General features: G+C 61.0%; 54 protein-coding genes (1 of these 54 cut by a window edge). 42 read left to right on the top strand and 12 right to left on the bottom strand.

The annotated features are described in order from the left end of the window. Positions 1-407, top strand: partial view of a hypothetical protein gene (locus tag BMZ43_RS22240; RefSeq protein ID WP_093256658.1) — the 3' portion only. The gene continues 34 nt to the left of window position 1, outside the view; the window shows 407 of its 441 coding nt (coding positions 35-441); the start codon falls outside the window, past its left edge; its stop codon occupies positions 405-407. Positions 408-475: 68 nt separating this feature from the next. On the opposite strand, the gene BMZ43_RS22235 is transcribed toward BMZ43_RS22240, so the two are convergent. Then, positions 476-1,267 (bottom strand): hypothetical protein, encoded by a 792-nt coding sequence (locus BMZ43_RS22235; protein ID WP_093256653.1) that lies wholly within the window; start codon positions 1,265-1,267, stop codon positions 476-478. Between the two features lie 167 nt (positions 1,268-1,434). Here BMZ43_RS22235 and BMZ43_RS22230 point away from each other — a divergent pair, with 167 nt between their 5' ends. The 5 genes from BMZ43_RS22230 to BMZ43_RS22210 all read left to right on the top strand — a co-directional run bounded on the left by BMZ43_RS22230 (position 1,435) and on the right by BMZ43_RS22210 (position 5,674). Next, on the top strand, positions 1,435-2,520 hold the full coding sequence (locus BMZ43_RS22230) for a helix-turn-helix domain-containing protein (RefSeq protein ID WP_093256648.1): 1,086 nt from the start codon (positions 1,435-1,437) through the stop codon (positions 2,518-2,520). A gap of 82 nt (positions 2,521-2,602) precedes the next feature. Next, entirely contained in the window at positions 2,603-3,382 is a 780-nt protein-coding gene (locus BMZ43_RS22225) for a hypothetical protein (RefSeq protein WP_093256644.1), read from the top strand. Continuing rightward, positions 3,382-4,866: an ATP-binding protein gene (locus BMZ43_RS22220; protein WP_093256640.1), complete on the top strand. Its 1,485-nt coding sequence runs from the start codon at positions 3,382-3,384 to the stop codon at positions 4,864-4,866. The genes BMZ43_RS22225 and BMZ43_RS22220 overlap by 1 nt, the downstream gene beginning before the upstream one ends. Further along, positions 4,838-5,164, top strand: a complete 327-nt coding sequence (locus BMZ43_RS22215) for a hypothetical protein (RefSeq protein ID WP_143075312.1) — start codon at positions 4,838-4,840, stop codon at positions 5,162-5,164. The genes BMZ43_RS22220 and BMZ43_RS22215 overlap by 29 nt, the downstream gene beginning before the upstream one ends. A gap of 87 nt (positions 5,165-5,251) precedes the next feature. Beyond that, complete coding sequence (locus BMZ43_RS22210) at positions 5,252-5,674, top strand: response regulator (protein ID WP_093256633.1); 423 nt, start codon at positions 5,252-5,254, stop codon at positions 5,672-5,674. Here BMZ43_RS22210 and BMZ43_RS22205 read toward each other — a convergent pair. Further along, positions 5,671-5,961 carry a hypothetical protein gene (locus BMZ43_RS22205; RefSeq protein WP_077172016.1) on the bottom strand — a complete coding sequence of 97 codons (291 nt, stop codon included), beginning with the start codon at positions 5,959-5,961 and terminating at the stop codon, positions 5,671-5,673. The two genes, BMZ43_RS22210 and BMZ43_RS22205, sit on opposite strands and share 4 nt — an antisense overlap. Before the next feature lie 98 nt (positions 5,962-6,059). On the opposite strand from BMZ43_RS22205, the gene BMZ43_RS22200 reads away from it, so the two are divergent. Continuing rightward, entirely contained in the window at positions 6,060-6,368 is a 309-nt protein-coding gene (locus BMZ43_RS22200; RefSeq protein ID WP_093256629.1) for a hypothetical protein, read from the top strand. 6 nt (positions 6,369-6,374) lie between these two features. On the opposite strand, the gene BMZ43_RS22195 is transcribed toward BMZ43_RS22200, so the two are convergent. The 3 genes from BMZ43_RS22195 to BMZ43_RS22185 all read right to left on the bottom strand — a co-directional run bounded on the left by BMZ43_RS22195 (position 6,375) and on the right by BMZ43_RS22185 (position 8,584). Further along, positions 6,375-6,662 carry a hypothetical protein gene (locus tag BMZ43_RS22195; RefSeq protein WP_093256625.1) on the bottom strand — a complete coding sequence of 96 codons (288 nt, stop codon included), beginning with the start codon at positions 6,660-6,662 and terminating at the stop codon, positions 6,375-6,377. An 85-nt stretch (positions 6,663-6,747) separates the two neighbouring features. Next, positions 6,748-7,995 carry a site-specific DNA-methyltransferase gene (locus BMZ43_RS22190; RefSeq protein ID WP_093256622.1) on the bottom strand — a complete coding sequence of 416 codons (1,248 nt, stop codon included), beginning with the start codon at positions 7,993-7,995 and terminating at the stop codon, positions 6,748-6,750. Positions 7,996-8,065: 70 nt separating this feature from the next. Further along, positions 8,066-8,584: a hypothetical protein gene (locus BMZ43_RS22185; RefSeq protein ID WP_093256619.1), complete on the bottom strand. Its 519-nt coding sequence runs from the start codon at positions 8,582-8,584 to the stop codon at positions 8,066-8,068. 274 nt (positions 8,585-8,858) lie between these two features. On the opposite strand from BMZ43_RS22185, the gene BMZ43_RS22180 reads away from it, so the two are divergent. Next, positions 8,859-9,686: a hypothetical protein gene (locus BMZ43_RS22180; RefSeq protein ID WP_143075311.1), complete on the top strand. Its 828-nt coding sequence runs from the start codon at positions 8,859-8,861 to the stop codon at positions 9,684-9,686. 577 nt (positions 9,687-10,263) lie between these two features. Here the strand turns inward: BMZ43_RS22180 and BMZ43_RS22175 are convergent. After that, positions 10,264-10,647 carry a histone-like nucleoid-structuring protein, MvaT/MvaU family gene (locus BMZ43_RS22175; protein WP_093256612.1) on the bottom strand — a complete coding sequence of 128 codons (384 nt, stop codon included), beginning with the start codon at positions 10,645-10,647 and terminating at the stop codon, positions 10,264-10,266. Positions 10,648-10,836: 189 nt separating this feature from the next. Between BMZ43_RS22175 and BMZ43_RS22170 the strand changes: the two genes are divergently transcribed. The 3 genes from BMZ43_RS22170 (at position 10,837) to BMZ43_RS22155 (ending at position 14,252) form a co-directional block, all read left to right on the top strand. Next, positions 10,837-11,718 carry a hypothetical protein gene (locus BMZ43_RS22170; protein ID WP_093256608.1) on the top strand — a complete coding sequence of 294 codons (882 nt, stop codon included), beginning with the start codon at positions 10,837-10,839 and terminating at the stop codon, positions 11,716-11,718. A 19-nt stretch (positions 11,719-11,737) separates the two neighbouring features. Continuing rightward, entirely contained in the window at positions 11,738-12,625 is an 888-nt protein-coding gene (locus BMZ43_RS22165) for a hypothetical protein (RefSeq protein ID WP_093256604.1), read from the top strand. 757 nt (positions 12,626-13,382) lie between these two features. Then, on the top strand, positions 13,383-14,252 hold the full coding sequence (locus tag BMZ43_RS22155; RefSeq protein ID WP_093256597.1) for a DsbA family protein: 870 nt from the start codon (positions 13,383-13,385) through the stop codon (positions 14,250-14,252). A gap of 246 nt (positions 14,253-14,498) precedes the next feature. Here BMZ43_RS22155 and BMZ43_RS22150 read toward each other — a convergent pair whose 3' ends face one another. Further along, a complete protein-coding gene (locus tag BMZ43_RS22150; RefSeq protein WP_093256594.1) occupies positions 14,499-15,974 on the bottom strand; it encodes a UvrD-helicase domain-containing protein in 1,476 nt (491 codons plus the stop codon). A gap of 107 nt (positions 15,975-16,081) precedes the next feature. Here BMZ43_RS22150 and BMZ43_RS26240 point away from each other — a divergent pair, with 107 nt between their 5' ends. Further along, a complete protein-coding gene (locus BMZ43_RS26240; protein WP_143075310.1) occupies positions 16,082-16,687 on the top strand; it encodes a hypothetical protein in 606 nt (201 codons plus the stop codon). A gap of 704 nt (positions 16,688-17,391) precedes the next feature. On the opposite strand, the gene BMZ43_RS26235 is transcribed toward BMZ43_RS26240, so the two are convergent. Then, positions 17,392-17,625, bottom strand: coding sequence for a hypothetical protein (locus tag BMZ43_RS26235; protein WP_143075309.1), 234 nt, complete (start codon positions 17,623-17,625; stop codon positions 17,392-17,394). A 139-nt stretch (positions 17,626-17,764) separates the two neighbouring features. Here BMZ43_RS26235 and BMZ43_RS22145 point away from each other — a divergent pair, with 139 nt between their 5' ends. After that, positions 17,765-18,241 carry a PD-(D/E)XK nuclease family protein gene (locus tag BMZ43_RS22145; RefSeq protein ID WP_093256591.1) on the top strand — a complete coding sequence of 159 codons (477 nt, stop codon included), beginning with the start codon at positions 17,765-17,767 and terminating at the stop codon, positions 18,239-18,241. Between the two features lie 40 nt (positions 18,242-18,281). On the opposite strand, the gene BMZ43_RS22140 is transcribed toward BMZ43_RS22145, so the two are convergent. Continuing rightward, positions 18,282-19,328 (bottom strand): ParB/RepB/Spo0J family partition protein, encoded by a 1,047-nt coding sequence (locus BMZ43_RS22140; protein ID WP_093256588.1) that lies wholly within the window; start codon positions 19,326-19,328, stop codon positions 18,282-18,284. 17 nt (positions 19,329-19,345) lie between these two features. Then, entirely contained in the window at positions 19,346-19,546 is a 201-nt protein-coding gene (locus BMZ43_RS22135) for a hypothetical protein (protein ID WP_093256585.1), read from the bottom strand. A 140-nt stretch (positions 19,547-19,686) separates the two neighbouring features. Here BMZ43_RS22135 and BMZ43_RS22130 point away from each other — a divergent pair, with 140 nt between their 5' ends. Continuing rightward, positions 19,687-20,217 (top strand): hypothetical protein, encoded by a 531-nt coding sequence (locus tag BMZ43_RS22130; RefSeq protein ID WP_093256582.1) that lies wholly within the window; start codon positions 19,687-19,689, stop codon positions 20,215-20,217. A 43-nt stretch (positions 20,218-20,260) separates the two neighbouring features. Here BMZ43_RS22130 and BMZ43_RS22125 read toward each other — a convergent pair whose 3' ends face one another. Further along, complete coding sequence (locus BMZ43_RS22125; RefSeq protein ID WP_093256579.1) at positions 20,261-20,611, bottom strand: hypothetical protein; 351 nt, start codon at positions 20,609-20,611, stop codon at positions 20,261-20,263. A 117-nt stretch (positions 20,612-20,728) separates the two neighbouring features. On the opposite strand from BMZ43_RS22125, the gene mobH reads away from it, so the two are divergent. The 20 genes from mobH to traN all read left to right on the top strand — a co-directional run bounded on the left by mobH (position 20,729) and on the right by traN (position 49,678). Next, the gene (mobH, locus tag BMZ43_RS22120; RefSeq protein ID WP_093256576.1) at positions 20,729-24,163 is read left to right on the top strand and encodes a MobH family relaxase; all 3,435 of its coding nucleotides are present in this window, start codon (positions 20,729-20,731) and stop codon (positions 24,161-24,163) included. Next, complete coding sequence (gene traD, locus BMZ43_RS22115) at positions 24,160-26,025, top strand: conjugative transfer system coupling protein TraD (protein ID WP_093256573.1); 1,866 nt, start codon at positions 24,160-24,162, stop codon at positions 26,023-26,025. Before mobH ends, traD begins: the two co-directional genes overlap by 4 nt. A gap of 3 nt (positions 26,026-26,028) precedes the next feature. Continuing rightward, on the top strand, positions 26,029-26,472 hold the full coding sequence (locus BMZ43_RS26230; RefSeq protein WP_074585277.1) for a hypothetical protein: 444 nt from the start codon (positions 26,029-26,031) through the stop codon (positions 26,470-26,472). After that, positions 26,465-27,106 carry an IncC plasmid conjugative DNA transfer DtrJ family protein gene (locus BMZ43_RS22105; RefSeq protein ID WP_093256567.1) on the top strand — a complete coding sequence of 214 codons (642 nt, stop codon included), beginning with the start codon at positions 26,465-26,467 and terminating at the stop codon, positions 27,104-27,106. The genes BMZ43_RS26230 and BMZ43_RS22105 overlap by 8 nt, the downstream gene beginning before the upstream one ends. Before the next feature lie 138 nt (positions 27,107-27,244). Continuing rightward, positions 27,245-28,048 carry a DsbA family protein gene (locus BMZ43_RS22100; protein WP_093256564.1) on the top strand — a complete coding sequence of 268 codons (804 nt, stop codon included), beginning with the start codon at positions 27,245-27,247 and terminating at the stop codon, positions 28,046-28,048. Continuing rightward, complete coding sequence (gene traL / locus BMZ43_RS22095; RefSeq protein WP_074585280.1) at positions 28,048-28,329, top strand: type IV conjugative transfer system protein TraL; 282 nt, start codon at positions 28,048-28,050, stop codon at positions 28,327-28,329. The genes BMZ43_RS22100 and traL overlap by 1 nt, the downstream gene beginning before the upstream one ends. 7 nt (positions 28,330-28,336) lie before the next feature. Beyond that, on the top strand, positions 28,337-28,975 hold the full coding sequence (locus BMZ43_RS22090) for a TraE/TraK family type IV conjugative transfer system protein (protein WP_074585281.1): 639 nt from the start codon (positions 28,337-28,339) through the stop codon (positions 28,973-28,975). Then, positions 28,965-30,161 carry a TraK domain-containing protein gene (locus tag BMZ43_RS22085; protein ID WP_093256561.1) on the top strand — a complete coding sequence of 399 codons (1,197 nt, stop codon included), beginning with the start codon at positions 28,965-28,967 and terminating at the stop codon, positions 30,159-30,161. Before BMZ43_RS22090 ends, BMZ43_RS22085 begins: the two co-directional genes overlap by 11 nt. Before the next feature lie 10 nt (positions 30,162-30,171). Further along, the gene (locus BMZ43_RS22080; RefSeq protein ID WP_093256558.1) at positions 30,172-31,533 is read left to right on the top strand and encodes a TraB/VirB10 family protein; all 1,362 of its coding nucleotides are present in this window, start codon (positions 30,172-30,174) and stop codon (positions 31,531-31,533) included. Positions 31,534-31,627: 94 nt separating this feature from the next. Beyond that, positions 31,628-32,140, top strand: coding sequence for a type IV conjugative transfer system lipoprotein TraV (gene traV / locus BMZ43_RS22075; protein ID WP_093256555.1), 513 nt, complete (start codon positions 31,628-31,630; stop codon positions 32,138-32,140). Between the two features lie 29 nt (positions 32,141-32,169). After that, the gene (gene traA, locus BMZ43_RS22070) at positions 32,170-32,562 is read left to right on the top strand and encodes a TraA family conjugative transfer protein (protein WP_064306971.1); all 393 of its coding nucleotides are present in this window, start codon (positions 32,170-32,172) and stop codon (positions 32,560-32,562) included. 80 nt (positions 32,563-32,642) lie between these two features. Beyond that, positions 32,643-39,428, top strand: a complete 6,786-nt coding sequence (locus BMZ43_RS22065) for an Ig-like domain-containing protein (protein ID WP_093256552.1) — start codon at positions 32,643-32,645, stop codon at positions 39,426-39,428. A gap of 116 nt (positions 39,429-39,544) precedes the next feature. Further along, positions 39,545-40,234, top strand: coding sequence for a DsbC family protein (locus BMZ43_RS22060; protein ID WP_093256548.1), 690 nt, complete (start codon positions 39,545-39,547; stop codon positions 40,232-40,234). Continuing rightward, positions 40,231-42,633, top strand: coding sequence for a type IV secretion system protein TraC (gene traC, locus BMZ43_RS22055; RefSeq protein WP_093256545.1), 2,403 nt, complete (start codon positions 40,231-40,233; stop codon positions 42,631-42,633). Before BMZ43_RS22060 ends, traC begins: the two co-directional genes overlap by 4 nt. Beyond that, positions 42,630-42,950: a hypothetical protein gene (locus BMZ43_RS22050; protein WP_074585408.1), complete on the top strand. Its 321-nt coding sequence runs from the start codon at positions 42,630-42,632 to the stop codon at positions 42,948-42,950. The genes traC and BMZ43_RS22050 overlap by 4 nt, the downstream gene beginning before the upstream one ends. Continuing rightward, positions 42,947-43,438: a signal peptidase I gene (gene lepB, locus BMZ43_RS22045; RefSeq protein ID WP_093256542.1), complete on the top strand. Its 492-nt coding sequence runs from the start codon at positions 42,947-42,949 to the stop codon at positions 43,436-43,438. Before BMZ43_RS22050 ends, lepB begins: the two co-directional genes overlap by 4 nt. Beyond that, a complete protein-coding gene (locus tag BMZ43_RS22040) occupies positions 43,432-44,568 on the top strand; it encodes a TrbC family F-type conjugative pilus assembly protein (RefSeq protein ID WP_093256540.1) in 1,137 nt (378 codons plus the stop codon). The genes lepB and BMZ43_RS22040 overlap by 7 nt, the downstream gene beginning before the upstream one ends. Further along, positions 44,565-45,236 carry an EAL domain-containing protein gene (locus tag BMZ43_RS22035; protein WP_093256538.1) on the top strand — a complete coding sequence of 224 codons (672 nt, stop codon included), beginning with the start codon at positions 44,565-44,567 and terminating at the stop codon, positions 45,234-45,236. The genes BMZ43_RS22040 and BMZ43_RS22035 overlap by 4 nt, the downstream gene beginning before the upstream one ends. 18 nt (positions 45,237-45,254) lie before the next feature. Then, positions 45,255-46,301 (top strand): TraU family protein, encoded by a 1,047-nt coding sequence (locus tag BMZ43_RS22030; protein WP_093256535.1) that lies wholly within the window; start codon positions 45,255-45,257, stop codon positions 46,299-46,301. Positions 46,302-46,309: 8 nt separating this feature from the next. Beyond that, entirely contained in the window at positions 46,310-49,678 is a 3,369-nt protein-coding gene (gene traN / locus BMZ43_RS22025) for a conjugal transfer protein TraN (protein WP_093256533.1), read from the top strand. 44 nt (positions 49,679-49,722) lie between these two features. Here the strand turns inward: traN and BMZ43_RS22020 are convergent, their stop codons facing one another. Then, on the bottom strand, positions 49,723-50,376 hold the full coding sequence (locus BMZ43_RS22020) for an AcaB family transcriptional regulator (protein ID WP_093256530.1): 654 nt from the start codon (positions 50,374-50,376) through the stop codon (positions 49,723-49,725). 437 nt (positions 50,377-50,813) lie between these two features. On the opposite strand from BMZ43_RS22020, the gene BMZ43_RS26225 reads away from it, so the two are divergent. From BMZ43_RS26225 to BMZ43_RS21990, 8 genes are all read left to right on the top strand, one after another. Next, the gene (locus BMZ43_RS26225; protein WP_108576343.1) at positions 50,814-51,125 is read left to right on the top strand and encodes a hypothetical protein; all 312 of its coding nucleotides are present in this window, start codon (positions 50,814-50,816) and stop codon (positions 51,123-51,125) included. A gap of 114 nt (positions 51,126-51,239) precedes the next feature. Continuing rightward, the gene (locus BMZ43_RS22015; protein ID WP_169887004.1) at positions 51,240-51,431 is read left to right on the top strand and encodes a hypothetical protein; all 192 of its coding nucleotides are present in this window, start codon (positions 51,240-51,242) and stop codon (positions 51,429-51,431) included. 224 nt (positions 51,432-51,655) lie between these two features. After that, entirely contained in the window at positions 51,656-52,237 is a 582-nt protein-coding gene (gene ssb, locus BMZ43_RS22010; RefSeq protein WP_093256528.1) for a single-stranded DNA-binding protein, read from the top strand. Between the two features lie 70 nt (positions 52,238-52,307). After that, complete coding sequence (locus tag BMZ43_RS26610) at positions 52,308-52,445, top strand: hypothetical protein (RefSeq protein ID WP_177344846.1); 138 nt, start codon at positions 52,308-52,310, stop codon at positions 52,443-52,445. 24 nt (positions 52,446-52,469) lie between these two features. Continuing rightward, a complete protein-coding gene (locus tag BMZ43_RS22005) occupies positions 52,470-53,435 on the top strand; it encodes a recombinase RecT (RefSeq protein WP_093256526.1) in 966 nt (321 codons plus the stop codon). A gap of 68 nt (positions 53,436-53,503) precedes the next feature. Beyond that, the gene (locus BMZ43_RS22000) at positions 53,504-54,517 is read left to right on the top strand and encodes a YqaJ viral recombinase family nuclease (protein ID WP_093256524.1); all 1,014 of its coding nucleotides are present in this window, start codon (positions 53,504-53,506) and stop codon (positions 54,515-54,517) included. Positions 54,518-54,727: 210 nt separating this feature from the next. Beyond that, entirely contained in the window at positions 54,728-55,771 is a 1,044-nt protein-coding gene (locus BMZ43_RS21995) for an AAA family ATPase (RefSeq protein ID WP_074585423.1), read from the top strand. A gap of 2 nt (positions 55,772-55,773) precedes the next feature. Next, positions 55,774-56,238 (top strand): hypothetical protein, encoded by a 465-nt coding sequence (locus tag BMZ43_RS21990; RefSeq protein ID WP_093256521.1) that lies wholly within the window; start codon positions 55,774-55,776, stop codon positions 56,236-56,238. Positions 56,239-56,392: the final 154 nt, after the last annotated feature.

Raw genomic sequence — 56,392 nt, 5'->3', positions numbered from 1 at the left:
TAGCAGGCTCCTTCCTGGGTACCGGTATCGCGTTTTTCAGCGTGCTGATCGGCAAGGGCGGGGAGGAGCTTGGCTTCACCGCCTGGACGTTCTGGTACTACACGATCTGCATGGGACTGTGTGTAGGCCTGCTGGTCGGCTTCGATACCGTCCGTAAGCACGCCGCTTGGATGCTGGCATTCGTCATCGCGATCGGGCTCGTCATGAGCGTCGGGTTTGTGGGCATGATGGATGTGCACGCCACCGGCGATATGGTCGAGCGGATGCAACAGCAGCTAGAGGCTATGGCGCAGTTGATGGCTCAGGCGGTGATGTATGTGGCGCCGGGCGGGGTGGCCCTGGCCTACGGTCTGGTCGCTTATGACACGGTGCGGTCGGGAGCAGGGCGCCGCTTGGCGGCGCGTTGACTGGCGCGTCCGTACGGCTAAGGCCCAGCGAAGCGTAGGCCTATCCTCTTAGCCTCCGCGCCGGCCTTCTACCGCGGCGCCAACTGATCGAGGCTTCCAAACGCATCTTGCATCAGCAGCGCCTTCACCGCGCGGGTGCGGCGGGTCTGCAGCAAGTTCGGGGTGCCGCGCAGCATCTCCACTGCGCCGGCAATCTGCCTCGTGCGAGATCTCAGCCAGTTGGCGTCAGAGCTGATCGTGGCGCCAGCGTTGCAGGTCAGCAGGGCCTCGACCTTGTCTCGTAGCTCGTCGGTCATCACCACCCGTCCCAGGATGTGGAAGTCGTTGTGCTCAAGCGTACGACAGTCGGCGGCGGTCATTGCGGCGAGGTTGGAAGGGATACCGGCGCAGAACGCCTTGGTACCCAAAAGGCCGATCGCCTCCTGCAGCAGCTCGCCGGCTGATAGCGATCCAGCCTGCAGGGGAATGATCACCCTGGCGCCGGCGTCTATCCAGCTCCGTATGTCCCGCGCGTACCGGTGCCAAAGGAGCAGGGTCGCCTGCTGATCGCCCACTACGTCTGGGGCGACGATGCTCAGGTTCTCCGGCCGCAGGGTCGTGGTGCACAAGGCGCGATAGAGCATGAGAACCCGGGGCCAATCCATGGCTAATTGCCGGCGGAAGGCGGTAAACGCGCCTGAATCAACGAAGACTTTCCCACCCCTGTCCAGGTGATCAGGCAGAGCCCGCAGCTGCTGCCTGAGCGTCACTCGATCGGCGACCACCCCTATTGCTATCCCGACGTCGAGTGCGGCTTGAAGGTCGCTGTCGGCGGTGAAGCCGGAATGGAACGCGATATTCCAGGTGAAAGGGGAGGGCATGGTCGGCGACTCGCTTCGGAAAATGCCTACCCTGTCAGCCTTTTGAAATACGCAAGTCACAAGCGCAATAAGCGAAGCTCTAACGCCTCTAGCCCGGTATCTGGAGCGCAAACTTGCATTTTGAAAACTCGTGGGACCGTCGATCTACCCCAACAGAGGTAGTAGATATGACGAACCAGTGGTTTGAAGCGCAACGGCTTGAAAGGCGATGGACTGTCATCCGTCGTGCCTTGACCCGACGTGGCACCAACTTGACTCAGTTGGCCGAAGCCAACCAGCTATCCAATTTGCGCACTGCCGCGAGAACGCCTTTCCCCGCCGCGGAAAGCGCTATTGCGCTAGCACTTGGGGTGACCGTCGAGGCGCTCTTCCCGGAGCGATATGGAGTCGTCTGGTCGGAGCATGCCCAGAACACCTTCGATGAGCTTCTCGATCGTCTGGGTGGAGCCACTGCCGCACAGGCTGGAATGAAAGGGTTTGGGATACATGTTGCCCAGTGGGAGACGCGGCCGGTTGATTTGGCGGATTGCCCAGGCTCGGAGCCGGAGCGCCTGCGCTGGATCAAGTCCAGTTTGCGTCGACGTCAATTTGTGCTCGAGCACCTTGCCCATCATGCTGGTGCACGCCGGAGCGCGCTCGATGGTCTGGGCAAAACGCCCCATGTCGAGTTGCAGCGGATGATCGCGCGATGCCTGGGCGTCGCGCCAAAGGCCCTATGGCCTGAGCGTTACCACAAGGATGGCGAAGCGATCGTCAAGGGGAGCGACGCAGCGGAGCAGCCGGAGCGTACTATCGAAGAATATGATCGACTCAGCCTTCGGACAGGGCTCTGGTTGCCCCTACGCGATCTCGTCGGTTTGCCTGGACTGCAGGGACGCTTTACCGCTATCCGCCGGCACGCAACTACTCAACGGTGGGTACTCCGTTCCCGCTTCGAAATTACTGAAGTGCTTTTCTCGTCGCTACCTGCTGAGACGAAAGTGCACCTGTTATCCCTCAGCTCCGATCCGGAAATTGAGAAGCGCGTGACCCTCGTTCATCCAACCGGGCAAGTGAGCCTGTCATGCGTTCACATGGCAGAAAGCGTGCTCGCGGAAGTGAAATCAGCCGACGGCGGCGTTCATCTCAACCTCAGTGACGGATCCGGTGCGACCTACAACATACGGATCTGTCGCACGGCGATCCCGGCGCTTGCAGTCGCGTTGCTCGGTCAGGCGAGCGATGGAACTGAAGTGCCGGATTCGCAAAGTTAGGTTCATCCCTCAACGCGGTAGGAATCGAAACCATCGAGCTCCTTGGCCTTGCCATGCTGTGCAAAGCCAAGGAGTTACGTCCATGAACACAGCTGCAGTCTTTGCCGCGCTATCGCGCGCTGGTATCGAACCCTTCCCCTGGTGCCCAGTTGAGAGCGAGCTTTCGCCAAAGCAGATGCATCGTCTGTTGCAGCGGCTGCTCACTGAGCCCTATGCCGACGGCTACCTTGCGATCAGCGAAGGTGTCGACCTCGGCGCGTCAACTCGGATACTGACAATGCTTCGAGTACCGGGAGCTCCGGCATTGGTCCGGCGCATGGCGGACAAAGCGCTACGCTCGGATGCAGAGGCCGCATTTTTAGCTGCGCGCATGGAGCGTGTTCGCACCAGAGCTGAGCAGCTCTATCAGGCTGGTCATCTACGTTACGCTCACGTCGACGATCGTAGCGCTGGCGACCATGACGGTCGCACCTATCAGGTGCTCGAGCTCATCAACGAGACGCTGGACCAGTCCAATCTGCGGCAGACCACGCCGAAATGCATGCGGACCCTGGCTGCTTTGGAAGCCGCGCACCGTCAGAAGCTGGGTTGGAGGCGACACTTACCTCGCCCGGGAGTCCTGGGTTGGCTCGGGGCGATCGCCTTTGCCGATGCCGCCACAGCGCTTTGGAAAGGACGCCTGATTTACGGCTTGGCAGTGGGCTCGGTGAGCCTCGCGCTGCTTGGCCTGGCCAGAAGCGAGAAGCAGCGTACGGTCAAGGGTGAGAAACATCGCGCCGCACCGCGCGACGATTTGATGTGCGTGTCGCCACCACCTGCAGGCCAGGCCATGGAAGTCGAGCGCGGTAACAAGGCCTCCTGATGCAGATCATCTTCGGTATCGACGCAGCTGAGCAAAAGAAGAATCGCCAGGTCCCGGTCATGTGGGACAGCGACAAATTGGTGAACGGCCACACCCTCCTGGTCGGGATGTCCGGCTCGGGCAAGACCTACACCTTGCGCAAGATGATCAGCCACATGCTGCAGTCCTGTGGCAGGCACATTCCGCGGATCCATATCTTCGACGTGCACGGCGATCTGTCGATTCCCGGGGCGTCGGAGGTTCGTTTTTCCGAGCGCACCAACTACGGCCTCAATCCGCTTCGTGTGAACCCCGATCCGCACTTCGGCGGTGTGCGAAAGCGCGTGCAGTCCTTTCTTGCCACCATGAATCGCAGCATGCGCCAGATGGGGCCCAAGCAGGAGGCTTGCCTGCGCAATGTGCTGAACGATGTCTACGCCCAGTACGGCTTCAGGCAGGAGGATCCGAGTACCTGGATCGTGGAGGAGGGCGCCGCGGTGGTCATGACTGACGGCAACGACGATCGTTTGTTCATCGACGTGCCCAAAGGCGAGAAGGACGAGGCCAAGGCCTTGGGCGCGCGCTGGTCGGGCGCGCCGTTGTACAGCTGGTGGGTGCCGCAGATCGAGTACCAGGGCGCCATCACCCGCTGGCCGCCCAAGCTCATGGGGCGGGCCCATCCCAGTATCCGCGACGCGCTACGCATGGCGCAGAACATCCTGCAGCAGTCGTTTCTGGGCTCCGGCGCCGAGGCCGTAACGTACCTTGAGGTGGCCAACCGCGCCGCCCAGGGGCACCGCAAGAAGGTGATCCAGGCCCTGCGTAGAGGCCAAAGCCAGTTCGACGAAGAAGCGGAGAAGGCGGAGCTCGACAAGAGCAAGCGCAAGGCCATCGACAGCTATACCGCCTATATCGATGCGATCACCACCGGCAAGGAGCTCGACAGCCTGATGCGCTACGACAGCACCGACGTGCTGAAGTCGGTGGTCGATCGGCTGCAGAACCTCGAGGCGATCGGCATCTTCAAGTCCGGGATTCCGCCCTTCGACCCCACCAATCCGGTATGGCGCTACAACATCCACGCCCTGTCGATGGAGGAGCGCAAGCTGATCGTGCTCTTCCGACTGGAGGAGCTGTTCCTGGCGGCCGTCGAGCGCGGTGAGCAGGACCACATCGTCGACGTCGTGATCCTGGATGAGGCCCACATCTACGCCGACGACGACCCCGAGAGCCCGATCAACCGCATCGCCAAAGAGGCGCGCAAATTCGGCCTGATGCTCGTGGCTGCCTCGCAAAGCCCAACGCATTTTCCGGAGGACTTCGTCGCATCCGTTGCGACCAAGATCGTCCTCGGCATTGATGAGATGTACTGGCGCCAGAGCGCCACCAAGCTTCGTCTGCGGGAGGACGCCCTGGCTTGGGTGACCCCGACGAAGACCATGTTGGTTCAACTGAAGATGAAGGGGGAGACCCAGAATGACTGGTTCTGGTGCACGATTGCTTAAGGGGCTGCTGCTGGCCGCGTTTGCCAGTCTGCCGCTGGCCGGGACCGTTGCGGCCGAAACGCCGGACGAACTCCCCCTGCTCGACCGTCTGGAGGCCGTGGCCATCCCCATCGGCCGCGGCGCTGTGCTGCAAGACGCCCGGGGCTGCTTGTGGGGGGTACGGCCGGGTCAGAAGGTCCCGCAACTCGTGGCCATCTCAGATGAGGCTGGCAACGCTTTATGCCGCAGCGCTGCGCCAGGTGCTGAACCGGGGGCTGAGCCGGAGCCGCAGGTACGCCGCACGCCGCTGGTGAATTAAGCGCGCGATAAGCGATAAAGCGCTCTACTACCCACTATTGGCGGTATTTCCATGGCGAGCTAGCCCTTCATCGGATCAGACGAACGAATGACTCGCCATCCGCATCTGGTGATGCATGCGTTTCCTCTAGCAGTGGCCTCGATGTGCCTGGTAGTAATTGCTGAAGATGAGCCGCTTCTTGTAGAGATGCTGACCGAGATCTTCGAGTCCGAAGGCCTCGACGTCACTGCTTTCGCGACGGCGGACGATGCCTGGCGGCACCTGCAGACCGCTGCGCAAGCGCCGGATCTCTTGTTCACCGATGTGCGAATGCCTGGAGCCATGGATGGGCTGGCCCTGGCCAAGCAGGTGATGGCGCGCTGGCCAACCGCTTCGATCGTCGTATCGTCCGGCAATGTCACAGCGGCACCGGAGCTACCGAACGCCTCGTTCCTTCCTAAGCCGTGGTCGTTCGATCAGCTGACCACCCTGTGCCGCAACGTCCAGGCGCTCCACCAGCGCCGGGACTAGCCTGCGCGCTGAACAGCTTGGAGTTCTTCGGCACCCGGGCCGTCGAGCATCGACAGCAGGTGCTTCACCGTCTGACCTGGCTGCCGCGTGGCGCTTATCGCCGCGCGCCAGCGCTGGAGAGGATGACCCAAGCTCTGACAGGCGCTCCATGCCCACGCCTGCTGCTGCAGATCGTCAAGCTCAGACCATCCTACAACGGGGCCGTCGACCGAGTCAGCGTGCAGCCGCTTGGCCTGAGCGATCACGGCAAGTAGAAACAGGGTGTGCTGCTCCGGAGAGAACGTCATGTCGGCGTACCTGCATATGTGGGGTGATGACGCCTACTACCGGGCTGGCGGCCGAACCGAGACGGTCTACAGTAGTACGATGACCTTAAGGAGGCGTTATGGCAGACCTTGAGTTTCTTCCCCAGCAAGCGCGGCTGCGCTGGGTCGCGCTGATCGAGCAGATGGCCGTCATGGGCCTTGGCCACCTGGTTCGCCTCTACGGGCAGCTGGAAGGATACATCCTGGCCCTGCTCGATGTTGGTTCGATTACCGCGCCACAGCACCGACATCTCGTCCGCCTGGCCAGCGAGTGGTTCGCCCAGTGCCGGGCCGAGTACCTTAAGCGCAAGCAGAAGCCTCGGCGGCGGATAGCGGGCGCGGTTCGAGACAGGATCGATGAGAGTCACAGGCGGCCAGAGCGCGCCTGAGCTGAGCTACTTGGCGTGGCAGTAGAGAGCCGCCAAGGAGTGATCGAGCCAGTCCGGCGAGGCCGGTGGCTCGTTCAGCAGGTTCGGGTGCGAAGCTGCCAGGCTGGCGGCGTCGAGCTGCTGGGAGCTCGACGCCCGATCCGCTGACATCGGGCAGCCGTCGACGGCGTTGCCCCCGGACAGCGATCGGCTCAGCGGGCCGGCGGAAAATGCGATGCTGATGGCGCCGCAAAAGCCGACTGCGAGGAGCGTCCCGCTCGTGGTGCCCTGGGTGATTCGCTGAAGAAGGTGCATGCTGCCGAGCTCCGGTTTGATCGACAGCAGCAGGGTAGCCAGGGCCAGTCTTCGAAAAGCCTGAGTTCGACCCAGCGCCGGGCGTTCAAAGCTGCGATGTAGGCTGGAGCGCAGGGTTGACCCACAGGCCGTCGAACCCGCGAAAGAGTGCCGCTGCGCCCATCACGTGCTCGAGGATGTTCTCGACGCAGATCCAGCGTCGCCCGGCTTCTTCGGCGGCCCGCCCGACCATCATGCGGCCGGCGAACAGATCCACCACCAGGTCGTCCGCCTCAGTCAGCCACCGTATGAGGAAGTCCGCCAAGGCGAAGGGGAAGGGCGCGCTGTGCGCTGGTAGTCCGGCTTCGACCAGCGCCTTCCGGTGCTCACGGCCGCGTTTGCAGCTGTGGCCAATCTGCAGCACGTTTTTCGGTATGGCACCCTCTGTGGGCGCCGCGAAGCTACCCGGGCGCAGGCGGTAGGCGCCGTCGCCATAGGAGGTCTGGCGCGTCTCGCCCCCGGCCGCGATGAGCCTGGCTTGCCGATCAGAATGCGGTACCAGGACCCGCCGGTTATTCGCTTTGCATCGAAGCGGATCAGGCGAGAACCAGTAGCATGGCTCCCAGGCAACGTTGAGCTGTTGCCGGCTGAGGCTCGCCCACTGGAGGGGGCCCGGTGCCTTGCTGCGGTTCTCCCACACCAGGCGGTCCATCAGGTGCAGGCCAAGACGATCTTCCAGGGCGATGACGAGACGCTCCAGATACGTGGAACGCGCCGGCGATCGGTGAAGGAAGATGTCGTTGGACAGGTTCAGGACCAGGCTACCGGTGCTGGCAAGGTTGCCCAGCAAGGGCTCGATCGTGCGACAGATGAAGTCGGTGAATTCGCTCGCCTTCGGATTACCGTATCCCCGTGGTTGCTGCAGAGGATAGGGTGGGGAGGTGAGTACGAGGTCGATGCGCTCTTCCAGCCCCTGCAGCGCCTGCGGCGAATGGCCAAACAGCGCCAGGCCCAGCGACGTGCTGAACCCCAGCAGCGTGACCTGCGGCGCCGCTCGATGCATCCCGCGCTTCGCCTTTTCGGTCAGTTGCCACACCCCTCGTTCATGTGGAACGCGCTCGAGGATGCCGCAGGCCTTGAGGGTCTGCTGATGCCAGCGAATCTCGCGCGTTACGGGGCTGCGGGGCTGACCGGCCGCGCCAATTGGCTGCTTGGCGTGAACCTCCCGGTCCTTGAGCCCTGCGGCGGCGCCGACGAGGCGGTAGAGCTCCGCGTTGGCCAGCGGCCGATCAGGACAGTTCCGGAAGGCCGCTTCGACGAGAGGGAAGAGGTCGAGCTGTGGAGATTGGACCATGGTGAGGACGGCTCAAGGTGGAGGGATACGCCTCATCTTTCCAGGCGTACCGGAAATGCAAGGGCGTGGCCTAATCCAGTAGGCGCTCAAGGGCCGGCTGGTAGGCGAACGGCGCGAGCGATCCGCCGATGCGAATCTCCTCGTCGGTCAGGGGACGATGGTGCGGCGCGGTCGCGGTCGCAGCGAACGTCGGGTCGGCCCTCAGGACCTCCAGCAATCCGTAGTAGAGGTAATGGAGCCGGGAGTGGTCGTCGTGGTCGTTGCGGCTGTGCGCGACGGTGATCAGCTGCGACAGCGCCAGTAGTGAGCACAGGTAGCTGGCTGCTTCGAGCGAAAGGGATTCTTCGACCTGGCCTAGGGTCGCCGTCACAAGCCTGTCCTCGACAGGCAGCACCAGGGCGAAAGTCCCGTTGAAGTAGCGGCGAAGCTGATAGGCGCCATTGCGGTACCCGGATCCCAGCACCTGGCGCATGTTGGTCAGCGCCAGGTCCTCGAACGGTAGGCAGTAGCAACCGAGGAGGTTGTAGAGCTCCTGGGTGGTGGGCTCGCTGGTGACGACGAGCTGCAGCGCGTGATCATTTCTGTGCATAGCAGATTCCTCAAGTTGAACCTGCTCAGCATCCACGAGCCGCGGTAAATGCAAACGGCCATTCATGCCGCTTGCGGGACCGGTTCGAAGGGGGGCTGTTGACCCTGGGCGCCTGCTTGACTAGGTTGCCTTCCCTTTGGCCAGTTGCGGCGCAGCGCCGAAGGAACCGGAGGCGCGATCAGCGCTCTGACGAGTCAGGTTGCAATTGGCTGCGGATCGATAAGCTACCCATGACCCCGCGCGAGAAGCGCAGCACCTGGGTGGAAGAGAGGATATGGAAGCAGCAACGATGGAAGAGAGCGTGGCGTCCCATACGCCGCGGTGGTCGGATTGGCCGCGATGGATCAAGCAGGCTGTCCCGTTATTCGTGCAGGTGCTACCCGCCTTTGTCGCATTGACGCTGCTGGCAGCGTTCACCACGGTGAGCATTCTGCTCATCTTGGGCAAAGCGGCCTTTCACCTGGCCAGCCTGTGCTCGCCGTTGATCTTCCTGGTGCTGGCGCTCGCGCTCCGGCGTGCAGGGATGCTCGGAGACCGCTCCGTCCTGCGCACGGCCGTGGGCACCGGGTCACCGTGGCGAAATTTCTTTCGGGTAGCGGCGCCGCTTGCCCTGGTCATCGGCATTGCGCTGAACGCGCTGGCGGTCCTGGCGATGCTTGGCTCCGATATCGGCGCCTGGAAGCGCGGGGCGCTACCCCTCACCACCTTGCCGCTGGACCTCTTCAGCGCGGAGAAACGCCCGCTGCTCGTGATGCTCTACACCACCGCGGTGGAACAGCAGCTGAGCCTGATGCCGCTCTTCGTCATCATGGGCGGCCGGCTCGAGCCGTACCTGGTGGCTGCAGTCATGGCCGGTCGAGAGACATGGTCTTCCGCGCGGGCCGTTCAGGCACAGCTCAGCAAATCGCAGAAGCTCGTGCTCGGCCCGATGCGGCTGCTGACGCTGTGCGGAGTGACCCTGCAGGCGACAGCGAGAGCGCTGGATGCCACCAGCAACTGGCTTGGTGTCGCGCTGCTTCTGGTAAGCATCGGTGGCTGGCTGTTCTACTGCTGCCTGATCGCCGTAGCCGCGCGCGACATCACCGACCCGCACCCGCGATAGCGCCTTTCTGCGCGCGAAAAAAAACCCGGCCATGAGCCGGGTTTTTGCTGCTCCGCTTCCGCGGAACAGTGTTGGAGCCTGATGCGCCAGTCGCCTGGGCCCTGCAGTGCAGGGTGGAGGCGGGTTCGCCCGTTCCGACAGGAGATCCTGATCGGATGTAGCGAACCCTCGCACCATCTCTGCAACTGCAGCTGTTTTGTAGGTAAAGATCACCCGGGGCACCGTCTGCTGGCCCCACCGTCGCATAGCGAAAGATTCTTTCGCTATGCGACAGGACCTCTACCGAAGTAGAGCTCCCAGCACTTATGGCAGTGGCCGCCTTCTGGACGTATGAAACCGGGGGCGCGTGGGCATTTGATGCGCGCGCGACAAATCGGCCAAGGATCAGCGGAGTGATCGGCAACCGAGTTGAGTGTAAGAATCTTACAGAGGAGCAGTGGGCCTGAAAGAGCCTGCTGCGAAGAGAGTGCTGCCATGCAGCTGGTGGAGCATCCAAAGCACAGGCGTTGGATTAAGAGCGTCGATGATGACAGCGCCGGCGGTGCCGCACAAGGCCCGCCGGCGTCGGTCCGCGTGATTACTCGCTCTGGAGCCAGCTTTCGACGGTATCGGCACCGTGCTCGGACTTCCAGGCTTTCAGAAGCTTGTGGTTGCCACCCTTAGTCTCGATGATCTCACCAGTTTCGGGGTGCTTATAGCGCTTGAGCGTACGCGCCCGGCGCTGTTGCGGGGCTGCGCCCGAGTTGCTCTTGGACTTGCTGCCAGAGGCAGAGCCGGCGTTGGGGTCTAGGATTGCAATGACGTCGCGCAGCGACTTGTTATGTTCGCCGAGCAGCGCTCGCAGCTTCTTCTCGAAATCGAGTTCTTTCTGCAGGCGTTCGTCGGTATTCAGCTGTTCAAGACGCTGTTGCAATTCTGCAATAGCGGCTTCGGTCTGACGGTATTCTTGGATCAGGGACATCGTGATCTCCTCAAGATTAGGCGGTGGCTGCCGTTATAGCCTTTTCATTTATAAATGACTAGGAAAAAACGCAAATTAATTATTGGGCGTCACGGACGCGCCAATGGCGGTTGAGTTTGGGGGGGAATACCCCATTGCGTTTTTGGGGAAGCGTGGTTCCATGGATAAAACCAACACAGGAGTAACACCATGAAAATTGTTCGGCTGGTGGCATTGGCCGCCGCAGTAGCCGCCGTTGCCGGTTGCGCTACCAATAACACGGAGTCGAAGCCGGTACCCGATTCAGCACTCGTTGCTTCCCACTTCAAAGCGTGGGACGGCAAGACATCTAGCCTGATGTTTGCGAACGAAGAACCGCTGCGCTTTTCGAGTAGTGTCACTGCCGCGGATAAGCTGTTCGCAGTATTTGGTATGCCCAGCCTGAGCACGGTCAAAGAGAAGGGCATCCGAAATCCCTATCTGCGCCAGGCCACCAAAGAGCAAGTGCTAGACGCTATCCGCCCCGCTACCAGCCCCAAGGCGGGCTACAACAACGACGGGTCGCTCATCGCCTACAACCTCATCGGTGGTGGTATCGGCGCTGCCGGGACCGCAATCACAGTGCTGGGGGACGCCACGTTCGATCCCCGGACCAAATTAGGCTTCGCATACTGCTTCGGAAAGAAAACCGAGACGGCCGATCTGAATGATGCCGTTCAAAAGTGTGGTGAAAAGGTCACTGGCCTGGTGAATAGCCTGTTTCAGCCAACCACACGGGTACTGAACATAGGCTTCGGCCAAGTTCGCGCTGGAATCGTCCGGTCCGGGACTGTTAGCAAAGTTGGCGAGATCTTCATTGGAACGGAGGCCTACGCGACTGACGGCTATGCCCCGCAAGACCGCGGGGGATATCCGGCCCGAATCGTAGCGATCCCTATTCAGCAAAAACTGGCTAGCGGTGTAGGCAAAATGACCGGCGCCGAACTAGGTGAGATTGGGCCAGTGGAATGGGCAGAGCTGCTTAAGCAACAGCTTCCCAAAGATATGGCCTTCTATCTCCCCAACGGCGATCAGCCGGTAGCGGTCTACTAACGAGCCGGATATCCAGCATATGAAATATGTAGAGATAGTCTTTGCGGCGACTGTAGTAGGCGCCCTGGTCGGTTGTGCCGGCCAGCCTGCAGCGTTGGACCCGAATGCCAAGGCGGTGACGCCGGCGCCACTGGCTTTGAAGGTGTGGCCGGGCTCCGATAACGCGGTGCAATTTGCCAATGAAAAGCCACTTCAGTTTTCTGCAGATGCAACGGCTGCAGAAAAGATTTTCAGCGTGCTGGGGATGCCGAGTTTTCAAGCGGTCCGCGCTGGGGCCTTTAGCATCCAGGCCGTGCAGAAAACGTCCGCCGAACAGACCCAACAGAACATCAGCTCGGTTGCGAGGCAGGCTCCGGCCAATCGTAATGCTGCTGAGCTTGCCGCCTTCAACGCCCTGGGCGGGAATGTCGGTGCTGCGGGCTTGGCGGTCACCGTCCTTGGGAGCAACTCTTTCGACCCGCGAACGGAGATCGGTACCTTCGTTTGCTTCGAGCCCAAGTCCGGTACGAAGGATGCTGCGGCCGCTGTACAGAGCTGCGGGAACAAGCTGCTAGGTATGATCGAGCGGACGTTTGAGCCTATCCGCGCGGACGAAAAATCAACTTCTGCACGCCGCTTCATCGGACCGGTCGCTACGGAAACCGGAAAGAAGATCGCGCAGCTCTATGTCAACACCGAAGGTGTGTTTGTTGGCGATGGGTACGCGCCGGTCGACCGTGGCGCCTACCCGGCAACGGTGGTGGCGATAGGCTTCGACGCGCTGGTGGCAGAGGGCTTCGGGAAGAGGATGGGCTGGGTTGTGGGGGACGTAGGTCAGGTCGACTTGGGCAGTGCGTTAGGAAGGAATTTGCCTCGCAACACAGCCTTCTTCCTTCCCAACCGCGAAACCCCCATCGCGTTTTACTGATGTGGCCGGGGGGCGGAGCTAGATTGCTCCGTCCCACACGCCTGCGCATAGCGCGGGCACGGTCGGCGCGAACTTGTCAAATCTGAGGTCCCAATGGCAGAACGTGTGTCTCGAAACTGCTTCTTTGTCCTACGCAAAGAGCTTCGCTGCGTCTCTTGCAAGTTCTGGACGCTCTCTCTTGAGTTGCGACAGCTGCAGCGTCGGCTGAACATTCTCGACGCTAAAGGGCAGGGCCTAGGCCTTTCGCAGGTGGACGTGAGGGCCTATCGCGATGTCCAGGTGCTCCAGTGGGCGCTCGAGGAAAGGCTAAAGGCTCTGGCGGTCACGTTGAAGGCATATGGCGAACAGCTTGTCGTGCTCCTTGCCGATATCGGAAAGGACACCACCCCAGAAGAACGAATGGCACTTTTGGGGGGACGGCCACAGGCTGTTTCGAGCACGGCGTGGGCGGGAAGCTGTCTTGAGCAGCTCGCGCTGCGGCACCGGGTCGAAAGCGCTTCGGAGGCCTCTATCAGCGGGCCGATAGCGACTGCCCTCATGGCTCACCGCGGGCATTTGGCAGTTCCCGTGGCGAGGGGCAGAAGTACTGCAAGGAGGGCGACGGCTTTTCAGGTGGCGCGATCGCGTCCGGTCCGGCTTCGCGTTGTTGACCGGGAGACCTTCTAAAGCGGGTTCCACCCAATACAGGGACGGGACTCGAGACTTTGCGGCGGCCGGCTTGCTTATCGTTTGGGAAACCATGACCTATGGATCTCCCATGAAGCCAGCATTGAAAGCTCATCTCCTCACCCTGGTATCCGCCGTAGCTGTCTCGCAGATCATCACTGCGGGCCTTTTCTATTTCACCGGTGAGGAGTACCTCAACCGCAAGATCGCGGCCGGCATCGAGATTGGCGTGTTCGCCAAAGAGCGCGCCGAGAAGCAGGCCTGGGTCGAGGCACAGTTCGCTCGCTTCGGACGCGCGGCGGACCAGGTACCGAACGATGCCCGGGTTTATGGGGATCTGAAGGCGCGCTTCACCCTCGCCGAATTTTCCGATCTGGAATGCCCATTCTGCAAACGCCTGCACCCAAACCTCAAAGAGATCGTCGATAAGTCCAACGGTGCCGTTAACTGGCAGTGGCGCCATATGCCGCTCGGCTTCCACAACCCCGCAGCCACCGATGAGGCTATCGCTACTGAGTGCTATGCGGAGCAGAAAGGCAACCGGGGCTTCTGGGTGATCCTCGACCAGATCTTCGAAGAGTCGGCCGGTAACGGCGCCGGCGTGAAAGATCTGCCTGGTTTGGTATCCAGACTCGGCGGCGATATGAAGGCATTCAACGAATGCATCAGCAGTGGGAAGGTCAAGGACCGGATAGCGGAGCATGTCCGCATGGGCGAGAAAATCGGAGCGACGGGTACGCCTGCGACGGTAGTGATCGACAACCTGACCGGCGAGAAAGAGTTTGTCTCGGGCGCCCAACCGATCAGCGCGTTTGTCACGATCATGAAGCGGATGATGGCCGCTGAGCAGGCCGCGGCGAAGGCTGAGGCGGACAAGGCGCAAGGGAAACATCAAGACCAGGGCGATGAGGTTTCGCGAAAGATCCTTGGCTTTGGGTCCAAGGCGGACCAAGCACAGTAGGACCCGGTATCTGGTCTGCTGGGCAGGTGCGGGTGTCAGGGTAATCAACCAGGGTGATTGCCCCTGCTCCCAGCCGCGCAATCACCCCTAGCACCTGCCGCGTACCGGATCCATCGCTCGCCCATGCACCCGCGGGCAACGCTGCTCAGCAATGCCCACCTTCACTCTCAGCGCACGCCGGCGCCGAGCTGGCCAGGGTCATGCGTTTTTCCCTTCTGCCCATCTAAGCGTGCTCGAGTAGCAACGCTAGTCAGCCGCCTCTGCGAGCTCGATCGCTCGCCTCCGGCTTCGCTCAAAATCCCGCATGATCCCCAAGATGACAGAGTTGATGGCCAGCTGATGCTTAGCTCGCGTCGCTGCGACGTAGAGCAGGTTGAGCTCATCACGGCGCGCATCCGGCGCGAGCTCAGGATCCAGGGGGTCGGGATAGTCTTCGCCCAGGTAGACGTGCGTCCATTCAAGGCCCTTCGAGCGGTGCGCGGTCGAGAGGATGACGTCGGCGTCCTTTTCGTCCCTCTGGGTCAGTGCCCGCAGGCGTGCCAGTCGCTTCTCGATGTCCGGGAAAAGACCCACCACCTTAATGAGCCGGGCCATCTCCCGATCCTTGCTTTCCTTGGCCATGGCGAGATAGGAGGTCCAGTCGGCGAAATCCTTCAGAAGGCGCTTGGACCGTACCTTGTCGGTCTTGCCCTGGCTGAACCAGACCAGGTCTTCCAAGTCGCCGATCTGGTACGCCTCAATGCCACCAACCCAGTAGAGCGTCTTTCCCTGAGGAGCAAACTCCAGCGCGGTCATGATCACCCCAGAGACCGTCCGGCAGAGGTACGCAGCTCCTCGAACGCCGTCGTCGAGCTGCGTTTTGATCTGCGTCGGCCGGCCAGCGCCGATGATCTTCAGCTGCTCGCCCTTGTAGCTCAGGATGATGTTGGCCACGGTGGCCACCGCCGGCCCGAAGCGGAAGGACTTCGTCAGGTAGAGATCGACGGAGTCATCCAGATCCGGATCGGACAAGGCGTTGTCAGCGCCACGGAACGCATAGAGCGATTGATGAGGATCCCCGACGAATATCACTCGGCACGACTGATTTTTGATGAGTCCCAACGTGATGCCGTTCAGATCCTGGGCCTCGTCCGCGAGGATCACATCGAAGCGGTCACTGAGGTCCGGTTTACTCAGGTAGTAGAGCTTGAGATACGCGTCGTGAAGGTGAGGTACGGTCGTGTCCTGGGGATCGATCATGCGCCGCCAAACCTCTTTGGCCTGGAGAAAGACTTCCGCAATGAACGCCGGAGGCATTTCGGCCATGGGGCGTCCGTTGTACAGCGGCAGGTGATCCTCGTGGAACTCCTCCAGGTCACTGCAAAGGTACCCGTTGACCGTCGCAATGACCGCGTTGATCAATGCCCAGTCATTCGTTCCCAGGACGGCGCGCATGTCTGCCGGCCGCAATGACGCGCCAAGCTTGTGCTGGAATTGCCGGCCTACTGCTTTGAAGGCCAGCTGGTGGGAAGTCATGCATTTCACGTTGGACGGAAAACGCGCCTTTCCCTCGTCGGCAATGCTTCGGTTGTAGGCGACGTAGAGAAATCTCAACCTCGGGTACCGCTTGGTATAGCCCTCCAGCGAGGTGGTTTTGGAGGCTCCAGCGAAAGCCTTCACGCGGATCCGCGTGGCCTTGCATTCGTGGAACGCTAACTGCTCCGCTGTCCATTGAAATTCCACGCAGCATCCTCCTCTGGCAATGTCCCGATGCTATCGACTGCGGAGGGCGAAAGGCCGGCGGTTCGGACCGGTAGAGGGCACGAACTGACGGTACCGCTGCGGTGTTGTTGAGTACGCTGGACCCCAATAAGGCCATTTCGAACGTTGCCGTGATGAGAAGCAGGGGTGTGATAGCTGAGGTAGCGTTGATGCTTGTCCTTGGCGGCTGGCTGACACCTGGTATGGCGGTGAGCGCGCTACCCACCGAGCCTGCGGCGCCTGCAGATACCCCTTCCGGCGAATGGGTTGATCCCATTGCTCTGAACGTCGCGAACCTTCGCAATCGCGCGTGTGCTGGGGATGTTTCCGCGTCAGCCGCCATAGGGCGGCTCTACCTGTTTGGCAACGGCACCTTTGAAAGAGACCTGAGCCGAGCGATGCCTTTCCTGCGGTACTCCGGTGAAAGAGGAAATAATCAGGCCGCCGCCGATTATGCGATCTCTTTGGTCACGGCCAGCCGTGAGCCCGACATCCTGTTGCGAGCAGCCGAGTGGGCTAAATTTTCGGTTTATAGAAACCCCACCTATCAATCAATGCAAGCGCTGCAGCTCGTGAAATTAGCGGCGAAAGGGGTTGACCTTTCTGCGGGCTTACAAGCGGGGGCCCGCAGGGCGATACTTGCTAACCTAGGAACTGTGCCAGATGGTGAAGTTGGTCCTTGCAGAAGCCTATAGCGCTGCGAAACCCTGGATCTCGTTATTACTCCATGCAGTAGCAGCGTTGCTATGGCTCAATGTTGTTCCTTGGGCGGATCCCCTATTGTTGTTTTTTGCCTTGCCCGGTCTGGCATTCGGGGTTTCGATAGTAGCCTATACCCTTGTCCTTTCGACACTGCGCCATTTGGATACCAAGAAAAACCGGGCTGGTTACATAAGGCTATGTCGACTAGCATGGGAAACGCCGGTGGTCGTATCCGAAGAGTTTTCAGAGCCAAACCTGACCCCGCTTCGAAAAACGGCGCTTCCACCGTTAGATAGGAACCGATGCTGGTGCTTTGAGGTAATAAGTAACAAGTATCCCCGTTATGTGGCTAGGGGGTATTTGCTGCCAGACGAGGATCGGCTGCACCTGGCCCTGGTGATTGGTCTTCCTGGTCAATGGCACGAGGCGTGCTATTGCACCGCGTCGTGTGACGTAGAGGGATCGGTGTATCGCGTCAACCAGCTTTATGGGCCGTTGAAGGGTTGGATAGGGCAGGGTTCCCAAGTTGGGCTTGATTTAAATTCGGATAGTCCATCCATCTATGGCCAGTCGTTTGGGCACTTGAAAGTATCACTATCGAATGTGCCTCCGGTATTAAGACGTTTCGCCAATATGCGATAAATTGACAGGAGAGGCTTCAGGCGTTCGTATAGGCCTGTCGGCTGTGCAACAGGCCCTATCGGGGTTTCTGCGGCACGCTATTGTTCAGCCTTTCGAACTCTTCCGTCGTGCCCATGTTGAGTACAGCTCGTAAGTGGAAGCGATCATGTTCTGCGTTACCAAGAGCAGCTTCCTTTTGATTGTGGTGGGGATCGTCAGCGAGCCTAAGCGCTACCATCACCTCACAGTGCCCTAACTTTGAAAGCTCGGTAGCAGAAACAGAAAGCTTTTCGCGACGCTTACCTTTCATGTTTCCCAACTCCAGTGGTTTGCCTGTCTTTACCTTAATCGCACCAAGCAAAAACGCAAGACAGCGTAGCGCGAGTGAGCGCTTGCGTTTTCAATAACAGGGGTATGCTGGTTTTAATAGCGAACCAAGGACTTAGGATATGCGCCAGAACTGGAGTGAACCGATACCCCCACCTCTTCGCGGAGGACAGGTCGTGTTGTCTGAACGGGATATCGAAACCGATGTGCCGGTGCCGATGCACGGGCGGGTAGACCAGGTATTCCTTGCCGGCGGCTGGCTGGTGGTCGTTGACACAAAACGGAGGGCGGCCGCGCGCGTTTACCTCAAAGACGTGATTCAGCTGAGCGTGTACGCAGCGATTCTTTCCCGCCAGAGCCAAACAGTTCTGGGCTCTAACTGGCCCGTGGCGTCGGAGGGCTACGTGCGATTGGTGACCCCACAGGGCGTCACCTATACGGCTGTGCGGCTTCTGCCCAGCAGCGTGATCATTAGCCTGTGGAACCGCTACTGGATATTGAAAGGGCAAGGTGCGAAGGCCCGTCCCAAGATACCGGCGGCCGGGGTGTGCAAGGCTTGCGTAAAGCGCACGGGCTGCCCGGTAGGACAGCGCCTGTGATTCGATGCAACGCGCCCAGCCGAGCTGCTGGGCGTGTCACTCAGTGGCGTGTGGCGGAGGGAGCGGCGGCGCGTGCGTCGATCTGATGGCCGACGCCAATTTCGACCTTCTCTTCGACTTTCGCGATGTGCGCGGCGGCTTCGTCTGAGAGCTTGAGGAATGCCTCGTAATCGGCCTGGGGAATCTCTACTGCGACAGTGCCTTGGGCCACGTTCGGGACAGCTGTAGCTCTCAGTCGCTCGGAGAAGCCGGTGATAGTCGAGGCCATCTGAGAAACAAACCGTTTGCCAATGCGACGTGTCGGCCTACCGATGTCACGCTCAGTAAGACGCACCGGCCTGTTCGGAGCCGGTGTTCCGGGTTCCTGACCGTTGCCTGCAATGCCGCCGTCGGCGACAGCTTCCTTGGCCAGGAGGGCTACCTGATTGTGGTAGGCCTTGAGGATGAGTTTTTCGGCATCGGACGGGTGTGCGCGGGCAACGTCCAGTGCGGTGTGGGCCTTGATGACACCCTGGTCGATCAGCTGCTGGATCGACTCCGGCAGTCGAAGCAGACGCAGGCTTTCCCGGACATGGGCGCCGCTGAGCTTGATTGCTTTACCGATGGCTTCCGTCGTCCAACCTTCGTCGACCAGCTTCTGATACCCGTGCGCACGTTCGATTTGCGTTAGGGGAAGTCGCTGGTCAGCCGTGAGCGCCCGGACTATGGGTGAGGTGAGACCGCGGGCTTCGTAGACTTCCACACGCTTGATCATCGCGCCTCGCTCACGAGCGATCATCGCGGCGCGGATACGGCATACCCCTTTGCGGATGTAGCAGCGGCCGTCGACGATTTGCACCTCGACCATCGGGATATGGTCGTTGTCCATCCAGGCCTCGACCAAGCTTGCGATATGCGCTTGCACCTTAGGCGATTCGTAAATGCGCATTTTGCTTCTGGGGTCCTCTTCCAGAATCGCAGGGTCGAGCCAGGTTTGCGTAGCGGAGCCGACGACCTCCGGATTTGTCGCCCCGATCGCCTTGCAGAAGGCGGTCAGGCTATTGATCGAGCGTTTCACTGGTTCGATGGGTGCTTGGCTGTCGTTCATCTCGTTTGTGCTCCGCGCTACGTACGTCGTGCTCTGATCTTTCGATGGACGTATTGCGCAATGAAACCCGCCGCGAATTCGGCCGCGACCACCAGCGCGACCTTCGCGCCGTTCTCCCCATAGCTCAAGCTGAGTAGGTACCAGCTACCTGGTACCGCTGCCGCTATGAAGCCAAGGAGGAAGGCGATGCTGTCGGAACGATTGGCTGTCGGTTTCATTGCAGATGTCCTGTTGAGATGCTCAATGTACGCAAGGCCGCGATAACGCAAGTCTCGAGTTCATGCCCTGGCCAGGGGTGAACCTGGGCCAAGCGCCGAGTAACTCGCGGTACCGTCCCTGCAACGTTAAGGGGGATCCCATGCAAAAACTCTTCGTCGCCTTGGTAGCAGGGAGCTTGCTTGTTGCTTGCTCGAGCTACAACAAGGACACCGTGCCGCAGCCGCAGACAACTTACGTTCCAACCCGTCTGGCCCACGAGTTTTACAGTAGCTGGGGGCATGATGGCCGCGGCGGCGCAGCTCTACGGAAGCCGGCGTATCAGCACGTGATGGGAAGCGAGGACGTTGTGATGACGACCCATGGTAATTACCACGATCTGCAGGTGGCGCCGGACGGCCGAGGCCCGAAGGACAGCGTGGCGGTCACCGCGGTCACCTATGGTATGGGGCGTGCGATCGACCAGGCCCTGGCATTCTCGCCGCCGGCGCCTTCAGCTCCGGTCAGCAAGCCGGTGGTTGCCGGCAGCGAGGCCGAATATCTCGTCGCGTACCGAAAGTTCTGCAAGGGTGCCGGTATGGCCCTGACGGAGCGCGAGTGGGAACTGGTGGCAAAGGGCGGTCCTAAAGGTGTGCCGCCTTCTCTCCGCGGGAAGTGCCTGCAAGCGAAGTGATAGGGAGGCGCCGGTCGTTCGCCGGCGCGCCATCGCAGCAGTCCTACTGGCCTGCAATGTACCGGTACAGCGCAGAGCCATAACTCACCCAACCTACCAGCACGCCAGCGGCTATTCCGCTCGCAAGCAGCGCGAGAAACAGGATCGGTAGCTTGAGACCAAGCATCCGCTGGCTTGTCCATGGCAAGGACGTAGCGTCGTCGCGGTGCCGCTCTGGATTGAGGTCAACAGCGATATCGGGATAGTCGTCCGCCTGACGCGACCTTGCGTCGAAGATCACCATGTCTGCTATGGCACCCAATGTCTGCTCGTTTCGGGCGATGCTCGCCTGCGCTTTCCGTAACGACGCCTGCTCCAGTTCGCCCCTTTTCTGTGTTCTGCCACTTCGTGTCATCAAGGTGCTCCGGTCTTAGGAGCAGCGAGTGTATGGCGCCGTCCACGCCCGTTAGCGGCTAATCCTGGCCAATTTCGGGCTGTAACTTAGCAACCCTTCCCCGCTTGACCTGAAAAAATGACATCAACTTTGGAGGCCTTGATGCGTTTTTTCAAAAGATGGTTCGCGCCGAAAAAAACCGCGGCGAAGCCTCTCGCCAGCGTGCGTGATATTCAACTGCTCGACATGAGCGCGCCTGAGATCCAGCAGTACATCCAAGCTGGCGATGAGGCGCTGCTCCGGTACCCGCCGTTTCAAAGAGGATGGCCGGCCCGTGTCCCGGGGACAGTATTGCTGCAGCCTCACAAAGCGACCCTCCAGAAGCTCTCGAGTGGCGTGCGCTTGCCCAATCGAGGCTTCGATCGCTTACTGCTCCCGGTCTTCGAGGGGGTAGCTGAGTTCGTCCACCTGCTCCCGGCTTCCCAGTCACATCATCACCGGGGCCCAGGTGGGTTACTTGCGCACTCGCTGGAAGTGGCGATGTTTGCGTTCAACAGCTGCAAATGCACCTCTTTCGACTACGCCTTGTATCCGGCGCAGCGATTGGTGAGGGAAAACCGTTGGTACGTCGCCGCGGTGTTGGCCGCTCTGATGCACGACCTGGGCAAGGTACTCAGCGACGTCGTCGTAGCGGACGAAATGGGCGATCGTCATTGGGACCCCATGGGCCCATCCATCCCGGTCTGGGCTGCTGAGCACGATATCGACCGCTATTACCTGAGCTGGACGCCGAATCGGCACGGCATTCACCGGGACCTCGCGGCCACGCTCATAGCGCGCTTCTTGCCTCAGGAGCTGTTGATATGGCTGCGGGCTGAAGGCGCGGACATCTACACCGAGATGGTGAATGCCATGTCCGGACGCGAGGGCGACAAAGCCCTCGCGTCGATCGTTGCAAAGTGCGACTCGAAGTCTGTCGAGCTCGACATGCAGAAGCACGGCGGGGACGCATCCCGTCAATTTGGCATGGGCAGCGGCGTGCCGATACCGGCGCTGGTGCTCGATACGATGATCCATTTCCTCGCTACGAAAACGTGGCGGATCAACGAGCCTGGCCAGCGCGTATGGATCATCGGCGGGGAAGTCTATGTCGTATGGTCCCAGTCAGCGGCGGAGGTCGCGGAATACCTTCATTCGCAGGGAGTGAAGGCAATTCCCCGGAGTGCGGATGTCCTCGGCGGCATACTGCTAGATCACGGTGTGGTCGCCAAAGCCGACGATGGCTCGATGTATTGGCACACGACCATCGACATGATCAACGTCGGGCGGGAAAAGCCGATCACCCTAAAGTGTCTGAAGCTGGTCAATCCGGAGGCACTCTTAAAGTTCGAAACGCCGCCGGCATCGGTGGCCGCTACTGTGGGGTTACCGCCGCACGAATTGCGCTTCGACTTACCACACGCGCGCGGTACTGCGGCTGCGTCAGTAGAGGTATTGCCGGAAGCACCGCACCAGGAAGGTGTTGATGCCACGCTACCCGCCCCAGCCCCAGCCCCAGCCCCAGCCCAAACCGTTTCCAAGGGTGATGGGAAAGACGCCCAACACCGTGGTGGACCCAAAGCACCCAAAGCGCCTGGTAGGCCGCAAACGGTAGAAAAGGTTGGCCTTGTACCCCGTACGGCGACGCATAGCGGCGGTGGGCTACTGATACAAGGTGCGGCGCCTGGCGACGACCTAGCGTCTGGATCTGTTACGAAAGAGCCCCACGTTGTGTCGCTGTCGTCCACGCTCGACAAGCGTTCGTCATCGAAGGGCAGGTCTACCGGGTCTTCGAAAGAAAACGCAGGAAGCCGCGACGGCGGCGCGGCCCTCGCCGAGCAGCCTGATGTCCCCCAACCGGCCCCCACAGGGTCGCCGGCGGATCCCCAGCATCCGCAGTCATCCGCAGAACAGGTGACCGAACGTTCAGGGGCAGTCATACCGATTTCACCTGGTCCAACCGTTCGGCACGCTGATGCGGTCTACGCCCACGATCACTTCGATATCGATGACGAGGTGCTGGAACTCGTTGGCATGGATCTTCCGGATAGGGCCCTGGTAGCGCCGGCGGCCACACCAGCTGATCCAGCCATGCCGGCCGTGATGCTATCCACGTCGCCGACAGAGCATTTACCGCCGATACAGGGCAGTGCGGACAGCCCTGTATCGTCGATGGTCATACCTGCGGCGCTCATTGGCTCGGGCGAATTTAGCTTCGGTCAATTGCGTGCTGTCGGCAGCGCCGAGGGCATTGCGCTACCGGGGGACTCGCCCCTAGCGGTCGAGCTGCCCGCCGAAATGGAGCGGAAACGCTACCCGGTTCTGGATGGACAATCGCCTGACCAACCGAAGGCTACCAGGCCGCCGATGAAAGCAGCGACCGGCGAAATTGACGTCGTGAAAGATTCTTACACTGCCTCCCCAGCCTCTCGTCCAACGCAGGGAGTTCCTGCTCCCAACCAGGCCGTGAACATCGAACCGGACGCGACAGCAGCACCTGGAAGGACGCTGAAAGAATCTTACAGAGGTGAGGACGCTGGACGGGAACTAGCGTCACCACGGCCGAAGGCTCGTTCGGGTGATCCCCGCAATGGGGCGGATACCCGCGCGGCAGCGCCGGTTACGGGCGAAGGCATTGACGACAAGGGTAATAGCGCACTCGCCCAGCCACTACCCGCGGGAAAGGTCGGTGGTAGGGCTGAGCATGCCCCTACTGCACGATCGGCCGGTAACCCAGGGGATGGGAAGCGTCCCGCCGCCGGAAGCCAAAATCCAGCCGGTTCAAGACCAGGACCGTCAAAGGCCACGCGACCGAGCACTTCGCGCGAGCTGCCGCCACCTGGGCTCTTAATCAGTGGCGCGGCTCCTGGACCGGCGCCGATGATCATCGGGCAGCCGCGAAAGCCTCGTCCTGCTGCCCAGGACGCCGTAAGCCCGCCTCTGCCTAAATCACCTTTGAAGCCGACGGAGCGAAAGGCTGTACCCGAGGTTGCCGCTTCAGAGGTCACTGCCTATCTCGCCCTCTGGCCAGACCTTGCAGCGAAGCTCCTCTGGTACACCCGGCCGGAAAACAAAGACCTGTTGCTGCAGCGAGACGGGAAGCCGTACTGCCTTCATAGCGAGCCAGGGTTTACGCTGGATGACCGCGATGCGCTCATGGCCGCGAACTGGCTATTCGACGACTTCACCGGCACCTATACCGGCCTACATCGCAAAGGCTTCCTGCTATCGCGGTATCTGGGGGCGCTTCTCGAGCAGGTTACGAGTGGCGCCTATGACCACTCTTCTACCGTGGCACGCGACGCTCACGAGGCGAATCAACTGCAGGCGACCGCCGACGCTGTCATCTCGAGGTGTCCGCCGAAAAAGACGGACGGGCGGACCGTGGTCTCCATCTCGGACCGAAGGATGCTCCAGCTCGCGTACGAGCTGAAAACCAGCGAACTTACCCTGAGGAGGGCGCTAATTGCGCACTACCCGTACCTCAAGGTCGGAAACAATCACGTCATTGACCTGACTGAGTTTCCCGCATGAGCGAATGGACTTATGAAATGCCCTGGCGGCCGAATTTTGAGGCGATCGAAATTGCGGGCTGGGTCTTGGGTATGGCTGGGACCTGCGCTGTCCATTTCAGCACGAACCTACCTGCGCAGCCGTTCTACCTGTCCTTGGGTGTGATGGGTGGTTTTGCGCTTCGGCGCGTGCCTGCTGCGCTGCACCTGTACCGGGTAAGGCAGGGGCTGCGTGCGAAGACCGCTACGCTGATGGGCCAAGATGAGCTCATCGAGCAGATGCTCGCCGATCGCGAAAAGATGTACATCGGCGTCGGCTTCAAATGGACTCAGCGTGAAGGTCAGCAGGTATTCGAGCTGCTCAAGCGGGATATCACGAAGCTCATGCCCCCGGTTCCCGAGGGCTTCATGGGCTCACCCTGGATCCACGGGATCTCGCTGCAACCGGACAAGCCGATTGGGTATAAGCACACGCTCGCCTCTCTCCATACGCTGATCGTAGGTACCACGGGTAGCGGGAAGACCCGACTGTTCGACCTGCTGATCAGCCAGGCCATTTTGCGTGGCGAATCGGTGGTCATACTCGATCCGAAGGGCGATAAGGAAATGTCGGAAAACGCGCGCCGGGCGTGCGAGCTAGCCGGCGATGTCAGCCGCTATAAGCACTTCCATCCTGCATTCCCCGACAGCTGCGTGCGAATTTCTCCAACGCAGAATTTCGGCCGCGCCACAGAGCTGGCCTCGCGCATCGCCGCACTGACTGATGGCGAAGGACCGTTCCAGGCATTCGCCCAGATGGCCGTGAACAACGTCATCCAGGCCATGCTGTTCTGCGACATCTTCCCGACGCTGGTGCAGATTCGCCGCGCGCTCGAGGGTGGCCTTGCTCCTCTGGTCATTGAGGCGATTACGGCATACGGCAAGTCCGTTCACCCAGCCTTCGACGCGCTAGCAACCGCGGCCACGAGGCAGGCGAGGACCGAGGAGCTCAAGGCAAAGGCCATGATCTCTGTCTACCGCACTGAGATCGTGCCGCTGAAGCCAAACTCCGACCTCGAGGGCATCCTGTCCATGTTCGAGCACGATCGCGATCACTTCGGAAAGATGATCGCGACGCTGCTTCCGATATTGAACATGCTGACCGCAGGTCACATGGGGCCCATTCTTTCGCCGATCGAAAACGACAGCGGCGATACCCGCGAAATCACCGATTCGAAAACGATCATCGAGAACAACCAGGTGCTCTATCTTGGCCTTGATTCGCTGTCCGACTCGATGGTGGGCTCCGCGATCGGCTCGATCTTCCTCGCCGACTTGGCGGCGGTCGCGGGCCAGCGCTACAACCTTGAAAGCAGCGAGAATTTAAAGCGTCGGCCGGTGAACATTTTCTGCGATGAGGCCGCGGAAATCGTCAACGACCAGCTCGTTCAGCTCCTCAACAAGGGGCGGGGCGCCGGAATGCGCATTTACGTCGCAACCCAAACCATCGCCGACTTCGAGGCTCGCATGGGGTCGCCGGCGAAGGCGCGCCAGGTGCTGGGCAACACCAACCATGTCATCGCGCTCCGGATCACCGATCAGGACACGCAAAAGTACATCGCCGAGAAGATTCCGCCGACGTATTACAAGTACGTCATGCGCACCCAGGGCAACTCGACCAAGGACGATCCGCACATGCACTCCCTGAACGTTGGCGAGCGCCTGATGGACGAGGAGGGGGAGCTGTTCCCAGCCCAGCTATTCGGGCAGCTGCCTGACCTTGAGTTCCTGGCCATCCTGGCCGGCGGCCAGGTCGAGAAGGGCCGGATCCCGGTACTGACCAAACCCAAAAAATTCGACAAGGCTGTGGCTCGGGCCCGCCTGCTGGCTGAAGAGGCGGCTTGATCCATGCGTACCCGTTTTGAATCCTTATCTCGCCTGCTCAACGGCGATGCGAAAGCCAAGACCCTGTTAGGAGTTCTCGAGTGCGATTGGCCCACCGCGCTGCAAGTCGTCCCTGCCGCGTTTCGCGTCGAGCAGGAGATGACCAGCGACCCCGACTGTCGAGACGTTCTTACCCGATCGCTGCGCTCGTATCAGGCTGCGCTCGGCAAACCAGATCGAGACCGGCTTGTGGCCTTCATGGGCACCTTCCTGGATGGGCTGGCAGAACTGCTCGAGCAATCGCCTGCGCCCACGGCGGCGCTCCTCGAGATGCATAAGCGCCTGCTCAGCGAAGTCGAGAAAACCAAGGGTGCGGCAGTGCGGGATCGCCTGGAAGCGCTGCTGCTGCCGCCCGACACGTCGATCGGCGTCGTCTGGCGTAGCATCCAGGAGCACCGCAATGGCTGATATCGAAGAAAAGATGCCCGCCGGAATCTGGCTAACCCTGGCCTTCGTCTGCGTCGAAATCCTGTTGATCGTGTGCATCGTGCCGAACGCATTCATCGACCGGGCGATCTTGAAAGAGCAGGACTGGGGGGAGGCGATGATGGGCAAGGCCGCCAGTGACCAACTGATCGACGATACGGCCCGGCTCTACAGCACCATCCATCTCGAAAGTGGGCTCAACGAGACCGTCCGTGACTTTTTCCTGGGAGGCAAGCAAACCCCGGGGTGGGAGTCACTCGAACGGCAGTGGGGAACATTCATCGCGGGGCGTGGAGAGGCGGTGCTCAAGGTTTGCTACCACATCTACTACCGAAGCCTGCTCCTGCTGATGTGGATGCCCTACATGTTGGTCATTCTGGCGCCGGCCGTGCTGGGGGGCTACATGGCTTGGAACATCAAGCGCTACAACTTCGATCACTCCTCGCCATTCTTGAACACCTACAGCTCAAAAATCATCTCCTGGGTGGTGATGGCACTCGCGCTGTCGTTCATCGCGCCGTTGCCTATACCCCCGATGATCGTTCCGCTCGTGGTGATTTTTCTGATCCCCATAGCAGCAAGCCTCCTCATCGGTAACCTGCCGAAACGGCTCTAGCGTATCCGCCGGCGAGTCGGGCGCAACACCCGGCGACGTTGCTGCTCCCCCGGCCAGGTTTGAGCCCTCGGTCGGGGTGGATTGACCGCAAAACGCGCTTGCGCCTGAGCACCATAGCTTCAACAGCTGAGGTGCATCATGAGCTCTAGAATCCCTATCACACTCGCCGGCCTTGCGATCGTCTTGAGTACCGCGTCAGCGCTATATAGCGCTCATGCCCTACGCGAGCAGCAGCAACTCGTCGACCACCTGAATGGCCAGGTCGCAAGGATCCAGCCGTACGCGTTTTCGCGCTCCGATCTCGACGCGCTCCTTTCCAGGCAAAGCTTAGCTGTGGCACCCCCGGCGGCACCGGAGGCACCACCAGCGCCGATGAAGCGTGAGAGCGCGCCTATCGTCGGCGAGCGTCGCTATGGCGATGCTACCGCCCAATTCAGCCTGATCGAGTACTCGGACTTCGAGTGCCCCTACTGCAAGCAGTATTTCGCGGTACCCAAGGCCGTGGTCGACAGCTCGCGCGGCAACGCGTCGGTTGTGTTCAAGCATGTTCCGATCCATGGCGAAGCGTCGCGCCGGGAGGCCTTCGCCGCAGAGTGCGCAGCGGCCCAGGGCGGTAACGATGCCTTCTACCGCATGGCCGGCGCCATCTTCAGCTCGACTGCAGGTAACGGTACCGGGACCGAAAAGCCGCTCGCAGTGATCGCCTCCAGCATTGGCCTGGACGGCGCGGCCCTTTCGCGCTGCATCGACAACCAGGAGCCGCTGCAGAAAGTAAAAGCGGACTTCCGTGAGGCGGTAGAGCTGGGCATCAAGGAAACACCGACCACCATCGTTCGCCATAACCCGAGCAATAGACAAGTAGTTCTTTCTGGTGCCAAGGGACCCGAAGATATTCTTCGCGCCATGGCGAAACTCGTTCAAGGCAATGGAGCCGCGCAATAATGCAGCCAATTGATATTCCCCAGTACGTCGATGATCCGCCTCACCTGTTATTTTGGCAGGCAGATGAAGTTGCGCCCATTGGGATCGGTCTCGTATTTGGTATGTTCACTGGGTATGCCGCGGTCTGCACTATTGCCGGGTATTTGTTGACTCGTTGGTATCGGAAATACCGCGATGATCATCCGGATGGCTTTATGGTTCATATGCTCTATTGGGCGACCGGATACGCCGGTGCGAAAGCCAGAACCATACCGAACCCTTTTATCCGCGAATTTAACTGAGGTCGCCATGCTGTCTGGCAAATTCAAAAACACCTATCGCGGGACCATGTCGGAGAACGCCTTTCTTCGCAAGATCATCGTTGCGCTTATCTTGCTGGAGGTTCTGACCGTCATCGGCTGGCTGCGCAAAAGCACCGTTGTTGACATGCAGCCGCCGACACTCGCTGAGCGTGCTTGGGTCGATCAGGACCGCGCTTCGGATAGCTACGTCAGCGCCTGGGCGCTCTACATCGCTGATCGACTCGGCAATGTTAATCCGAAGTCTGCCGAGATCATTAAGGCGACGCTCGAGCCATTGCTCGCCAACGATATCTATCAGGACGTGCTCAATAAGATTGATAGCCAAGTTCATCAGATTCGCCAAGATCGGGTGACACTGGAATTCGAGCCACGCCAAGTCCTGCAAGATAAGGAAAATGCGTCCAAGTACTTCATCGTGGGCAAATCCAAGATGACGGGCCCGAGTGGCCAGCCGAAACAACTCGATATGACCTATGAAATTGAGTTGAAGATCAAAAACTATAAGCCGGTCATTGCCTTCCTCTCTGTATACGAAGGTGCGCCGCGCACTGAAGAAGTAAGAAATCGCGAAGCCAAGGCCGCAGATACTCGCAAGCGTTTGGAGCAGCAGCGCAATGAAAACTAACATCCAAACTCTCACGCTGATCGGCGTCGCGCTGTTTTCTTCAGCATCGATCGCTAACGCTCGTGAGCTCAACATCCCACAGACCCCAGTGGCCGAGTCACGCACTCAGGAAATTGCCGCGGTGCCTGGCCGTGACGTCGACCCGGCCGAGTACGGCCTGCAGGAAGCAGACGAGCAGGTGGCGCGCCAGGCTCTGGCCGAGCAGCAGCAGAAAACGCTACCGAGCACCGCGGCCGCGCAACCTGCTGTTGCGCCCGCTGCACCCGCATCCGCTCCGACGGTGGCCTCCAGCACCGTGCAGAAGCAGGACCAGGTAAAAGCAGCGCCCGCGAAGGCGCCTACCGATCTGGTTCATGTGGCCGGTGGTGGCCGTGACCTTCCCGCGGTCCCGGCCTCGGTCGCCAAGACCTCTGGTGCAGCCGAGGCCGCCGCGCCGCCGGTAAGCTCGCGCCAGGACGTGGTGGTACAGCCAGGCGTCAACACGATCATCCCCGCGGCGCTGTTTCACCTGAACCGCATCGTCACCCCGTTTGAAAAACCAACGGTGCTGACCACCTCCCAAGCTACGGTCGAGACGAAGGGCAACGTGATCTACGTATCGACCAACAGCGAAAGCCCGGTGACGATGTACATCACTCCCAAGGACGATGAGTCGGTGGCCATCAGCCTGACGTTGGCGCCTCGCAAGGTGCCGCCGATCGAGGCCAACCTGATCATCGGCCAGGTGCCCGGGAGCACCAGCCCGTCCAGCGCCGGTGGCTTCGGTTACGGATCGCGCTACAGCGGGCAGGCCAAGAAGTGGGAGGAGGGCCAGCCCTACATGGAGACCATCAAGGGCATCATGCGCGCCCTCGCCCTGGGCGGTATTCCTAAAGGCTATTCGATGGCCAAGCTGCAGAGCGGCGAGAAGCTTCCCGCCTGCTATCAGCAGGGCCTGAACTTCGACTTCAGCCGGGCCCAGGTGATCATGGGCCACAACTTCCGCGTCCTGGTGGGCGTCGCCCAGAACAATGGCCGCGCGCCGATCATGTTTGATGAGACCAGCTGCACCCATCCCTCGCTGGCGGCTGCCGCCGCCTGGCCGCGCAACATGCTCGAGGCCGGCGAAAAGACCGAGGTTTACATCGTCACCCGTGTGGGCGAGGCGCCGGCGGAAGATTCGTCCCGCCCGAGCCTGCTGAACTGAGGAAGGCACCATGATCAAGCAAACATGGGCCAACCTGAGCCCGCAGAAAAAGAAGTGGACCGTCATCGGTGTGGCGATTGGAGGCGTGCTGTTGTTCGTCTGGGGCCTGAGCAGCCTGGGTGGCGAGGTACAGCGCAAGACCAACGCCAAGCCGACGATCACCAACGTCCTGACCGACGCGGATCCGCGTGGTGTCGGGTTGGATTCGCTCAACGCCGAGCAGCGTGCGCAGAGCAAGGAGCTCAACGACCTCAAGCTGACGCTAAAGAACCTCATGAATGGGACCCAGGCCCAGCAAGCGACCGCTGCGGGCCTCAAAGAGATTCAGGGGCAAATAGGGGACCTGACGGCAAAGCTTGAGGCAACGCAGGCTGCTCAGCAGAAGGCCGAGCAGGATAACCGCGACCTCAGCAAGCAGCTGCAGGAAGCGCAGTCCAAGGCACCGACGCCTGACAAGGCCGCCGAGCTGGAGCGCAAGGCTGCGCAGCAGCAGACGCAGGCGCAGGAGCGCCAGCGTTATGACCGTACGCTGATGGACCCGAACCGCAACCAGGGCAATTTCTTCGCCAACGCTCCGGCGCCGGAAAAGGAGCCTGAGAAGCCGGGCGCAGCGCCCAAGAAGGAAGAGCCGCCGAAGATCATGTCCTACGGGGATGAGGCACCTGCTGAAGATCCCGATGCCGACGCCAAGGAAGAGGACGTCTACCTGCCGGCCGGCGCCATCCTTTCCGGCGCGATCATCACTGGTATCGACGCACCCACCGGTAACGGAGCACGGAAAGATCCTTTCCCTGTCCTGCTGCGGGTGAAGAAGGAGGCCGTACTGCCGAACCGCTTCCGCGCAGACGTTCGCGAGTGCTTCCTCATTGCCAGTGCGTTCGGCGACCTCTCTTCGGAACGCGCCTACATGCGGGCCGAGACGATCTCCTGCGTACGTGACGACGGCGGGATCATCGAAAGCGGCATGGACGCCTATGCCTCTGGCGAGGACGGCAAGGCCGGGGTGCGTGGGCGCCTGGTCTCCAAGCAGGGCGCCATCTTGGCTCGCTCGCTGATGGCCGGCTTCATGCAGGGCGTCTCGGACGCATTCAGCGTGCGCCAGGTGCCGAGCATCAGCATCGCCAGCAGTGGCAGCGGTACGAATGGCCGGACGGTATCGCCCGTCTATGAGCAGGCCTTCAACTCCCAGGCCATGCAGGGCGCCATGATCGGCGGTACCGGCAAAGCCCTTGAGCGCATCGCGGACTTCTACCTGGAGATGGCCGAGAACCTCTACCCGGTCATCGAAGTGGACGCTGCCCGGGAGATCGACTTCGTCGTCAAGAAGGGTGTGCAGCTCAAGCTGAAAACGCTTAGCAAGAACAAAACCTGAAGCCAGCGGGAGCGCCCAGCTCCCTTCTATTGAACGCCCTGGAAGGGGGTGAATTGCCCCCTTCCAACATCCCTCGCTACGGATACTCAACCTCATGAAAACGAACCTGCGTAAGGCCCGGGGCCTTGCCGCTGCGGCGGCGCTCACCTCAATGATCAGCGGCTGCTCCATGTTGCAGATCGGCTCGTCCGATTACGGCTGTAAGGGCATGCCCGACGGCGTGACCTGTATGTCGGCGCGTGACGTGTACCAACTGACCGAGAACGAGAACTTCCGGCAGATCGTCGACGAGAAGAATGCCCAGAAGGCCGAGGCTGAAAAGCACGGCGGCCACGCCCCGGCGCCGGCGGTGCAGCCGGAAGTAGCGGCCGGCGAGCGCTACGTCGTGCCTCGCCCGGCGCGTGATCCGGTGCCGATCCGCAGTCAGGCCACCGTCATGCGGGTCTGGGTCGCGCCCTGGGAGTCGCAAGCCGGTGACCTGAACGTACCTGGCTTCATTTACACCGAGATCGAACCGCGCCGTTGGGAAGTCGGTACGCCGTCCCTGCGGCCGACGCCTTCGCTGCGTCCGCTTGAATCCCACAAAAAGGCGATCCCCGCCTCGTAACCCCCCCAACCCTCGTAAGGAGACACAACATGCGCCTGAGCAATCCGGCTAAACCCTTGAGCAACCCGGCCCACCGCGCGCGTCGTCAACGCGACCTGGTGAAGTTCGGCGTCGCCCTGCTGCTCGTCGTGGGCGCATCCAGCGCCATGGCAGGCACCGGCGGTACCGACTTCGACGCCGTCTGGACCACGATCAGTGACTGGATGCAGGGCACCCTCGGCCGCGTGGTCGCCGGCGCCATGGTGCTGGTGGGCATCGTTGGCGGCGTCGTGCGCCAGTCGATCATGGCGTTCGCCACCGGTATCGGCGGCGGGGTCGGCCTGTACAACACCCCGAAGATCATCGAATCGATCATGTCGGCAACCCTGCCGGCCGCCAATGACATGGTGACCAGCGCAGCGCCGCTGCTGCAGATCAACTAGGGAGCCGCCCAGGGCTCACCCCTCTGATAGCCGGCGCATGCCGGCTTTCAGGTATCTGAAACTTGCTCGGGAACCGGCCTGTGAACTGGAAGATTTCGAAGGGACTCGTCGCGCTGCTGTTCGCAGGCCTCGCGCACTACACCAACCAGGTCCAAGCTGCTGAATGCACCGAGTCCAATGCGGTGCTGACGCCTGATTCCCGGGCGGTTTTTGCCGGTGCGCAGATCAAGCTCACCTACAGCGCCACGCGCAACAGCTGCACCTCGGCTGGAAGCTACAGCGTCCCGATCCTGATCGGCGCCGGCACGGGCCAGGAAGCAGGCAAGTGCGGCGGCGTCCGTACCAAAGAGGCCGCCAGCTGCAGTGGTACCGTTACGGCTCCAGCCGGCTTCACCGGCCCGTTGGTGCTTACCGTTGGCGATACGCTCACCGAGGTGATCGTTCAGGCCGCGATCGCGCAGCCGACTGCTCGCGACATCGAAATCTCGGTGCCCGAAGATCAGCCTGCGATCGTGCCGCTCACGTTGGGCGGGGAGGGCGTCACTGCAGAGCAGTTCGAAGTGCTCGATACGCCCGATAGCGCCATTGGCCAGGTCAAGGTTGAGGGCAGCACCCTGACCTTCACCCAGGTGCCCGGGTGGAGCGGCATCGTTGCCTTGCAGTATCGCGGCCGCGATCAGCACGGCACCTACTCCAATACGGCGACCATCCGCATCATCACCACGGGGCGAAACGATCCGCCGGTGGTTATCGCGCAGCCCGTCATCATGACGGAAGACGCGCAAATGACGTTTGAGCCAACGGTGCAGGATCCCGACGCGGTGGACATCTACCGCCTGGTGATCGAAGCACAAGGCAAGGGCGTTGCTGGCGAGGTGCTCGCTGACGGGCACCGCATCAAGCTGACCCCCAAGCCAGACTTCTACGGCCAGGACGTCTTGCGCATCAGCGCTGTGGACGCCGCAGGCGCCAAGAGCGCCGTGGTCGATATCCCAATCACGGTCCAGGGCGTCAACGATGCCCCCGTTGCCCAGCCCATCAGCATCGTGACGGACGAGGACACACCGGGGCGCGCCAAGATCGTCTTCACCGATCCGGATGGCGACGGTCCCTACCAATTTGTCGTGATCGGCCAGCCGGGCGCGTCGATCGGTGGCTGCGGCCTGGACGGCGACTCCGTGGTCTTCACGCCTGCGCCTGACTGGAACGGCAAGACCACGTGTCAGGTGGCCGTCATCGACGCTGGCAGTGCGGCCTCAGCGCCCGTACCGGTGAGCATCACCGTCACGCCGGTAGCAGACAAGCCAGTGGTCGAGAGCAAGACGGTAACCCTCAACCAGGGCGCTACCAGCAGCTTCACCCTCCAGGTTTCTGACGTAGACGCCAACGACACGGCGACGCTGCGCGCAGTATCTGCGGCAGATCCCGCCTTCGGCAGCGTCAGCTTCACGGGAACGACGGCGAAGGTCTCGCTCAACGCCACCTTCGTCGGTACCCGCGAGATTCGCTACGTGGCCAAGGACTCCTTCGGCCTGGACTCGGATGAGGGCGTGATCCTGGTGCGGGTATTACCCGTTGCCCAGGCGCCTGTGGTCGATGCCGCATCTGCCAAGACGGCCATGGAGACGCCGGTCACTGTCGAGCTGACCGCTACCGACCCGAACCACGACGCGCCGCTGACCTTTGCAATTCAGCAGCCTGTCGCTGCGGCAGCAGGAACTGTCAGCCTCGCCGGCAGCCTGCTGACGTTCAAGCCAGCGACCGGCTACTTGGGCACCGCCAGCGCCAAGGTCACGGCGACGGATCCAGGTGGCCTGGTGTCCGCTGCACAGACCATCGCCTTCGAGGTCGTCGGTGACCAGGTCATCGGGACCGATCCAGACAATCCGGACAGCCACACCGTGGTGATCGTCCAGCAACCGGATCCGAGCGTCGGGAAAATCACCACCGAAGGCCTGCGCGTTCGCTTCGTGCCGGTCGACGGCTATGTCGGTACCGCCACCTTCAAGTACAAGCTGCGCGATGCCGCCGGCGCCGAATCGGCTATCAAGGACGGCGCGATCCAGGTCGACAAGACCAACTACGCCCCCAGCGCGGCGAACGCAGCGTTGGTTGCCAACGAGGGCCAGGCCTCCGCGCCCGTCACACCCGAGGTGGTCGATAAAAACCTCTACGACGCGGGCAAACACACCTTCGCGGTGCCCATTCAGGAGATGCGTGGTACCGCTGAGGTGGTGAACAACCAGCTCGTCTACCATGCCCCCTTTGGCTCGAAGGGCACCACCAGCTTCAAATTCATCGCCCGAGATCCTGCCGGTGCCGAGGTCGTGGGGACCGCAACGGTTACCGTCCGCGGTCGTAACGTCGGCCCTACGCGAGTTGGCCTGAGCCTGGTAACAGAAGAGGGCGTCGAGGTATCCGGTACCCCCACGGTGGTCGATCCCAATCCAGGCGATACCTTCACCTTCGCCGTACCGGCCACTTCCGCGGGCGGCACGGTGAAAGTCCTGAATGGCCAGGCCGTCTACATGCCCAAGCCCGGTTGGACCGGGACCGAGAGCTTCCCCATCACCGCGACGGACGCCGGTGGGGAGTCTGGCAAAGGCACCGTGACCGTGGTCGTCAAGCCACGCAACCTGGCGCCTGAAAGCCTGTCGGGGAGCATCGTGGTGCGCGAGGGTACTGCAAGCGCGCCTTACTACCCACGCATCGTCGACCGCAACGTGGCCGATGCCGGGCGGCATACGCTCCGGCTCGTGCAGCAGGCTGCCAATGGGGGCCTGGCCATCGTCGAGAACCGGCTCGTCTACACACCGGCGGCCAGCTTCGTGGGTACTGATTCCGCCGTCATCGAGGCGACCGATCCTGGCGGCCTGACTGTGCAGGGCACCATTGCGCTGCAGGTCGATCGCTTCAATCTGGCGCCGGTCGCGGCAACCCTGCGCATCAGGACGGTCGAGAACGCCGCCTCCGCCGCGACCCTGCCAAAGGTCACCGATGGCAATGCCTGGGATTCCTTCACCTATGAGGTGGTGGAACAGCCAAAGTCGGGAACCGTGGTGGCCACGGCCGCCGGCTACGTGTATACGCCCAACCCGCATTTCGTCGGTAACGACCTGTTCCGGTTCCGGGTAGTGGATAAGGGCGGCGAGTACGTCGAAGCGATGGCTACCGTGGCTGTTGCTCAGCTCAACACCGCGCCGACCGGCCTCACCCCCTCCGTCGTCTATTTCTATGAGGGCGTCGGTGGAAGCCAGCGACTTGCCGCGATCGACGACAACACCTGGGGCTCTCACACCTTCTCCGTGGCCACTCAGCCGGAGCACGGCTACGTGTGGTTCACCGGCGATGAACTCCATTTCAGCACCGACGGCCGCACCGCAACCACCGTCTCTGTCACGGTGACCGATCAGGACGGCGCTGCGGCGACCTTCCCTGTGCGGCTGGCGCCAAGATCCCTCGATGATCCCTTCGACAAGTTGCCGGTCAAGGAGCTGTCCCCAAGCGCATTCAGTACGCCGGCGATCACCAAGGAGTTCACTCACCTGGATGGGCGCCCTGGGCTTGTGATCACCGATCAGCAGGCGCTCTCTGAGCTGGGGACCGACATCATTGCCATGGTCGAGCGCAAGTCGGAGGTTGGCCTGCGCGTCGGCCGTCGGCCGCTGGAGCGCGGCCAGGGTGCGCGCCTGGCCATGGACCGGGTCATGAATGGCTCGCTTGGCGCTGCCGTCGCTGCTCTGCAAAGTGGCGCCGCCGGCCATGGCCGCATTCTGCTGGCACGGGCCGATTTGACCGGTACCGTCTATGCCGTCCCGTTCGAAGTATGGAAGCTCACCGGTGAGCTCAAGGCGACCCCGGCGACGATCGGCCTGGGGCTCGAGTCGGCCCGGATCCAGTTCTCAGCCTCCAACTCGGTGTGCACCAACACCGTCAGAGAAGTCTCGGCGCGCGACAGCAATCCCTATGACAAGCCTGTGTGCCTGCTGCAGTTCACCAAGCCGATGCCCGAAGCCAAGGATCTGTCCAGCGACGGTCTGCTGCTGCAGCAGGGCTTCGCCGCGGAGGCAGGCACCTATCCCGTCGAAGCAGCTGCCTACATCGTTGACGACAAGGGGGAGAAGAGCCTGCTGGCGACCTATCCCACCCAGGTGAACGTGGTGCCCATGGCGGGCGCCGTGAAGATGACGTCGAAGTACCCGATGGATACCGTCTATGCCCAGGTCCAGGACCTGGACATCGAGTTCGTCCAGAGCGCAGGACCAACCTGTGATCTGACGGTAATCGAGCGCCGGGCAATCACAGCGGCGGCCTCCTATTCGACCCGGCCGACTTGCCTGGTCGAATGGACCGAAATCCCGCCAGGCCTTGCCATACGGGAGAACTGGGAAAAGCCGGTCCTGCGCGGCGCGGTGACGATGCTCGGCAGCAACCGGATCGCCTGGAAGCTTTCCTCGTTCACGCCCAGCGGCAAAAAGATCGATCTCGGTACCGACCAGTTCGTCTTCACCGCAAAGCAGCCGACGGCTCCGGTGGTGACGTACAAGGGTGCGCAGCAGCTCGGCGATACCCTCCTGGCGGCGCCTATCAGCGGTGGATACGCCGGCGATGCGACCGTGACCGCTGTCAGCGCGCGGCTGAAGCTTACGCACAACCTGAACCAGGGTGATTCGATCACCGAGGACATCAACCCGGTCAATGGCGACGTCAGCACCCAGTTGCGCAGGATCTACGCCGCGCCGTTTTCGACGCTGTGGCAGCGCCGGCCCCTCGCCGTGGATGTGGCCTATACCGCTCTGCCCAACATCGCTACCCACTCCGATCTCACGGTGCTGTCCGTTCCGGACGCGAACATCATGCCGGTGATCGACAACGAGAACGGCAAGATCCTCTCGACCGATGCGTTGGAAGTTGGCGTCACGATGGGCGATGCCTACAACAGCCAGGTCCCGTACGACAGCGCGACCATGGGCGAGTGGGAGATTCGCCTGGTGCAGCGGCCGGATTGGAACACCGTTGAGGAGATCGCCGGATGGGTCCGTGCCGACGGCGCTGGCCACGCGGCCTTCGAGGTGCCGGTGGAGAAGCTCGCCGGCAAGAACCTGCGCGTGTACGCCGAAGCACGGGTGGTGTCGCCGGAGCCCGCCTACCAGGAGACGCGCACCTCGCCGCGCCCTTTGAGCATCGTCATCCTCAACGGTGCGGCGCTCGACGGCAGTGTCCGGGCGCTACGCCTCACCGGCGAGGCCCCCATGCGCGTCACTCTCTTCGCGGAGGTGAACAACCGGTCTTGGGCGCGGGACCTGGGCAATGTGCGTTGGGAGATGTCAACCAACGGTGGCGAGTGGCAGACCGTGAGCAATCCGAGCAATGCCCCGCAACGGCTGGCGACGACCCTGCAGAAGGGCAGCTACATGATCAGGGCCGAGCTCACCAACAAGAACAGCGGCGCCAAGTCGATGACCCAGGCCATCGAGATCAACGCCTTCAACATCCCTAAGGGATACCTCGCCGGCCCAGGCAACACCTTCGTCGACGCTCAGGCCACCTTCCAGCTTAAGCAGTCGGAAAAGGGCGACGTCATGGATCTGTCCAACATCGAGGCGCAGTGGAGTTTGGACAAGGGGGCTACCTGGTTCGCCGGCAATGACAGCTACTCGGTCACCCGTAGCGCCGAGGAGCGCGTTTACGTCTTCTCGCGCGTCCGGTTCAAGGACGCGCCTGCAGACGATCCGCTGGCGTGGAAGCTGTTGCGCGGCGGCGTTGCGTTCCGGAAGGTGAAGCCCCCGCGCGTGCAGCTGGTGGGTAACCGCCGGCCAGAAGTAGGCAAGGAGTCGACCTGGGTTGCCCGGCTCGTCATGCCGTACACCAACATGGATCTGAAGGCCTCCGGCGAATTCATCATGCCGGATGGCACATCGATCGTTCCCGGTACCACGGCGGCGTTCACACCGACCGAAGAGGACGTGACTGACAAGCCGACCTACATCACCTACCGAGCCTGGATCGAGGGCTATCGGGACAAAGGCGGTGAGGGGCTGACGCAGCAGCGACTGACCTACTGGGAGTACGAGTGGCCGAAATGGGAGTTGCAGCCTAGCCTGAGCGCCGCCTATGTCCCGGCCACGCTCACCCTGCGGATGAGGAACCTCGGCCAGTTCAAGGCACTGGAGAACGTCAAATACGACTGGGAGCTGCCTAAGGTTGACGGCTACACCGTGGCCAACGACACGAACGAGACGCTGCGCATCCTGGAGATGAGCAAGGCCGCGGCCTATCCGTTCAAGGTGCACGTCTCTGATGGCCGCGGAAACTACTCGACGGTCGAGCGTACCGTGACCTTGCTGGATCCACCGCCGTGGACGGTGTCGCTCCGGTGGACGGGCGATAACAACGCGACCCGGGCTCCCCTGAAGGTCCTGGTCATGCCCTCGATCTCGGGCGGCCATCCCAAGGACAAGGTGTTGTCCATGCGCTACACCCTGGGCGGCAAGCAGCTCGATACCAATGGCTCCCGGTATGCGCGAGCAACACTGGAGAGCGAGGGCGAGTACCAAATCGCTCTCCAGATTGAGACCCAGATGCAGAAGACCGCGGAGAGCGAAGTCGTCATTGATGTGAAGGAAAACCAACCGCCCAAATGCGAGCTCGACGTGAAGGAAAGCTCGTCATCCTGGCGCGCCAATGCCAACTGCAAGGATCCGGATGGCCGGATCTCTCGCCATCACTGGTTCGTGAATGATGAGAAGCAGGGGCTCAGCGGGTCGGTGATCACCATCTCGAAGCGCACCTATCCGCAGGCGCCGCACATCGTGCTGACCGCCACGGACGATGCCGGCGCCGATTCCGAGCCTGTGGAGTGGTGATTTCCCGCGGGCGCCGCTATGGCGTCCGCGGGTTCCAACCTTCAATCGGGGTGAACTCAAGACTCTCGGATTCAACGCATCGGTAGCCTGACGGTAACTCAAATAGAGGTGCCGTCATGCTGTGTAAGATTCTTACAAGCGCTGTGCTCGCTGCCAGCGCCTTATCCTTCCAACTGGCTTTCGCCCAGAGCGCAACAGACACGGCACCGCTACCGATCAACGGAATGATCGCCGCCGTGAAAAACGAAAAGTTGGCCTTTGTCAGCGACAACGGCCGCTTTGTGTTCCGCGGCTCGCTGTACGACACCTGGAGCCAGAAGGAAATCACCACCCTCGCTGAGGCCGAGCGAGCATCGAACTACATCGATCTGGCGAAGCTGCGCTTCCGGGTGGACGACCTAGCGCCTTTCACCTTCGGCACCGGCTCGAAAGAAGTGGTCATCTTCACAGATCCGCTCTGCCCATCCTGTCACCAGCTGGTGCAGGACCTGAAGCAGGTGAAGGGCTACACCTTCAAGATCCTCGAACTGTCCGCGATGGGCCCGGATAGCGGCAAGATCGTTCGAAGCCTGCACTGTGCCAAGGACAAGTCCGAGGCACTTGCTGTGGTCCTGGGCGAGACGAAGCCGCGCGTGGTCGATCAGGTCGGAGACGACTGCGATACCTCGGCTATCGGCAAGCGAATCATCAGCGCGCAGATGTTCGGGGTGAAGGGCGTTCCCTTCATGATCCGTAATGATGGCCTGGTCCGCCATGGGTACGAGAAGGGCAGCCTGGAGCCTTGGCTTGCGGGTGCCGGCCAATGACCAGTTATGTGAAGGGTAACTTTCCGATCGGGGATCTGCTGAGCGTTACGGCGTTCGACGAGGCCAACATGGTCTTTCTCCTCGACGACAACCAGATTGGATTCTCTTTCCTTTGCCAGCCGCTCCCCGGCAGTGACGGGAAAGAAGGCGAGCAGTTGAAATCCGTCCTTAAACAAGCGTGGCCCGCCAACGCAAGTGTCAACTTCTGCCTGTTCGCGTCGCAAAATATCAATAACCCGATCAATGCGATGCTTCGCTTGAGAAATGATACTCCGGAAGGGGTGATCAAGACTGCATTGAAGAATCGCTCGGAATACCTGTTCAAGGGAACTCTGGACCCTATTGACGATTATTCTGGGATCAAGGTCCGTGATATTCACCTTGTAATTACTGTCATGATGCCTATCGCGAATGTCGAACCGACTGATCGTGAAACGCAAATGGCGAGTGAAATTCGCTCCCAATTTGATTCCGTCTTCAAGTCGGTCGGATTGGCGCCGATTGGTATGGGTCGTAATCTCTATCTAGAGGTAATGTCCTCTATCTTGAATCAGGGCGCAGAAGCATCTTGGCGTGACCGAAACGAAATTGAAGCGGATGATGACAAGCCGCTAAAAGTTCAGCTCCTGGATTATGATCGCACATTGATTCCGCACAAGGATCATCTCCAAATTGGAGATACCCTGGTCAAATGTCTTTCCGTGAAAAAGTTCCCGCGGCGCACGTTGCAGGGCGCGGCCGGATGGTATCTCGGAGATCTCCTCACTGGTGCCACGGGTATTCGCGAAAACTGCCTGATCAGCTTCACGATCTATTTCCCGGAGCAGCAGGGGTTCAAGGACAAGCTGGGCGCGAAGCGCCAGTGGGTAAATAACCAAGCATACGGCCCTTTGCTGAAGTTCGTGCCAAAGCTGGGCGCAAAAAAGCACGGTATGGATGCACTGTTCAAAGAGCTTGACGAGGGCGAGTCTGCTGTCCGCTGCAATATGACCATGGTGGTCTTCGCTCCAAACCGTGATCGCCTGATCCGCGCTGCGGCTGAGGCGCGCAACTACATGAGCATCCGCCAATTTACCTTCATGGAGGATCGATTCTTTGTCCTCCCAATATTCCTCAATGCGCTTCCCTTCGGAGCTGATCCTAAAGCTGTTGAGGAGCTTTACCGTTATAAGTCTATGGCTATCACCCAGGCCCTTCCCCTGGTTCCTATCTATGCAGACTGGAAGGGGACCGGCACGCCAACGATGCAGTTCGTATCGCGAAACGGACAGCTGATGTCCTATTGTCTATTCGATTCGGATACCAACTATAACGCTACAATCGCGGCGCAATCTGGTAGTGGTAAGTCGTTCCTGACCAACTATCTGATTACTTCGTATCGCTCGATCGGCGCTCAGGTGTGGGTGATCGACGTTGGTCGTTCCTACTTGAAGTTGGCGAAAGCATTCGACGGCGACTTCGTGGAATTCACCCAGGAGTCTCAAATTTGCCTGAATCCTTTCGAGCTCGTTCAAGATTACTCTGAAGAAGAAGATGTACTGATTGGGCTTTTGAGCGCAATGGCCGCGCCCACCGCTCCGCTCTTGGACTTGCAAATTGCAGGGCTTCGCAAACACACCCATGACGTGTTTGGAAAGTTGGGCGGCGAGATGGTCGTAGACGATGTGGAGAAGTCGCTGCTAAGTGATGAGGATCCGCGTGTTCAGGACATCGGGAAGCAGCTGTATCCGTTCACTCGAGCAGGCATGTATGGCAAGTTCTTCAATGGAAAGAACAACGTTGACTTTAAAAACCCTTTTACCGTTCTCGAACTTGAAGAACTGAAAGGGCGCAAGCATCTGCAGCAAGTGGTATTGCTGCAACTAATCTATCAAATCCAGCAAGCGATGTATCTGGGTAGTCGTGACCAGAAGAAGATCGTGATTATCGATGAAGCCTGGTCGTTGCTCACCGAGGGCGACGTCGCTAAGTTCATCGAACACGGTTACCGCCGGTTCCGTAAGTACAACGGCTCGGCGATCACGATCACCCAGTCCGTGAACGACCTGTACGCGAACTCTACCGGCCGGGCGATCGTAGAAAACTCCGCGCATCAGTTCCTGCTCGGCCAGAAGGCCTCCGCGATCGATCTGATCCAAAAGGAAAAGCGCCTCTCGCTCACGGAGGGTGGCTTCAAACTACTCAAGTCGGTGCACACAGTACGAGGCCAGTACTCCGAAATCTTCTTCTCGACCGAACATGGTTCCGGAATCGGGCGGTTGACGGTCGACAAGTATTCCAACCTGCTTTACAGCACCTTCGCGAAAGACGTTGAGGATATTGGGCGTTATACCGACCAGGGTATCCCGACGGCAGAAGCCATCACACGGGTGATGGCTGATCGGGGGCTGGCGGCATGAACCAGACCCTCTCGACGGTCCTGATCTCCGCGCTCGTCTCCATGGCGGTGGTCACTGGCTACGCCTGGCTGTTCAAAACGGACGAATTCGGCACCCAGATCGCAATCGTCGATTACGACGCTGCCACCCGAAACGTCGATGTGCGTGACCCGCAAGCGGTAGATGCGGCCATGGCAGCGCTACGCGCCTCGGCGAATAAGCTCGCTGCCAACGGCTTCGTCACCATCGATAAGCGCGCGGTGGTCAGCTATCCCGCAGAGCTTGAGGTGCCAGCGAGCGCGCCGGGAGCTGCGAAGCAAGCCGAGGATGCCGAGTGAGCCGCCACCTCAGGTTTCTGCTGAAGGCCCTCCCGTTCAGCTTACTGGCCGCCGGCGCGGCCTGGTACGCGACGTCGCGCTACGAGATAGGGATCGATCCGCAGAAGAACACGTGCCTGGACTGGCGGGTGTTCTTGATCGACCGTTATGACCAGACCGTCGAGCGTGATGCCATCTATGCGTTTCGCTCGACCCAGATGGAACCGTTCTTCCGCAATGGCACCAAGGTCATCAAGTACGTCCGTGGCGTGCCGGGTGACCGAGTCATCGTGACCCCCGAGCGGGTAACTATCAACGGTGAGGCCCAGGGCCAAGGCGTGCTGCTGGCCAAACGGCTCGGAAAGCCTGCAAGTCGTTACCGTCGTGACGAGATCGTACCAGCGGACCAGCTCTGGTTCATGGGCACCTCCCTGGACAGCTTTGACTCTCGCTACTGGGGCTACGTCAGCAAGGTCGACGTGCTCGGCCGGGCGTACCCGATATGGTGAGCCTGCGCGCGGTAATCGGTGTCGTTGCGCTGTTGTTCGCCACGCTCTCGGCCGCCGACAGCGCCGTTGAGCAAGAGCAGGCGGCGCTGGAGCATTTCGCCGCTGATCTCAAGGAGATGCAGGTCAGCACTAAGCAGGAGGTCGACTTCACGCTGCGTAACGAAGACTTCAGCTACCTGAAGCAAAGCCAACCGCTGGCAAGCCCTCTCGAAGCGCCCAAGCCGCCGGTAGACACCCGGAAGGTTGTCTACCAGATCCTGGTGTCGTGGTCCCTGGGCGAGGCAGAGATCAAGCAGCTGCTGCAGAACTATGACGGTAACGAGTCAGTAGAGCTCGTCTTCCGCGGTGTGCCCGAAGACATGCCGTTTGCCCTGGCGCTCGCCAAGCTGCAGCGCCTGTCGCTCGAGACCAAGACCAAAACATCGGTGCTGATCAATCCGGTGGTGTTCGAAGAGGCCGGCGTCGACCAGGTGCCGGCGATTCGCAAGTTGGTTGATCAGAAGTCGGTTTACCTGGCGAAGGGCACCACCTCCACCGCGAGCGCGGACGAGGCCTTTGCCCGTCGCAAAGAGCCAGTGCTGTCGCTGGGTCCTCTGGTCGAGATCGCCGAACGTGACCTCATCGAGGTGATGAAAGAGCGGCTGGCCAAAGTCGACATGGAAAAGATGAAAGCGCGCGCCCTGAACACCTTCTGGGACAAGCAGACGTTCGCCGAGCTGCCACGCGCCACCCGGCATCGAGTGCGCGCCCTGGATCCCACGGTGCTGGTGCCGGCGGACATGACCGCGGCAGATGGCACTGTGATCCACAAGGCGGGCGATCGGATCAATCCGCTCGACATGCGTCCCTTCACCCAACGCCTGGTGATCATCGACCCGCTCGACCCGCAGCAGGTCGCCCTGGCCAAGAAGCAGGTTGCGGATTACGGCGCCAAGCAAAACGTCGTGGTGATCGTTTCGCGCGTGGCGCGGGAGCAAGGCTGGGATGGCTTCGCCGCCCTGCAGAACGAGATCGACCACGCCGCCTATGTCCTGCGCGATGACGTGCGCAGCCGCTTCGCCATCGACTTCGTGCCGTCTGTTGTGACGGCCGATCGCCATAGCTTCTACATCGAGGAGTTTGCGCCGTGATCGAGCTTGCCTTGCAGAAAATCCATCATCAGAACGGCGCGGTTCTTGGGCACGAGGTCCTGGCCCGCAAGACCACCGTCCAGGGCGTCCTGGGGCCCGGCGTCTTCATGTCCGGCGCGACCGATGAGGACTGGGAACGCCTGGACGCGGATGTGATCGGCCTGGTCGTAGCGCGGGCGCATGAGTTACCTGCCAGGGGCATCCTGTTCATCAATCTGAGCCCGGCATCCCTGCTCAACCTGCTGCACCTGAACCGGCTCTGTCAGCTGGTCAGCGGCCTTTCGCTTTCCGTGTGCTTCGAGATTCCCGAGCTTTCTCCCCTCCAGGGCGTCGACCTGGAGGAGCGGCTGGTGATGATCCGTCGGCACGGTATCGCCGTGGCCATCGACGACTATGGCCAGGACAGCGCGGATTCGGCCCGTCTCAAACGGCACGCCTGGGACTTCTGCAAGATCGATCTGCCGGCACTGGCCCGCAGTATCAACCTGGACTGGGTCATTGATGCGCGTGATCACTGCACCCGCTGCGGTACCGGTTTGATCCTCGAGAAGGTCGAGCAGGAGCACCTCCTGTGCGAGGTGCTGCTACCGCTCACCGGCGCCGCCCGCCAGGGCTTCGGGTTGTCGATGCCCTTCCTCCTTCCTGCTGCTGCGCTCGCCGCCTCCTGACTCAAGGCCTTTGAACCCATGTTGATTCGCTATGCAGCGGCTCTGATCCTGTTACTGGCCGTTTTCGGCTCCAACGGCGCGCGGGCAGCCGAAGCGTCCACGCCAACAGCGTCCTGCCCGAACGCCGAGCTGTTCAGCGGCAAGCTGTTCACCGACATCTGCTGGGCGTGCCTCTTCCCGATTCGTATCGCCGGCATTTCCATCACGCCAGGCGATGCGCCGCGGGGGGCCTCGAAGAAAAGTCTCTGCATGTGCGAGGACAACCTCGGGATCTGGAAGCCGGGAATCGTGAACTCCATGTGGGAGCCGGCGCGTTTGATCGAGGTGGTGCGCAAGCCGGGCTGCCTGCCGGCGCTTGGCGGCGTGACGCTCGCTATCGGGGACAAGCGACTGTGGGGAACCCACGCCGACGCCACTACCGGCAACCAGGTGAGCCACGAGCGGATGTCGTTCTACAACGTCCACTACTACGCTTTTCCACTGCTCTCGATCCTCGAGATGTACATGCCCAAGCGCTGCTCGCCAGATGGCTACGCCGACTTCGACATCATCCAGCTTTCCGAGATCGACCCGACCTGGACCAACGACGAACTGGCGTTCTTCGTCAATCCGGAAGCCGCTGCTGTCGCTAACCCGATTGCCCAGGCAGCGTGCACGGCAGATGCCGCGCTGGGTGTGGTCGGTAAGGAGCCGCTGACCTCCCTCTGGTGGTGCGCTGGGACCTGGGGGGAGATCTACCCCATGGCCGGCACCACGCTGCCGAACGACTTCGGCCGGACCACCTCGCTACTCGCTGCCCGGACGCTGGCCACCCAGCACCGGCGCGGCCTGGCGCACCTGACGATGGGCGATGACACCCTTTGCCGGGGATCCATCTTCCCGACCATTCCCAAGTCGCAATACAAGATGTCGATGTTCTTCCCGCGCGCAGAGACCAAGAAGGGGCACTACATCGGCGCAAGCCCCCTAACGTGGCAAGGCGGGGAAGGGCGCGCCATTCCCCAGGTCGGCGAAGACGCGCTCTACATGATGTTCCGTTGGAACGACTGCTGTAACACCCTGTGAGGCACCCGATGCGCAATCCAATCTTTGCCCGGGTGGTCGCCGCTATCACCCTGTTCTTTTACGCCTATGCGTGCCCTGTCATGGCCTGGGCCGACAGCGTGACTGCCTCAGCCGCGACCGGCACTGCGACGGCAAAGGAGGCGCTGAACGCCTGGTCGCCACCGTCCGCCAGCTCAACGGAGATCACCTTTGGCTCGGACGCGGCGAAGCAGTCGGTCAGTATCTCGGAGCTGTTCCCCGGGGTGACCGACTCTTCCAACACCAGCGCGCTCAGCAACATCTACGGCGATGACAAGGCGACGATGGCGGCTGGCAGCGATGCCAACCTGCGGCTGACCTCGGAGGAGTCCTCTAGCGGTGAGGCCTATCGCCTGCTGCGCGGTAACGTCTCCCAGACGCGCCCCGATCTGACCAATGATCCGTTGTGGAACAACACCGACAAGATCATCGACAACCAGGCGCTCTTCAACAAGGAGTTCTCGGACTGCAAGCAGAACACCGAGTACACCAAGGGCACGGCCACGAAGCACGTAAGCGATCTCAAGCAGTGCGAACGGGTGACCGATAAGTCCGGCAGCTACACGCTCAAGCATGAGTACCTGGCAGGGGTCGTCCGATACTACGACGGTCCAGCGAACGTCCAGTCTTGCGGTGAGGGCTGCGTCGATATCTGGCTGGGTCAAGTCGGCAACGACTATTGGCGCGGCAGCTGCACCATCTTCGAAAACGAGATGAAGTTCGAGGTCATCAAGCCCGAAGCGATCCAGAGCGCCCAGCTGGTCTATGCGAAGTGGGACGACTACATGCAGGTGCTCGTCGGCGGGACCAAGGTATGGTCTGGCCCGAACGAAAACTTCCCCCCGGAGACCGAAGGGGCCTGCGAGCTCGATACGTCTTGGGAGACGAATCCCGACGTCAACATGACCTCGATTGTCAAAAAGGGAGGTGTCATCCCCTTCAAGATCCGCGCATCGGTCACCGGCCGCGGTGAGGCCTACGCCAAGCTGCGCATTCTCTATGATCCTCAGGAGGTCATCAGCAACGACAACTGGTACCCGCCGGAGGCTGCCGAGGCCGTGACTGCGGTGAACGACGGCGCCTGCCAGGGCAAGTTCGTTTGCAACAAGATGCCTGACGTGGACGAGAACGGTTGCGCGGTCATTAACGGCACGCGGGTATGTGAAAGCAGCTTCAAGAACAAGTCCCCGGCATCCGGAATATCGCCACTGTGCCAGGAGGTATCGGTCGACGCGCAGTGCAACTTCTACAAGGGCGACATGCAGTGCTACACCGACGCCCAGGGCAACGAGCAGTGCCCCACCAATAGCGATAAGACTTGTGCGGTGTCCCACGACATGCGTGTGGTGGAGGTGCCGGTATCAGCTCGGTTTGCGGTAGAGGATGCCCCGGGCGCCGGTGAGACCAATCGGGTCGAGGTCGACTTCCTCGCCGGTACCTACCGCAACACCTCCAGCAACCTGCGCAGCGACGGCTACGTGGACCAGGCCTCACTGGACGTGATGTGCAAGAAAGGCGCGGACGGCAAGCGGCTTCCACAACGCTTCGCCGTTTCGAGCACCGCGATCTGGACGGGGCACAAGTTTGCCCCCAACACCTTGACCGAGGACTCCCTGAACATCGTTCAGATGCCGACGTGCGACAACGGCCTGAAGATGGTCGTCGATGTGAAGGACACCGGCAAAGGCACGCCTGGCGCGTTCTATGCCCATGAGCTCAAGCTGAAGAACGTGCGCATCGATGGTGAATCATTCGGTCCCCAGTACTGCATCGATTCGGCGAACAAAATCCAGAATGGCCAATGTTCGGAGGGCGGCAGTGTCACGGTTACCCGGGGCGTGGCCAGCGGGTGCTTGAATCTGAAGGGGGTGACGGTTTGCCCTGGCGACGACATGTACAACGCCATGAAGCCTTCCCCGATCAAGGGCGTCGATAAGCTCTTTCAGAACGTCAAGGTTCAGGGTTGCGTCACCGGTGGGCTCAACCTGGACACCTGTACCAAGTTCGAGGCTGACAAGCAGTGCGGCTTCATCTCTCGCCAGTGCGTGGACGGGGCCGAGGGCGAATCGGGCAAATGCTACGTCACGGAGGAAACCTGGGACTGTGGCCATGAGGTTGACGTCCCAACGTCAACGTCCAGCACGAGCTACCAGTGCGATGGCCCAGTCCGGTGCCTGGGCACGGAGTGCTTCAACCCGACGGATGAGAAATCTACCGACTTCGGTTATGCCGCGGCGGCGCTCCAAATTGCCCAGTTTGCAGAACATGATCTGGACTGCGGGGAGAACCCCACCGACACCTCGACCGATCACAACTGCAAGGTCTGGAAAGGGGAGCCCATGGAGTGCAAAAAGGCGGTCGGCGGATGGGTCGATTGCTGTGAGGCGCCGGATGGCATCTCGCTCATGGATTACGTGTCCCTGACCATGAATACCATCAGCTTGACCGAGAAGATCGGGATCATCGATAAGGCACCGACTGCTGAAGCGGCATGGACCTTCGGTAAAGAATTGGCAAGCGGAAGCAACTGGACCTCAGCGTGGAGTTCGGCCGTCAAAACGAACGAAGGCGCCACGACCGTCAGCCAAATGATCGGTTTGGACGTGCTCAAACAGAAGATGATGAACTATGCCGCCGAATGGACGGCGAACACATTCGGCACCGCGGCAGCTAACACGATTTTCGCGAGTGGATCAGCGTCGGCAGGCTCTAGCACTACGCCTTACGCGACGACTAATGCCACTACCGGCGCTGTCAGCACGGCGCCCAACGCGACGTTTGCCGCGGGCTTCGCCAGTGCGCTGTCGGTGATCATGATCGCCTATACGATCTACACGATCGCGAACATCATGGTGCAGATCATCTGGGAGTGTGAGCAGAAGGAATTCGAGCTTGCCGCCAAAAAGGAGACAAAGGTCTGCCACTTCCTGGGCAGCTACTGCGCTTCCAAATCCCCCATGGGATGCATAGAAAAGCGCGAGTCCTACTGCTGCTTCAACTCACCTCTGGGACGAATCATCCAGGAGCAAGCACGGCCTCAACTTGGACGCACTTGGGGCGACGCTGAGAACCCATCCTGCGAGGGTATTTCAGTCGGAGACCTGGCAAAGCTCGATTGGAGCAAGATCGACATCTCGGAGTGGATAGGCATCCTGCAGATCACCAATAACTATCCCACCGCCGACAAGATCAACCTCGATAAGCTGACCGGTAGTGGTTCTACGCTTAACTACCCAGGGGCGAATCGGAAGGACGTTCTTACTAGGAACAACGAGATCATGGATGGTATGGAAGTTACGTTTCCGGATTCGCGGAACGCTACAGAGAAAAATCTGCGAGGAACGTTCAAGGACCAATAGCCACAAAAAAGGCGCCACGAAGGCGCCTTTTTTGTTTAGGTAGATCACGCCGCCGCGGCATCCAGTTCGCTGACAGCGGCTGCGGTTTGCTGGTCGAGGGCGTTCTCTTCGCCGACTTCACCCACGGTGCGAGCGATCTCTGCGGCATCGGGACTTTTCCGCGCTTTGGCTCGAGCGTCGGTCGCCATGGCCTGCAGCTTGCGCACTACGCGCATGAGCTGGCGCTTACGCTCGTTGCCCGTCATGTCGTTGCGGTCAGAGGGCAGGACGCCGAGCAGCCAGGCCGTCTGGGCCTGCACCAGCATCTCATCGAAGCTCTGGATGATGTGGGCCAGGCGCATGATGAGAGGGGTCGAGATCGTGAAGGTGAACGTAGCCGCGTTGTCGTACCGAGCAACCATCCCTTCTTGGCCAGCGGCCTTCAGGATGGCCACGAAGCGATCGCGCTCGTCACTGATCTCTTTTTCGAGCTTGAGGATCAGGCTTTCCACGGCCTTCATCACGTCGGCATGGCTGAACGCGTTGTTCCTGTGTGCGAGGGCACGGGCGATAACGTCTACGGTGTAGAGCGCGCGCGCGGCCCCTTCGAAACAGCGGCGATGGACCTGCTGCGCTTGTTCGGTTTTGAGTACGTATTGGGACTGCAGCGTCGGGGCGGAATAGCTTCCTTGGGGTTTGAAATCGCTTCCGTTGGCCATGGTCGGCTCCTTGGGTTGGGGAGCTTCTACCATAAGGTGGCCATCGCCCAGGCCAGGGCCAATTCACCCCGGTGGAGGGAGCGGATTAGGGGGTTTACAGGTGTAGTGGCACAGCGATATTCTGGAGTCTACTTCGCCCAAGCATGTCGCTTGTGTGTCGTACCCCCTGATTCCATCAGGCGGGTCTATGTGTAGCTGGTCACTCTACTAGCACTATCTGGTCACGATTCGCGGTCGTGACTAATCCCAAAAGGGTTTCTATCCCTTTTGGGATGGAGGCCCTTTTTTTCTTGGAGGCCTCCATTCATGAAAAAGTTGATCCTTTGCATCGCTATCGCGTTTGCCTTCGTGCAATACGTTGTAGTCCCGTCTATACAGTCGTCCCCTGCTGCCAATCAGATCCGCGCGCACCATCAAGCGCTCGAGGAGGCTGGCAAATGAAACTGATTCCATACCTTCTGGTTCTGGCTTTCATCTGGGGTCTGTATCGTCTTTTCAAAAATCGCTCGAAAGCACCTGAACGTCAGGAGCCTACGATCGCCTTGCGAGAAGACATCGACGTCAAGCTTGAGTCGCCGCTCTCGGCCGCTCCAGCAAAAGCAGCACCTGCCCTTGTGATTGACCCGCCTGTTTCTGAACAGCCTCGGCTGCGCGGAGCTACGCGTGTCAGTTCTCTGCCGCCAGCAGTCGACTACTCGGAATACGAGTCGCCGGCCTGGCAGCGTAGCGGCAAGCCGCTCAGTTTCTGAGCCGTGGACTGCCCCTCCGGGGGCAGTGCTGCATGGACCTCCCTTGCGGGTGGTCCACCCAAGCGCCCCCGAAGAACGGGCGTTTCGGTGGACCACCCGACGAGGATTTCCACCATGCGACTGAATGTACAAGCCATCTATGAAGTGGATAGTCGGGAGCTACACCTCGGCGAGAAGTCGGTACCTGTACCTGACCATATCGCCGAGACTGTAGACCCGGACGCTTTGGACCTGCGCCGACTAGCGCGCTGGGCCAAGTCGATAGGACTGATCGCCGCGACCGCGCATGTGGCGGTTTGTCCTTGATCCCGCAATAGCCGAGGGGAGCCACTCCCCTCGGAAGCTTTTCCCGCCTGGCCTTGCCTCAAGCCCAGCCGGAAGGAGCTTCTCCTGCCCAGACCATGACTTTCGAGCACCCTCTGCAGGGCGCTTGATTGCAGCAGCTGAACTGTTTCCGTCAGCACCTCCCTTCCACCCTGCGGGGCTTCTTCCCCATAGGGGCAAGGCGCCTCGGTTACCGGAGATTTCTCATGGCTCGTGGCGTCAACAAAGTCATCCTCGTCGGCAACGCCGGTGCGGACCCCGAAACCCGTTACATGCCCAACGGCAATGCCGTAACCAACGTCACCCTGGCCACCAGCGAAAGCTGGAAGGACAAGCAGACCGGGCAGCAGCAAGATCGAACGGAATGGCACCGCGTCGTGTTCTTCGGCCGCTTGGCCGAGATCGCCGGCGAGTACATCCGTAAAGGCTCCCAGGTCTATGTCGAAGGCACGCTTCGCACGCGCAAATGGCAAGGGCAGGACGGCCAGGATCGCTATACCACCGAGGTAGTCGTCGACATCAACGGCAATATGCAGTTGCTCGGCGGCCGCAGCAATGGCGCTGCCCAGGGCGGTGACTACGACGATCAGCGGAGCGCACCAGCGCCCCAACGATCGCCGCGGTCACAGCAGGCACCGGCGTCTTCGGCGCCGGCGAATGATCGGCCGCAGCAAGCACCGCGGCCGCAGCAGCAGCCTCGTCCTCAGCAGCAACCCACCCCAGGAGATTATGACTCGTTCGACGACGACATCCCGTTCGCGAAAGTGCCGTATCTCTGCATGCTGTAACGCTTCAATCCAATAACCCTTGCGGGCGTCTCCCGCTCGGGGGGCCTCCGCATGCTCACCGGAGGTTCTCATGTCCCGTTCCAATCATTCGCAAAACACTCAGCAAGTCACGGCCCACGATCAGAAGGCGCAGGATCTGCTCAGCGGTATCGAGGCGGAATGCGTCGAGATCATCATGCGCTCTCAGAGCGGTGTGAACTGGGCGTAAGAGGCGCTGTTTGCCTACCACGCCATGCTGGCCAACGACAAACTGCTGAATTGCGCCGTCAACAACAAGCTCAGCTTCAAGCTTGCGATGCAGCAGATCGCAGCGACAGGGCTGACGCTCAATCCCACCGAAAAGATGGCCTTCCTGGTTCCCCGCCAGGGCAAGGTGATCGCTGACGTTTCGTTCCGCGGTTTGATCAAGGTGGCCACCGACAGCCGCGCTGTCGATATGGTGGTGGCGGAGGTCGTCTACAGTGGCGATCGCTTCATCTACCGAGGTGCGACTGCCGAGCCTGAGCATGTCTTCGACCCGTTCCTCGACGTGAGCGAGCGCGGGACGTTTCGCGGCGTCTACACCACCGCCTACCTGGCAACAGGACGGGTCATGGTGAAGGCGATGCGGGCGGCGGATGTGTTCAAAGCACGGGACATGTCGGCGGCCTGGACCTCTCAAGGTCCTGGTAAACGCGGTCCCTGGGAGACGCACTTCGAGGCGATGGCGATCAAGACCGGTATCAAGTCAGCGCGCAAGTATTGGCCAACGACCAACCCGGTGCTCGACCAGGTCATCGATTACCTCAACACCGAAGGTGAGGAGGGGATCGCTGGCACACCGCTGAGCGCTCTGGACGGTTTGGCCAACGCGTCGATGGTGCAGGCGTCCGCGCCGGTATCGCAGGCGGAAGGCGGCAACGTCTATGACCACGTCGGCGACCAGCCGCATGATCGTCGCCAGCAGGAGACGGTCAATGAGCAGGTTCCACGCGAGCAGCCCGGTCGCACCCAGGTGCAGCCGGCCGCCCAAGCTACTTCTGGCCAAGGACGTGAGGTGACGCGCGAGCGAATCCATAGCGTCTGCGATCGCGCTGCACGAACCCGCAGCTGGGAAGGGGCCTGTTCCTGGGCAGAGCAAAACCTCACGGGTGATGCCCTGACCTATGCACTAGGTCTTTTCAAGCAGAGGCAAGCCGCGCAAGCACAGGCGGCGTAGCCCAAACCCAACCCTAACGGGGCCTCATCCCCGTTGGGGCTGGGGTCCCTCCTAACCTGGAGGTGATGATGAATATTGTCGACTTGCGCCAGCGCACGCCGGAATGGCACGCCTGGCGCCGGCAGGGCATCACGGCGACCGCGACAGCGGTCATCCTGGGCCAGCATGTGGAAAAGACGCGCTGGCGGTTGTGGGCCGAGCTCACCGGCCGTGTAGCGCCGCTGGACCTGTCCATGATTCCGCAGGTCCGGCTTGGCATCCTGCATGAGCCGTACGCGGTCGCCTGGTTCGAGGAGCGGTACAAGACCACGCTCCTGCCGCTATGCGGCGAGTGCGCGACGTTTCCGCTTCTTCGCGCCAGCTTCGATGGCGTCGACGACGACGGCTGCCCGGTCGAGGTGAAGGTCCCCTCGGACAAGAACTTCGACCTGGTGCTGGAGCAGGGCGAGAAGAGCGAGCCCTACCGGCTCTATTGGTGGCAGGTACAGCACCAGATTGCGGTGGCTGGCTCTGCCAGGGGCTATCTCGTGTTTTACAGCACGACCCGACAGCCCCTGGTGTTCGAGATCCGTCGCGATCCGGACACCATCGAGCTCATCAAGCAGCAGGCGCAGTTGTTCTGGGAGTTGGTGGTCAGCGAGAAGGAGCCTGAGAAGGATCCTCAGCGCGACTACTTCACCCCGGTCGACGGTGCTCTGGTGCGTTGGGCAGCGACGGCGCAGCAGGTACGCGACGTCGATGCCTTGGCGAGCACGCTGCAGGAACAGCTGAAAGCCCTGAAGGGCCAACGCGAAGCCCTGCAGGCGGATCTGGTCGAGCAGATGGGCGGGTACATGCTGGCCGAGGCGGAGGGCGTTCGCGTCGTCCGCTACCAGCAGGCCGGCAACATGCGGTGGAAGGATCTCTTCGAGAGCCGGAAGCTGCAGGCGACTGAGGAGGAGCGTCAGCGCTTCCGGCAGGCACCCTCTGAGCGGGTCCGGATCACCCTCGATTCGGATCATCCGATCACGACTGCTGCGCTGGAGGCCATGAGGCTGCCATTGGTTGACCAGGAGACGGAATCTCGGGCATTTTGCCTGTGAGGATGAAGGGGCGCGAAAGCGCCCCTGTCTCTTGCCTGGAACGTTGCGGTAAACCTCCGGTTTACCAGAGCTTTCCCGGATCTGTTCTCTGGCTATGCGGCCCGAGAGCGATAACGCAGCTGTGCGTCTTCACAGCAATCATTGAAACCCTACAGGGGCCACCACGCCCCGTAGGGGAGTGGTGCGCCTCCAACCTACTGGAGATTCACCATGAACCTTACCCCTTGCGTCCCGATGTCCGCCTACGGTGTTACTGGTACGAACGCTGACACTATGTCGCCTGCGTTCGCCGCCGAGAATCACCCGCTACTCGACCTGGTACCCAAGCACAACGCGCAATTCCTGTTCCGCACTGAACTGCGCATGCCCGTGATGAACTTCCTGACAGCGTCGGGCGGTGACTCGCTGGCACTCGTAGGCCCTACCGGCGCCGGCAAAACGTCCGTCGTCGAGCAGATCGCAGCGCGGATGCGGTACCCACTGTGCAAGGTCAATGCCCACTCCCGCATGGAAATGCCTGAGCTCATTGGTCAGATGTCGTTGCAGTGTGATCCTGTCACCGGTGATCAGCAGACCGTGTTCGCGCACGGGCCGCTGGCGCTGGCGATGAAAGAGGGCAGCATCTTCCTCCTGGATGAAGCTGACTTCCTGGATCCGGCTGTCATGGCCGGCCTCAACGCTGTATTGGAAGGCGGCGCCCTGGTGCTGGCCGAAAACCGTGGTGAGGTCATCGTGCCGCATCCCAACTTCCGCTTCATCATCACCTGCAACACGCGGGGTCAAGGTGATGAGACAGGCCTCTACACGGGTACCTTGTCCCAGAACCTTGCGTCCTGGGATCGGTACCGCATGCTGGAAGTCTCCTACCTGAGCAAGAAGGAGGAGCTTGCGGTTCTGCAGGCGACGCTGCCCCAGGTCGATGCGACGATCCTGAGCACCATGATCGATGTGGCCAATGGAGTGCGCCAGCAGTTCATCGGCAATCCCGACCAGGCGCTTAAGGCTGGCCAATCGGGGCTGACGGTCACCTTCTCGACGCGGACCCTGCTGCGCTGGGCCCGTATCGCGACGACCTACAGCACCGCTGCCAGCAAGCAAGCGAACTTCCCGTTCGCCTGCCCTCTGGCGCAGGCGCTGCGCGAAGCACTGACCAACCGGACGGACAAGCCCATGCGACTGGTGATCCATACCATCGCAAAGGACAAGTTCGGCGCGGCCTGGGCAAATGATCCTGTCGTTGCACCGGGGGTTTGATCGTGACGCTTTTCTTCGCGATGGACTCCGAGGGCCAGAACAACGTCGAGCAGATGAACACCGAATGGTGGGCGAAGCAGGCGCTGTCTGATCTGAGCAGCGCGGCGGAATCGCTCGGCTTCGCCGACGCGTTGCAGGCGTTGCAGGCTTCCTTCGGGAAGCTTGCGGCAAGCAATGTCGATCCGGAATACGAGGTCGAGAAAGTCGCGTTGCTCATCGCCCTGAAGGTGTCTCTAAAGGAGCCGGCTCGGCTGACGCTGTCAGACGATGCTGGCGACGAGTTGGAGGCTACCCGGCCGGATGGCTGGGACCTGGTGCTGCAGCGCGTCTGCAACCTCACCGATGCGTCGATGCCGAAATGGCGTGATGCCCTGGTTACCCTGGGCGTTATGCCGCGGCCGATGGATCTTTCGAGCCTTGTGTTCGCCGATGTGGCTGCTGCAGGCGAGACGTCCTTCTGCTTTTAAACCACCCTGGCGGGGCCATCCCGCTGGGGTGGCCTCCGTCCCTTACGATGGAGCGATGCAATGCAACTACCCCTTACCAAGTCGGTCGAGTTGTCCAACTCACACATCACGCAAGACGACTTCGTGCTGCTGGAGCGATTCGCGGCTGACTACC

The sequence above is a fragment of the Pseudomonas sp. Snoq117.2 genome, assembly GCF_900110545.1.
Lineage (GTDB): Bacteria > Pseudomonadota > Gammaproteobacteria > Pseudomonadales > Pseudomonadaceae > Chryseomonas > Chryseomonas benzopyrenica.
The sequence above is the reverse complement of the archived record's forward strand: the minus strand, read 5'-3'. Positions and strand labels throughout refer to the sequence as shown.

Excerpts from the sequence above, each read along its gene's own strand:
- BMZ43_RS22235 (WP_093256653.1), bottom strand. The coding sequence starts at position 1,267 with ATGCCCTCCCCTTTCACCTGGAATATCGCGTTCCATTCCGGCTTCACC.
- BMZ43_RS22230 (WP_093256648.1), top strand. The coding sequence starts at position 1,435 with ATGACGAACCAGTGGTTTGAAGCGCAACGGCTTGAAAGGCGATGGACT.
- BMZ43_RS22225 (WP_093256644.1), top strand. The coding sequence starts at position 2,603 with ATGAACACAGCTGCAGTCTTTGCCGCGCTATCGCGCGCTGGTATCGAA.
- BMZ43_RS22220 (WP_093256640.1), top strand. The coding sequence starts at position 3,382 with ATGCAGATCATCTTCGGTATCGACGCAGCTGAGCAAAAGAAGAATCGC.
- BMZ43_RS22215 (WP_143075312.1), top strand. The coding sequence starts at position 4,838 with ATGACTGGTTCTGGTGCACGATTGCTTAAGGGGCTGCTGCTGGCCGCG.
- BMZ43_RS22210 (WP_093256633.1), top strand. The coding sequence starts at position 5,252 with ATGACTCGCCATCCGCATCTGGTGATGCATGCGTTTCCTCTAGCAGTG.
- BMZ43_RS22205 (WP_077172016.1), bottom strand. The coding sequence starts at position 5,961 with ATGACGTTCTCTCCGGAGCAGCACACCCTGTTTCTACTTGCCGTGATC.
- BMZ43_RS22200 (WP_093256629.1), top strand. The coding sequence starts at position 6,060 with ATGGCAGACCTTGAGTTTCTTCCCCAGCAAGCGCGGCTGCGCTGGGTC.
- BMZ43_RS22195 (WP_093256625.1), bottom strand. The coding sequence starts at position 6,662 with ATGCACCTTCTTCAGCGAATCACCCAGGGCACCACGAGCGGGACGCTC.
- BMZ43_RS22190 (WP_093256622.1), bottom strand. The coding sequence starts at position 7,995 with ATGGTCCAATCTCCACAGCTCGACCTCTTCCCTCTCGTCGAAGCGGCC.
- BMZ43_RS22185 (WP_093256619.1), bottom strand. The coding sequence starts at position 8,584 with ATGCACAGAAATGATCACGCGCTGCAGCTCGTCGTCACCAGCGAGCCC.
- BMZ43_RS22180 (WP_143075311.1), top strand. The coding sequence starts at position 8,859 with ATGGAAGCAGCAACGATGGAAGAGAGCGTGGCGTCCCATACGCCGCGG.
- BMZ43_RS22175 (WP_093256612.1), bottom strand. The coding sequence starts at position 10,647 with ATGTCCCTGATCCAAGAATACCGTCAGACCGAAGCCGCTATTGCAGAA.
- BMZ43_RS22170 (WP_093256608.1), top strand. The coding sequence starts at position 10,837 with ATGAAAATTGTTCGGCTGGTGGCATTGGCCGCCGCAGTAGCCGCCGTT.
- BMZ43_RS22165 (WP_093256604.1), top strand. The coding sequence starts at position 11,738 with ATGAAATATGTAGAGATAGTCTTTGCGGCGACTGTAGTAGGCGCCCTG.
- BMZ43_RS22155 (WP_093256597.1), top strand. The coding sequence starts at position 13,383 with ATGAAGCCAGCATTGAAAGCTCATCTCCTCACCCTGGTATCCGCCGTA.
- BMZ43_RS26235 (WP_143075309.1), bottom strand. The coding sequence starts at position 17,625 with ATGAAAGGTAAGCGTCGCGAAAAGCTTTCTGTTTCTGCTACCGAGCTT.
- BMZ43_RS22145 (WP_093256591.1), top strand. The coding sequence starts at position 17,765 with ATGCGCCAGAACTGGAGTGAACCGATACCCCCACCTCTTCGCGGAGGA.
- BMZ43_RS22140 (WP_093256588.1), bottom strand. The coding sequence starts at position 19,328 with ATGAACGACAGCCAAGCACCCATCGAACCAGTGAAACGCTCGATCAAT.
- BMZ43_RS22135 (WP_093256585.1), bottom strand. The coding sequence starts at position 19,546 with ATGAAACCGACAGCCAATCGTTCCGACAGCATCGCCTTCCTCCTTGGC.
- BMZ43_RS22130 (WP_093256582.1), top strand. The coding sequence starts at position 19,687 with ATGCAAAAACTCTTCGTCGCCTTGGTAGCAGGGAGCTTGCTTGTTGCT.
- BMZ43_RS22125 (WP_093256579.1), bottom strand. The coding sequence starts at position 20,611 with ATGACACGAAGTGGCAGAACACAGAAAAGGGGCGAACTGGAGCAGGCG.
- mobH (WP_093256576.1), top strand. The coding sequence starts at position 20,729 with ATGACATCAACTTTGGAGGCCTTGATGCGTTTTTTCAAAAGATGGTTC.
- traD (WP_093256573.1), top strand. The coding sequence starts at position 24,160 with ATGAGCGAATGGACTTATGAAATGCCCTGGCGGCCGAATTTTGAGGCG.
- BMZ43_RS26230 (WP_074585277.1), top strand. The coding sequence starts at position 26,029 with ATGCGTACCCGTTTTGAATCCTTATCTCGCCTGCTCAACGGCGATGCG.
- BMZ43_RS22105 (WP_093256567.1), top strand. The coding sequence starts at position 26,465 with ATGGCTGATATCGAAGAAAAGATGCCCGCCGGAATCTGGCTAACCCTG.
- BMZ43_RS22100 (WP_093256564.1), top strand. The coding sequence starts at position 27,245 with ATGAGCTCTAGAATCCCTATCACACTCGCCGGCCTTGCGATCGTCTTG.
- traL (WP_074585280.1), top strand. The coding sequence starts at position 28,048 with ATGCAGCCAATTGATATTCCCCAGTACGTCGATGATCCGCCTCACCTG.
- BMZ43_RS22090 (WP_074585281.1), top strand. The coding sequence starts at position 28,337 with ATGCTGTCTGGCAAATTCAAAAACACCTATCGCGGGACCATGTCGGAG.
- BMZ43_RS22085 (WP_093256561.1), top strand. The coding sequence starts at position 28,965 with ATGAAAACTAACATCCAAACTCTCACGCTGATCGGCGTCGCGCTGTTT.
- BMZ43_RS22080 (WP_093256558.1), top strand. The coding sequence starts at position 30,172 with ATGATCAAGCAAACATGGGCCAACCTGAGCCCGCAGAAAAAGAAGTGG.
- traV (WP_093256555.1), top strand. The coding sequence starts at position 31,628 with ATGAAAACGAACCTGCGTAAGGCCCGGGGCCTTGCCGCTGCGGCGGCG.
- traA (WP_064306971.1), top strand. The coding sequence starts at position 32,170 with ATGCGCCTGAGCAATCCGGCTAAACCCTTGAGCAACCCGGCCCACCGC.
- BMZ43_RS22060 (WP_093256548.1), top strand. The coding sequence starts at position 39,545 with ATGCTGTGTAAGATTCTTACAAGCGCTGTGCTCGCTGCCAGCGCCTTA.
- traC (WP_093256545.1), top strand. The coding sequence starts at position 40,231 with ATGACCAGTTATGTGAAGGGTAACTTTCCGATCGGGGATCTGCTGAGC.
- BMZ43_RS22050 (WP_074585408.1), top strand. The coding sequence starts at position 42,630 with ATGAACCAGACCCTCTCGACGGTCCTGATCTCCGCGCTCGTCTCCATG.
- BMZ43_RS22040 (WP_093256540.1), top strand. The coding sequence starts at position 43,432 with ATGGTGAGCCTGCGCGCGGTAATCGGTGTCGTTGCGCTGTTGTTCGCC.
- BMZ43_RS22030 (WP_093256535.1), top strand. The coding sequence starts at position 45,255 with ATGTTGATTCGCTATGCAGCGGCTCTGATCCTGTTACTGGCCGTTTTC.
- traN (WP_093256533.1), top strand. The coding sequence starts at position 46,310 with ATGCGCAATCCAATCTTTGCCCGGGTGGTCGCCGCTATCACCCTGTTC.
- BMZ43_RS22020 (WP_093256530.1), bottom strand. The coding sequence starts at position 50,376 with ATGGCCAACGGAAGCGATTTCAAACCCCAAGGAAGCTATTCCGCCCCG.
- BMZ43_RS26225 (WP_108576343.1), top strand. The coding sequence starts at position 50,814 with ATGAAACTGATTCCATACCTTCTGGTTCTGGCTTTCATCTGGGGTCTG.
- BMZ43_RS22015 (WP_169887004.1), top strand. The coding sequence starts at position 51,240 with ATGCGACTGAATGTACAAGCCATCTATGAAGTGGATAGTCGGGAGCTA.
- ssb (WP_093256528.1), top strand. The coding sequence starts at position 51,656 with ATGGCTCGTGGCGTCAACAAAGTCATCCTCGTCGGCAACGCCGGTGCG.
- BMZ43_RS26610 (WP_177344846.1), top strand. The coding sequence starts at position 52,308 with ATGTCCCGTTCCAATCATTCGCAAAACACTCAGCAAGTCACGGCCCAC.
- BMZ43_RS22005 (WP_093256526.1), top strand. The coding sequence starts at position 52,470 with ATGCTGGCCAACGACAAACTGCTGAATTGCGCCGTCAACAACAAGCTC.
- BMZ43_RS22000 (WP_093256524.1), top strand. The coding sequence starts at position 53,504 with ATGAATATTGTCGACTTGCGCCAGCGCACGCCGGAATGGCACGCCTGG.
- BMZ43_RS21995 (WP_074585423.1), top strand. The coding sequence starts at position 54,728 with ATGAACCTTACCCCTTGCGTCCCGATGTCCGCCTACGGTGTTACTGGT.